The sequence below is a fragment of the Salipiger sp. PrR002 genome (assembly GCF_010500775.1).
Classification (GTDB): Bacteria; Pseudomonadota; Alphaproteobacteria; order Rhodobacterales; family Rhodobacteraceae; genus Salipiger.
The window spans coordinates 54,928-112,598 of the sequence record NZ_JAAGOU010000010.1; the positions used below are offsets into that span (position 1 = coordinate 54,928).

Below are 57,671 nucleotides of genomic sequence, written 5' to 3' on the forward strand. Positions count from 1 at the left end.
CCATGTGGCCGATCTTGTTCACGCGCAGGACCCCGAGCGCAGCGTGAGCGAGCGGGTGCAGCTGGTCATCAGCCGCAACCTCGGCCATGCGCCCGTTGATCTGGCGACGGTCTCGGCGGCGCTCGGCATGGCCCCGCGCAGCCTGCAGCGCCACCTTGCCGCCGAAGGCCGTTCGCTGCGCGATCTGGTCCGCGCTCAGCGCCAGACGATTGCCGAGCAGCAGCTTTCGCATCCGGGAACGCGGCTCAAAGCCGTGGCCGCCACGCTGGGCTATTCGGACGAAACCGTGTTCTGGCGCGCCTTCCGCGACTGGACCGGAGACGCCCCCTCGCGCCGCCGCGGCTAGGCGACTCACTTCCGCGTGAATTCGCGCTCTGCCACGCGCGCGATCAGAGCGCGCCGCAAAGCGCCCAGCAAAGATGCAGCGTGAAAACGCCTTTTCTGCCCATTGCGCCGCGCCACCGCAGGTTGCGGCAGGAAAGCGCGGGCGGTGGCGCGTTTGGCGCGTTTTATCGAGTTTTTGGCGCATATCGCAATAGATGCACGCTGCGCCTCTCTTCAGCCTTTCGGAAAACCGCGACCCCGAGAGGACGACATGAGCGACATGATCACCGACACGCCGCCCGCAGACGCCACCGCAGCGCAGCCCGTCAAACACCCGCTGGACCCGATCTCCGCGCAGGAGGTCACCACGCTGAAGGCCGTCCTCGCGGCGGCGGGCTTTGCCGGGGACAGCACGCGCTACTCCTACGTCATGCTGCGCGAACCGGCCCGCGAAACGCTGGCGAGCTTCACCCCCGGCGCTGCCATCCCGCGTGAGATCGGCGTGCTGGTCACTGATCTTGCCGCCGGGGCGCTGACCGAGATCATCGTCGACATTCCCGCCGAGAAGATCATCCACCAGCGCAGCCTCGATCCCAAGGTCGACGGCTGGGGCCCGGTGCTCGACGAGGATTATGTCGCCGCCGAAGAGATCGCCAAGGCCGACCCGCGGTTCGTCGAGGCGCTGGCCAAGCGCGGCATCCTTGATCTCGACACCGTCTTTTGCTGCCCTCTCTCGGCTGGCGTCTTCGGCTTCGAGGAAGAGGAAGGCCGCCGCATGCTGCGCGTGCTGAGCTTCCAAGCGCCGAGTCCCGATGCCATCCACGCGCTCTGGGCCCATCCGATCGAAGGCGTCGTCTGCCATGTCGACCTCACCGAGCGGAAAGTGCTGCGCTTCGTCGATACCGGCTTTCCCACCGTGCCCGCGCAGAACGACGACTATCTCGATCCGGCGATCGAGAAGCGCGAGACCATGAAACCGCTCAACATCACCCAGCCGCAGGGCGGATCCTTCACCATGGAGGACAACGTGCTGAGCTGGGAAAACTGGTCCATCCGCGTCGGCTTCAACGGGCGCGAGGGGCTGACCCTGCACGACATCCGTTTCAAGGACGGCGACCGCGACCGCTCGATCCTCAACCGCGCTTCGGTGTCGGAGATGGTGGTGCCCTATGGCGAGCCGCAGCCGACGCACGAGTGGCAGAACTACTTCGACGCGGGCGAATACCAGTTCGGGCGTCTGGCGAACTCGCTGGTGCTGGGCTGCGACTGCCTTGGCGAGATCCACTATGTTGACGCCACGGTGGTCGATGACTTCTGCAACCCCATCGAGATCAAGAACGCCGTCTGCATCCACGAAGAAGACTTCGGCACGCTCTGGAAACACACGGACATCTTTACCGGTCGCTCCGACGTGCGCCGCCAGCGCCGCCTCGTGGTGTCCTTCTTCGTGACCGTCGGAAACTACGACTACGGCTTCTACTGGTACTTCTACCTCGACGGAAAAATCGAGCTCGAGTGCAAGGCGACCGGCATCGTCTTCACCTCGGGCCGCCCCGAAGGTGACTATGAATGGGCCACCGAACTGGCGCCGCAACTGGGCGCGCCGCAGCACCAGCACATGTTCTCGGCACGGCTCGATTTTGCCATCGACGGGCTGAAGAACCGCGTCGACGAGATCGACGTCAAGCGCGTGCCGATGGGGCCGGGCAACCCGGTGGGCAACGCCTTCACCCGGCAGATCACCCGGCTCGAGACCGAAGAGGGTGCGCAGCGCGTCGCCCGCAACGAGTTGGGCCGGGTCTGGCGCATCTCCTCGGCGGAGGCGACCAACTACCTCGGCGAGCCCACCGCCTATGTGCTGGCGCCCGAAGGGCTGCCGCTGCTGCTGGCGGATGACGACGCCTCGATCACCCAGCGCGCGGGCTTTGCCACCAAATCGCTCTGGGTCACCAAGTTCGACCGCGACGAGATGTGGGCGGCGGGCTACACGCCGAACCAGCACCCGGGCGGTGCGGGGCTTCCGGCCTATGCCGCGGCGAACCGCTCGGTGGACGGCGAGGACATCGTGGTCTGGCACACCTTCGGCCTGACCCACTTCCCGCGCACCGAGGATTGGCCGGTAATGCCGGTGGACTACGCCGGTTTCAAGCTGCGCCCCGAGAACTTCTTTGACCGCAACCCGACGCTCGATGTGCCCAAGGACCCGAACGGCGCAAAGTGCTGCCGGTCGAACAAGATCGCGGCGGAGTAAGCCTTGTCCGGCTGGCACCTCTCGCTTCTGGCCCTAGCGGCGCTCGGCACGCTGGCCTGCATGGCCGGGGCAGACCGGGCGCAGCGCGGCGCGGCGCTGGCCTCGCTGCTGGCCATGGCGCTTGCCATGGCGGGCGGCACGCCGGGGCTGATGCTGGGAGCGGCGGGATTGCTGGCGCTGGTGCCGCTGGCCGCACGCGGCGCGGCGCCTGCGCTCTGCGCGCATCGCGCCGCGTCGAACCTCGTGATGGCGCTGGTGCTGGGGGCGCTCTTTGTCCTCAACGGCAGCGCGCTTTGCGCCAGCGGAGCCATTCCCCTGCTCACGGTGCAGGGCCTCACCCGTCTGCCGATGCCGGGGCCGGACCTCTACCTGCAGGGCGCCGCGCTGGCGCTGGCGCTCTATGCGGGCTTTGGCCTGCTGCTGAGCCTGCGCGCGCTGCTGCACCGTGACCTTGCTCGGCTGGGCGAGATCGCCCCGATGACCTTGGCCACCGCCGGTATGGGCGTGGGCCTCACCTGAAGAAGAAAAACCAACGATCCAACAGGAGACAGACATGACACGCATTGCCCCTCTCGCCCTCACCGGCGTCCTTGCGGCCCTCCCCGTCGCCGCCCTCGCCGAATACCCCGAAAAGCCGGTGGAGTTCGTCATTCCCTTCCCGCCCGGCGATCTCGAAGACATCCTGACCCGGATGATCGCCGACGAATTCCAGAACGAATACGGCGTCGCCGCCGCGGTGGTGAACAAGCCCGGTGGCGGTGGTGGCCCCTTCCCCGGCGCCGTGGAAGTCGCAGGCGCAGCGGCGGACGGCTACACCATCGGCTCTTTCGTGTCGGACGTGCCGCTGTCGGGCCCCGAGATCGGCATCCCGCAGCTTTCGCCGAACCCCTTCGAGCCGATCGGCATCTTTGTCACCTACCCGTTCGTCATCGCCACCTCGGGTGACGCGCCCTATTCGTCGCTGGACGAGCTGGCCGATTACGCCAAGGACAACGACGTCGCGCTTGGCCACTTCGGGTCCATGCTGACCCCGACGCAGATCACTTTCGCCGTGGCGCAGGCCAAAGGGTTCGACTTCGCCTATGAGAGCGCCTTCGACGCGCTCGACTGCAACACGCTCGCTTCGGGCGATGTGGATGTGATGAACACCACACTCCAGCAAGTCTTCCCCTGCCTTGATGACATCAAGGTGCTCGCCTCCATCGGCTCCGAGCGCATCCCGCTGACCCCCGACACGCCGACCGTGGGCGAAGTGGTGCCCGAACTAAACCTCGCGCTGTGGAACGGGCTTTTCGTGAAGTCGGACGTGCCGCAAGAGGCGCGCGACAAGATTGCCGCCGTGGCCGAAAAGGTCATGGCCTCTGAGGCCGCCAAGAAGCTCGCCGCCGACACCGGGGCGCTGATCTACTGGCAGAACGCCGAGGAATCGCAAGCGCAGCTCGAGGCCGATATGGCCGCGCGGGCGAAGATCGCCGAGTTGCTCGATGAGTGACCCGATCGCCAAACCGGTGCCGGGCGTGGACATTCCTCCACGCCCGGGCCAGCGCACCGGCACGCGTTTTCAGCGCGTGCTGCGCACCATCAGCCTGCGGCAGGTCACCGGCGCGCCGCGCCGCGCCGCCGGGCCGGGCGAGGTGATCTTTGCCGCCGGGTTCTTTGGCCTGTCGCTGATCCTTCTGCTGCTGCTGCCGTTCCAGACCGACTGGCTGCCGCGCACCAAAGCCTTCGTCCAGCCGCGCTTCTGGCCCGCGGTGGCGACCCTTACCATGCTGGTCTTTTCCGCCGGATATTTGCTGCGCGCGCTCGCCGCGCATCCCTCGGGCGGCGCATGGCAGGAGATCAAGGGCTGGCTGCGCCCGCTGGAATTCGCAGCGTGGTTTCTTGCCTATGTGCAGCTCGTGCCGTGGGCCGGATACCTGCTGGCGACCGCCCTGTTCACCTGCGCGCTGAGCTGGCGGCTCGGCTACCGCTCGCTGCGCTGGATGGGGCTGGCGGCGCTGTTCGCGCTTGGCACCGTGCTCGTCTTCCGCAGCCTGCTGGGGGTGAACATCCCGTCGGGCGCGATCTACGAGCTGCTGCCTGCGGGCGACTTCCGCTCCTTCCTGATGACCCGTTTCTGAGGCCCCGCCATGGACATGCTCCTTTCCGGCATCGGTATGCTGATGCATCTCGACGTGCTGCTGGCCCTGCTGATCGGCTCGGTCGGCGGCGTCATCATCGGCGCCATCCCCGGCGTCGGCCCCGCCGTGGCCATCGCCATCCTGCTGCCTGCGACCTTCGCCCTGCCGCCGCTCGTGGGACTGGTCATGCTGCTGGGGATCTATGGCTCGTCGATGTTCGGCGGCGCGCTGCCGGCGATCCTGATCAACACGCCCGGCACGGCGGTCAACGCGCTGACCACCTACGACGGCCACCCGATGACCAAGCACGGCGAGGCGCTGAAGGCGCTGGGGCTGGCCTATGGTGCCTCTTTCGGCAGCGGCATCCTGTCGATCCTCGCGCTGATCCTGCTCTCGCCGGTGCTGGCCAAGGTCGCGCCGATGTTCGGCTCGAAGGAAATCTTCCTCGCCGCGCTGCTCGGCCTCGTGCTGGTGGTCATCGCGCACCGTGGGCAGGCGCTGGCGGCGGGCATGCTGGCAGGCTTCGGCGTCTTTCTGGGGACCGTGGGACTGGAGCCGCTCAAATACACCCAGCGCTTCACCTTCGATCAGCCTTGGCTGGCCTCGGGTTTCGATCTGATCGTCGTGGTGCTGGGGCTTTTCGCGCTGAGCCAAGCCTTTCTGCTGCTCTCGGGCCCCGAGGACGCGCCCGACGCCAAGCCGATCAAGGGCTCCATGGCGCGCGCCATGGGCCGCACCTTCCGCCACAAGCGGCTGGTCGCGGCGGGCACGGGGTTCGGCGTGCTGATGGGGATGATCCCCGGCGTCGGCGAGTTCACCGCGCAATTCCTGAGCTACACCTACGCTCAGAAGACCTCGAAGACCCCCGACGCCTTTGGCAACGGCAGCGAAGAGGGGCTCGTCGCCTCGGAGTCGGCCAACAACGCCGTGCCCGCCGCCGCGATGATCCCGCTCTTGGCGCTTGGCATCCCCGGCGAGGCGCTCACGGCCATGATGCTTTCGGTGTTCTACGTGCACAATGTGATCCCCGGCCCGCAGCTCTTTCAGGGGCAGATCGATTTCGTCTACGCGCTTTATGCGGCGATGATCCTGCTCAACGTGATCGTGGTACTGTTCATGATGGTCTCGTCGAACCTGCTGCTGAAGATCATCCGCATTCCGACGCGCTTTCTGGGGGTGATGATCCTGACCCTGAGCTTTGTCGGCGTCTACAGCCTGCGCAACTCGATCACCGATTGCATCATCGCGGCGGTCTTTGGCTGGATCGGGCTGATCCTCAAGCGGCAGGACCTGCCGCCGGTGCCGATCATCCTCGGGCTGGTGCTGGGCGGGATCATGGAGACGAAGTTCCGTCCGGCCATGGCGCGGGTCGAGGTCTTTGCCGATTTCTTCCAGCGCCCGGTGGCGGCCTTCCTTGGCCTTGCCATCCTTGCGCTGGTGGTGGGGCATCTCGCGTCGCTGCGTCGGCAGGCACTGGAGCGCGCGGAAGCGGCAGAGGCCTGACCCGCGCGCGCCGGACTTCATGCCTTGCACCCCGCAGAGACCGCGTGGCATCACCCGCCAAAGCGCGCGGCCTCTGCCTGCGGCAAAGCAGCGCCTATTGCCTGTCCCGTCACATTGTCGACGTCTGGGATCTTGATGCTTCCGGGGGATTGGTATACTGGCGCATACAATAAGCCCGCCGCCGCTCGCCGAACCAGATCTGACCCTTCGGCGCTGCAGCTTTGCCAAACACCAGTCGCAGGAAACGTCATGAGCTTGTACACCGATTACTTGCAGGAAATCGAAACGCGCAAGGGCGAGGGGCTCCACCCCAAGCCGATCGACGACGGCGCGCTGGTCGCAGAGCTGATCGCGCAGATCGAGGACGAGACCAACGAGCACCGCAAAGACTCGCTCGAGTTCTTCATCTACAACACCCTGCCCGGCACCACGAGCGCCGCAGGCGTGAAGGCCGCCTTCCTCAAGAAGATCATCCTCGGCGAGGCCGTGGTTGCGGAAATCACCCCCGACTTCGCCTTTGAGCTGCTTTCGCACATGAAGGGCGGCCCCTCGGTGGAAGTGCTGCTCGACCTCGCGCTCGGTGACGACGCCGCGATTGCAGCGCAGGCCGCAGACGTGCTGAAGACGCAGGTCTTCCTCTATGAAGCCGATACGGATCGCCTGGCAGCGGCCTACAAAGCCGGCAACGCCGTGGCGAAGGACATCCTCGAAAGCTACGCGCAGGCGGAATTCTTCACCAAGCTCCCCGAGGTCGAAGACGAGGTGGAAGTGGTGACCTATATCGCCGCCGAAGGCGATATCTCGACCGACCTGCTGTCGCCGGGCAACCAAGCGCACTCGCGCTCGGACCGCGAGCTGCACGGCAAGTGCATGATCAGCGAGAAAGCGCAGAAGGAAATCGAGGCGCTGAAGCTGCAGCACCCGGGCAAGCGCGTGATGCTGATCGCCGAAAAGGGCACCATGGGCGTCGGCTCCTCGCGGATGTCGGGCGTCAACAACGTGGCGCTGTGGACCGGCAAGAAGGCCAGCCCCTATGTGCCCTTCGTCAACATCGCGCCGGTCGTCGCGGGCACCAACGGCATTTCGCCGATCTTCCAGACCACCGTCGGCGTGACCGGCGGCATCGGGCTTGACCTGAAGAACTGGGTGAAAAAGCTCGACGAGAACGGCAAGCCGATCCTCAACAACGAAGGCAACCCGATCCTCGACCAGAAATACTCGGTCGAGACCGGCACCGTGCTGAAGATCGACACCAAGAAGAAGAAGCTGACCAGCGAGGACGGCGAAGAGCTGGCCGATGTCTCCTCGGCCTTCACCCCGCAGAAAGTCGAGTTCATGAAGGCCGGCGGCTCCTACGCCGTGGTCTTTGGCAAGATGCTGCAGACCTTCGCTGCCGAAACGCTGGGCATCGAAGCGCCGCTGGTCTTTGCCCCGAACAAGGAAGTCAGCCACGAAGGTCAGGGCCTGACCGCGGTCGAGAAGATCTTCAACCGCAACGCCCGCGGCACCACGCCGGGCAAGACCCTGCACGCCGGTTCCGATGTGCGCGTCAACGTCAACATCGTCGGCAGCCAGGACACCACCGGTCTGATGACCTGCCAAGAGCTTGAAGCGATGGCCGCCACGGTGATCTCGCCGTCGGTCGATGGTGCCTATCAGTCCGGCTGTCACACCGCCTCGGTCTGGGACAAGAAGGCGCAGGCCAACATCCCCAAGCTGATGTCCTTCATGAACAACTTCGGCCTGATCACCGGGCGCGACCCGAAGGGCGTCTATCACGCGATGACCGACGTGATCCACAAGGTGCTGAACGACATCACCGTGGATGACTGGGACATCATCATCGGCGGCGACAGCCACACCCGTATGTCCAAAGGCGTGGCCTTTGGTGCCGACTCCGGCACCGTGGCGCTGGCGCTGGCGACCGGCGAGGCAACCATGCCGATCCCCGAGTCCGTGAAGGTGACCTTCAAGGGCAAGATGGCCGATCACATGGACTTCCGCGACGTGGTGCACGCGACGCAGGCACAGATGCTGGCGCAGCACGGCGACAACGTTTTCCAGGGCCGCGTCATCGAAGTGCACATCGGCACCCTGCTGGCGGACCAAGCCTTCACCTTCACCGACTGGACCGCAGAGATGAAGGCCAAGGCCTCGATCTGTATCTCCAACGATGAGACGCTGATCGGCTCGCTGGAACTGGCCAAGCACCGCATTCAGGTGATGATCGACAAGGGCATGGACAATGAGGCAGGCACGCTCGCAGGCCTGATCGCCAAGGCCGACAAGCGCATCGCCGAGATCCGTTCGGGCGAGAAGCCCGCGCTGACCCCGGACGCCAACGCCAAGTATTTCGCCGAAGTGGTTGTCGATCTCGACCAGATCGACGAGCCGATGATCGCCGACCCGGACGTCAACAACGCCGACCCGTCGCGCCGCTACACCCATGACACCATCCGTCCCGTGTCCTACTACGGTGGCGAAAAGAAGGTGGATCTGGGCTTCGTCGGCTCGTGCATGGTGCACAAGGGCGACATGAAGATCGTCGCGCAGATGCTCAAGAACCTTGAGAAGACCAACGGCAAAGTCGAGTTCAAGGCACCGCTCGTGGTGGCCGCGCCGACCTACAACATCATCGACGAGCTGAAGGAAGAGGGCGACTGGGAAATCCTGCAGAAGTACTCGGGCTTCGAGTTCGACGACCTGTTCCCGAAAACCCAGAACCGCACCGAGTATGAGAACATCCTCTACCTCGAGCGTCCGGGCTGTAACCTCTGCATGGGCAACCAGGAAAAGGCCGCCAAGGGCGACACGGTTCTCGCAACCTCGACCCGCCTGTTCCAAGGCCGCGTGGTGGAAGACTCCGCCGAGAAGAAGGGCGAGTCGCTGCTGGCCTCGACGCCGGTGGTGGTACTCTCGGCCATCCTTGGCCGCACGCCCAACGCGGAGGAGTACAAGTCGGCTGTCCAAGGCATCGACCTGACCAAATTCGCGCCGCCGCAAGAGGTGCCGGGCACCTCGCGCTCGGTCCATTTCTGATCGCCAAAAGCGGTCTTCTGCGGGCGTCCCTGAGGCGCCCGCAGGCAACACAGACAGACGGCACCCGCATCGGGCGCGCATCGGTTTCAGGGATGCCCCCCGCCGGGCGCACCGCGATAACGGGTGCCGTTTTGCGTAAGGTCGGCTGAAGCCGCCGCGTGACGCACCGGCGGCACCCCCTGAGCGCGCCAAAGCGGCCTAAATTTCACCCCCGCAATTCCCCCACATTTCCCCCGCAGTTATCCCCGTGGACGTAGCGTAAACCTCTGGACGACTCGGTTGAGCGAAAGCCTCTGCGACAGCATCCTTTGGGCTGTCGAAACCAACAGATGAGGCGATCAGCATGGCCCGGATCCTTCTGCTCCTGCCAGACCACGACCAGCGCCGCGCGCTGGATCGCATTCTTTCCGAGGGCGGCCACGCCGCCTTCCAGACCGCCACCGCCGATGACGCCCGCCCGCTGATCGAAAGCGGCCAGTACGATCTGGTGATGATGGACCCCGACCTGCCCGATCAGGACGGTTTTTCGTTCCTGCGCGACCTGCGCGCGCGCAACGACCGCCAGCCGATCGTCGTGCTGAACCGCTACGCCAAGGTCGCGACGACGCTGCTTGCCAAGGGCCTCGGCGCCAGCGGCATTCTGACCATGCCGTTCACGCGCGGCGAGTTTTTCTCGACCATCGACGACGCCATCGCGGCCTGAAACCCGCCGCCAAATGACGACAGGAAGGCCCGGAGCATTGCTCTGGGCCTTTTGATATCGGCAGACAAAGCGGATGTGGAGGCAAGGGAATGAACCAGATTCATGCCATTGTGATAAGCGCTTACGCGCCGACTCTCACGTCATATGTTGCCGAAATGTTCCCCTCGGAGTAGACTAAGGGAAAACAACGCACCGAGGCGGCAGCGAATGAGAAAAGAATACGAAACGATCCTTGGCGCCGTGACCTTTCTGGCGCTGGTCTGCGTAGGCTATGCCTATTACGCGCTCGAGGCCTCGGTGGCCACGACACGGGCTCTGCCGCTCATCGGCTTTGGCTATCTCACGGTGCTGGTGCTGGTGTTCAAGGCGCTTGGCCTCGCACTCAGCCCTGCCAAGCGCCGCGAGTTGACCCGCCATGTGGAGGCGCATTCCGCCGCCCTGTCGCGCAACCTGCGGCTCGCTGTCAAAAAGAACGACTACAACCGGGTGATCGCCGACGAACGGCACGAGATCGCGCTGGAATTTCTCGACAGCATCGACCTGTCTTTCGACTATCACCGGATCGAGCCGGCGGTGGTCGATTACGTGCTGGCCGAGGTCGAACGGATCGAAAGCGAGGCCAAGGACGGCGGCTTTGACGCCGAGGATTATCCAAGCGATCCCGCCGAGTTCGAACATTGGTGTGCGGCACAGCTGCGGCATTTCGGCTGGGACGCCGACGTCACCAAACGCGGCTATGATCAGGGCATCGACATCGTCGCGCGCAAAGGCGCGCTGGTCATCGGCCTGCAGGTCAAACGCTACAATTCCCCGGTCGGCAACAAGGCCATCCAAGAGGCGTTCACCGGCAAGAACTACTATGGGCTCGCCGGGGCGGCGGTGCTTGCCACGGCGGGGTTCACGCCAAGCGCGCGCCGCCTTGCCGCCACGACCGGCGTTCTGCTGCTGAGCCCGCACGACCTGCCGACCATTGACCGTGAGTTCGGCGTCGAAGGGTTCACCGAGGCTTGGGCAATGTAACCGCCCCGCCCGCCGAAACAGAGCCGCGCGGCCCTTGATCGGCCCGAGGTGCAAGGCAGGTCTTCGCCCATTGACCCAGCTTTTATTGGCCTCAGAGCGCCTCTGCTGTAGACTTGGCGGCAACCAAGAGGCGCCAAAGCGCGCCCTGCCAGACCAGAGGTTCAAAGCAGTGAGAAATGTCAAAGGCCTAGCCCTCGGGACCCTTCTGGCCGTCGCTGGCAGTCTTGCCATCGGCTACGGCCTGCTGACGAATCAAACCGCGCAGCGCGTCGCTCTGGCAGACGATTCCGCGGCCCCGGCACCGGTCGCAGCGGCGACAATATCCGCGCCGGAACAATCTTCCGAGGCAGGGTCATACGCGCCTTCCAACAAGCCCGTATTGCGCGAGCTTGTTCAGCAGAGCACCGGCACCGTCTGCGAAACGCCCAATGGCATCTGTACCGTGGCGCCGCAGCCGATCAACTCGCCCTGCAAATGCGGTCGCTACATCGGGCAAGTGGCGCGCTGATCCCGCACCGCTGACGCCCGCATCAGATGCGGCAGGCTTTGGCCGCTATTTTCCTTCTGAATCGCACACGCGCACGATGGCAGTGTCTCGGCCTTCGCTGGTCCAGACCGAGATGCCTTGGTCTCCGGCAATCGGCGCGACGGGCAAGTGGAAGGTCGCAAGGATGCCGCGCATGTCCGGCATCACCTCGATCCGCTGCGCCTTGGCCCCCCCGAGGGTCACCACTGTCGAACGCCAAAGACGCTCGCCCGGTACGATCAATTCGAGCAGGTAATAGACCTCTTCCGTATCGCCATCGGCGGTCGCGGGCGTCTCGACAATCTTTGACCAACGCACGCATTCCCTGCGACCCTTGCCTTTGGGCTGCTCGCCCTCCTTCGCCCTATTCAGTTCAGAGACATTGATCTGCGGGCCGAGGATCATGCTGCGGCCAATCACGATACTATCGAGGGCGGTGAAATCTGGCGGCACCTTCAGCGTGATGGTCCCGGCCTCATAGCCTTTCATCAAAAAGCGGATGCGCTCTTCGAAGCTCATGGCGTTGTACGTGCGCGCGCCGGGCGTGGGCACGCCCCCCTCGGCGGGAGCCGCGTAGGACGGGGCGTCTCCATCGGCGCTCTGCAGTGCGGCGCCACCCGCTTCCGTCGCGTCGTCCTCTTCCGACAGAAGCGCGAAACGGTCTGATGGCACTTTGTCGAGATCGAGAAATCCCTTCCAAAGCGTCAGTTTGATCTCATCCATATAGGCTGGCATCGAAATCAGCACGAGCTGCGAGACCATCATCGGCTCCTTCGCGCCCTCTTTGACCACCGTCCAGCCGAAATCGAAATTCCTCTCCCGCTGGGCTTCCGACTGCGACGAACGGTCTTGGCCCGAGGCAAAGTTTATCACCCTCGGCACAGCCTCGACCGTGCTGCGACGTCTGCTGCGGTCATATCCCGCGCGCCCCGAGGCGCCGCCAGCCTCTCCTTCAAATCCCAAAGACTGCTGCTCGCCCACCTCGCGGACCACGCCGGTCACATCGCCGCGCGGGAAGGCGGCATAGGTATAGCTTTCGACCTCGGCCATGCGCCGGAAGAACTCGAAGGCACCAAGCCGCAACCGCAGAGACCGGCCCGGAGCGCAATTGGTGACACTGACGTCCGCCGCACCACCACCGGCGAGCGCCATGTTTGTCTCCAGCAGCGCCTCCCGACTTGGGCCGGTGACCCAGCGCCCGCCGCCCGATCCGCCGGTCTGCAACCGGCACACCACCCTCTCAGAGATCGCCGTGGCCTCGCGCCCAATCGTCGCCAGCACTTTGGGGTTCAGGCTGCTCCTGATCTCTTCGATCAGCGCTTGGTCTGCGATGTCCGTCGTATCCAGCCAGACGTGGAAGTCCTCGCAGTTGTCCTCTCCGCAATCCAGCGGCAGCAGGCCCTCTCCGCCCAGGAAACTGGTTTCCGCCGAGGGTCCAAAGTACTGAGTGCCTTCCAGATAGGTGACAAAAAGCTTCACGCTGCTGCCGTTGAAAGTCATGTCGATATCATAGGGGCACAACCCCGGCTCAAGCGACTCGCGGAATGTGGTCGTGGCGTCTAGAAACATGCCCCAAACGCCCGGCACGCGCCCCTGCGCCGAGGGAATGAACGACTGCTGCTCGATCAGGAATTCCTCTAGGGTCACTTTGTCATCGCGGAACTCCTTGCAGATCTCCTCGGCATTGCGCAGCACCTGCGCGCGCAGCTTCTCGGCAGTTTTGCGTCCGAAATGAGGGGCGCGAGTGATGTAGCTCAGCGCACCGTCGACGCTTTCCACCTGTTCAAAGGTGGTCTCAATGTGCTGCCGCGCCGGTTCGCTGAGCAGCAGCTCGTCGCCCACCCCCCGCTCGCAGATCGCTTTGCCCAGAATAACTTCTGCCCTTTGAACGTCGGCTTCGGAGCAGCTGCTTTTTGCATTACCCCGAGAGTCTTCCAGACGCTGCTCAAGGCTCAGCAACCAGTTGGCGAAATACGCGTCGATCCGTTCGAGGATAGCGAACTCGTCGCTCTCGCGCTCCCGCATGGAGCTTTGATTTGGCGCGTCGTCCACCTTTTCAAAGCGCATGAAATGGCGGACGAAATCCTCGGGTCCGACAGCGGTGTCCGCATGCCCGTTGCGGCGCAGATCAAACAGGCGGTCGAGCGGGTTTTGCTCCATCCGCACAGCGACCGTAGGATTGAGGTAGGTCTCTGACCCCGGCAGGATCGAGGTATCGAACTTCAGCCCAAAGACGGTATTGCCGCTGAGATCGTGCCGGTCGTCGAGCGCGTTCTCGAGGATCAACTGGCGGATCTTGTCGCGCGCCTCGGACTGAAGCTGGAACCGCGCGTCGAAGGGCACCTTCAAAAGCTCCTGCAGCGCGGTGTCTGAGATGCTCGCGGCGGGCTCGGACGCCGCCTCGCCTTCCGGCTTGGCGGGCTCACCTTCGGCGACGATGCTCAGCACCGCGCGTCGCATCTCGGCCTGCGTCTCCTCGATCCAACCGGCGTTGGGATCGTCGATCTCTTCGAGCCGCTCGCGCAGCCACGCATCCTGCAGGTAGCGATCGTTCACCAGCCGCTGACGGGTATAAACCTCGGGGCTCTCAACGTAGATCAGCCCCGACACGCCGGGCCGGTCGGGATCGCCGCGCAACGCGCGCGCCACGTCCGAGCGCGCGTTCTGAAAGCGCTCGGTGAGATGCGGCACTGCGAAGGATCCAAAGTACAAGAGCAAGCACACGACGCCGAGGGTGAACGCCGCCTTCAGCAGGGTGCGCAGCAATTTCGCCCGCTGAAAGGCTTCGGCGATGTAAGCGCGAAACCGCGCCCACGACCACTTGGGGACCGGCGTCTCCTCACCTTCAGGCATCTGTCGTTCTCCAGCGCAAAGGCGCGCTCCCTTCCCTGTTCAAGCCGCCGCTTCGGCCTCCAGCTCGGCCACGAAATCCCGCTTGCCTGCCGCCGCCGCAACGGTGATGGCACTCGCCTCGGCCTCGACGGCGACCACAGTGCGCTTGTCGAGGTTCTCGCGCAGCATCTCCTGCGTCCGATCCTGCTGCTTGCGCCCCACAGCCAGCAGCGCCTGATTGAATTCCTCGATCTGATCATCCTTGTTCTTCGAGCCGCGCGAGCTGCCGAACTCGAAGGCGAACGCATCGCTGAACATCTTCAGCAGCGCGCCGGCGATGGTCGTCAGCAGCGCGATCAGCGAGGCGCGGGCCGCTTCGTTGCCGGTGTCGCTCCCGACCAAGCCAAGCGCCACCACAGCGAGGATGCAGGCCAGCAGACCGGTCACCACCATCTTCAGCATCATGTCCGCGCGCTGCTGCCCGCGCGCGTTCTGGCTTTCCCGGGCGGCGCGGCGATCCTCAAGCTCCAGCCGGTAGACGTCGCGCTCGATCTCCATCATCGCGAGGGTGAAACGCCGCTCGGCCTCGGGGTCATCCCCCAGTTTGGCGACGATCTGGTCGACGCTGGCGTCGAGCGGCAGCCCGACAACCCCGGCGGCGGTGCTCACCACACGCTCGGCAAGGTCCCCCGCCCGCGAGCCGGAGAGCTTGCCAAGCAATACTGGCAGAAAGCGACCGGCGATGATCCGGGCGGCGGAGAGGACGGTTGCGCTTGTGACCATGGCTCAGGCCTCCACAATGGCGTCATAGTCGGGCACTTCAAGTTCGAGACGATCCAGCAGCTCTTTGCTTACCTTGCCGTCGACCGGCATGCCCTCGCGCTCCTGAAAGGTGCGGATCGCGGCGCGGGTGTTGTCGCCAATCCAGCCATCGACAACGAGCCCGGTGTCGATCGCCACGTTGAGCGCCGCCTGCAGCTGCATGGTGTCGCCGCGCTCGAGATTGACCTGCCCGCCGGTGCGTTCCTCGTCGATCATCGCCCGCGCCTTGGTGAATTCTGCGGCCAGCTTGATGTGGTATTTGTTGGCTCGGTAGGCGGGGCCATTATAGGCGCGCGCGAACTCGTCCCATCTCTCGCTGCGCAACTTGTCGGCAAGATTGTTGTGCTCGATAAAGCGAACGAAGGCCGTCAGTTGCTGCGGCTCTCCCAGAGCCATGGCGTTGACAAAGGCGCCCACGGTTTCATAGCCGACCAGATCATGGTTGAAGCCCATGATCTGAAACAGCCCCCAGGACGCAGACTTTAGCGCCGGATCGCTGTCGCCGCGGTTGATGCGGATCGCCTTGAGCAGCCGGTCATATTCCCCGCGCCCGCCCTTGTAGTGGACCCGGGTCCATTTCGGATAGGAAATATCAGGATGCGCCCGGTCGTATTTTCCTTTGGTCAGCCGACTGAAATGATGACCCTCGAAGAGGATACAGGGGCGGTCGGTTCCCGTAATAAATCCGCGTTGGCGCGCCTCAACCGCCTTGACGGCCTTTATGACCGAGACGGGAACCCCAAGTTGATTGGCGGCGGCAATCTCATCCGACCGCGACAAATGCTTTATCGGAAACATGAGTACCTCCAGCGGAGGGTGAAATGGGCCTTCATTCAATCCATCAACTTTGGCCCACAACGCGCCATCGGTCAACTTTTCGCTATATTTTCCAGCCTCTCAGACCCCGAGCCAACCCTGACCGGAGGGCGTTCGGCGCCGCATGGCCCGGCGTGAAACCGCAGAACGATGCCTCAGCTTTCTCTCGTTTTCAGAGCGTTATAATCCAAAGCTCACTTTATAAATGAAGATTGCGGCTTTGGATAAATCTGAACCCTTCGAATATTGTGTCTTTTTCAAGGCAATAGGCTCGACGCAATTTAACCATTTCGTAAGTTCTTATCGGCCCATGGGGAGCAATCCCCACAGCACCCCGAGTCTCTCAATTTGCTATACGTCAGAGCGCCTCTGTCTCGAAGGTCTCGGCGAAGACGAGGCGCTCTTCGATGATGCGTTGTGCCGCAAGCCGGGACCCGCGCCGCGGCGGCGCGATGTCATCGGAGTAGAAGCGCTCGAACTCGCGCAGCACCAGACGGCGCGCCCCTCCGCCCGTGGGCAGTTTCGCCTGACCCTGCCAGAACGGCGGGTCGGTGATGAAGGGATCGAACACCTCCAGATCGCCCGGAGCCGGGAAGCGTGTGCGCCCGTCGTCGAGGATCGTGCCGAGGCGGCCCGAGCGGCGCAGAGCCATGGTGCCAAGGTTGACCGCCCCGGGCAGGCGCACCCTTCCCCCCGCCGCCGGACGGACGACGCGGCCCGTTCCCACGGGCTGGCGCGCGCCTGTGCGCGCGGGCGTCACCGTGACCCCGCCGATCGGCGTCAGCGGCTCGAACACCGAGGGGCCACTGCCCGTCTGCTCCTCTGCCCCGACCACATGGCTTTCGAGCACCTTCACATCCTCCCACGCCAGATCGCTGTCGATGCCGCCGCGCTGCTCTTGCAGGACCAGTTCCACCCGGTTGCGCCCGGTCTCGAACGGGCCGTTGATGTAAGACACGCCCTGATGCGAGGAATCCCGCGTGAAGTGGATCGGCCCGCTCTTCGGGTTCGGCCCGTGCAGCGTCACCTTGAGCGTGCTGCCGTCCATGCGCGCGGTCAGCTTGCGGCGCGGCAGGACCTGCGCGAACTCGGCCAGCACCACTTTGGAGATCTTCACCTGCGGCAGGGCATTGGGCTGGTAGCGCACCAAAGCCAGTCGCACGAAGGGCATATAGGTGGTGCCGGGGTTGAGCTCGATGTCGCAGAACCACAGACTGCGCTCGGCGTCCCAATGCACCCGGTGCCCAAGGATACGGACCGGCGCATGGCCGGGTTTTTCCTGCAGCCGCAGGCTTTCGGCGGTGACGCGCGCGGGGAAATCCGTATCCGAGATGGCCTGCTTGGGCTGGCTGGTCTCCCACATCGGGTCGGTGCCCCATTGCGTGACAAGCTGCTCCATATCCTCGGGGATTTTCGAAAAGCTGCCGCCATTCGCCAGCAGCACCACGCCCAGCAACTCGCCATCCCCTGACGAGAACCACGGGCGGTCGAGCCAGACCCGCAAGCCGTTGCCATGCCGCGTCACCTCGTGCCGTCCGGCGATCTTCGGGCGCTGCCACCGGAACGTCGGCACGACATAGAGCAGCCGCGGATCGGCGGGCGGCGCACTGGCGGGCACCGGGGTCTGCGCGGTCGCGCCCCCGGTCTGCCGCAATACCGGTGCGCCCGGATCGCCCTCATCGGGCAGCGCAAAGGCGGGCCCCTCGGCATCCGGTCCTTCGCGGGTGATCAGCGCGGGTTTGTCGTACATCGCGGGCGGCAGGTACTCGCGAAAGCGCGTGGTCGCCCGAACGCGGTACTGCACCAGACGGAACCGCGTGTCGCCGATCTCATGCACGTCGCCGCGCTTTGCCTCCGGATCGGCCAATTGCGCATCCACCGCCTGCGCGAGGATGAAACCGTTGCGGTGGTTCTCGGCCAGTCGCACCTCGGCCAGCGCGCCGTTGAAGCTGACGCGCTCCGGGCCGGGGCGGTTGATGTCGTCGACCCATTCTTTCCAGCGCGCCTCGATCTGAAACTTGCCGGTCGAGGGGCCGTGCAGCAGCACCTGCCGGACCAAAAGCCGCGCCGAGGGCTCGCCGAGCCCGCGCTGCGCGGTCAGGTTGAGCAACTGCGGCGCACAGATCGGCTGCTGCGTGGCGTGCACCATGACCAGCCTGCGGAACGGCGTCATCAGCCATGTCTCACCGATCGCAGCGGCCATCATCAGCGCCTCGCCCGCCTTCTGCGTCGCCGTCCAGCGCGGCATCCCGAAGGCGCGCAGGAACTCGGGCGCGATGAAGCTCGAATAGCGCAGCCGCAGGATCTGTCCCTTGGGCAGGAACAGGCGCAGGACCCGCTCGGCCTCGTCCCACTTCGGTCGCCCGTCATCGGGGAAGGCGACCTTGCAGGGCAATTCGCTGTCCGTCTCGGCCCGCTCTTCCAACTCGATCCGGAAGCCCTGCGCGTCGGGCCAGTCCGCGCGGTGGCGGATCAGCAGCACCAGCTGGTCGGTCGCCTGCGAGCGCACCACGCGGCAGTGATCGCCCAGCACCAACCCCTCGACCAGCCCGGGGATCTCGTGCCCCGGCTCGGCACGCAGCGCGACACCGCCCGCAGCGCCATCGGGCAGATAGGGCGTGCGCACATGCGCTTCGCGGTGGATGACATATTGCCCGCCGACCATCCGGTCGCCGACCGGGTTGTCGGGGCCCGGCATCTGCGGCGGCACCGCCTGCGTTGTGGCCGCCGGTGCGACGGCCTGCGGGGTGATCAGTTCGATCTGACTGCCCGGCTGCGGATCATAGAGCGTGCCCGCCTCGCGCGCCGCAATCTCATAGCCCTTCTTAGACGCCTCCCAATCGCCGCCGAGGAACGGATCGAACAGCCCATGCGTCTCGCATTGCTGCTGCGAGGATTTCGGCGGCACCACATGGCGTTCATTGATCGCGGTATAGGCGAAATCCGCCGAAGCTGGCGCCTGCGCCGCCTCCTTGAAGTCCTGCGTCTGAAGATAGTCCGCGGCAGAGGTCTGCACGTTCGAACGGATCACCATGCGCTCCAGCTGTTCACCTTCGCTGAGCCGCGCGCGCTGCACCAGAACCGGCGGATCGACCGGCTCGAACCGCCAGTAGCCGACCGGATCGCTGGCCTGTTCGAGCGGCTCGATCGAGGGATCGTCCAGCGCCAGAGCGTTGCCTGCAAGATCGACCATCCGCGCCCGCATCCGATACGCCCGGCCAAAGCGCAGCCGCGGCAGCGAGCCGCGCCGGGCGCGGAAGTCCACGGCCAGACCATTGCCCTTCTCGGCGGCGTCGGTCACCTCGGCGGGCACCTCCGCCTGCAACTCGCTATCTTCTGCCTTTTCCGAGCGGATCACCTTACCGGGACGCGGCGCGACCAGCGACCAGCCCGTCCAGCGGAACAGGCTTTCGTGCAGGTATTGTTCGCTGTCGTCGTCGGGATCGCCGCTGAGCGACGCGCCAGAGACATGGCCCTCGTCCGGCGCATAGTCGAGCGCGGTGCCGGACTTCAGCGCCCGATACCGGCCCTCGCGCGCACAAAGCGAGCGCCAGATGCCGGGCTCGGTCAGGCTTGGCACTTCGGCCACATCGACGCGGTAGCCGCGGTGCACATCCTCGGCGAAAAGCACCACCTGATCGCCGTTGCCGCCAGCGATCTCGGTGTTCTTGAGATCAGCCGCCGCGGCGATCTCGGCCAGTTTCTCGGCCCGCCCGTGCTGCGAGACCCCGATGCCGCAACTGCGCAGCGCGGCGGGGGGCTGGCGGTCGCCGGTGGTATAGGTCACCTCGCCCGCGGATTGGCGCAGCGACAGGCTCTTGCCCAGAAGGTTCTGCGCCGTCAGCGTGTAATTCACCGTCTTCAGCGCAGCGCCGTCGGGATCGACCTGATAGAGATCGAAAAGCCCGTCGGTCTCGTCTTTCGCGACCGACCAGCCATCGTCGCTGCCTTCCAGCCGCAAAAGCCCCTGCGCGTGATCATCGGTGCGGGCACGGGTGACGAAACGGTCCTTGCGCGCCAGCCAAGCGGTGCGCGGCGTCGCCTCCTCCCCCGGCGCGCCGCCGTCCCATTTGACCTGCAGTTGCATCAGCCCGAAGCCGGTGCCGCCGCCAAGCGCGATGCGCTCGGCAATCGCGCCGTCGTCTTCGAAGGTGAAATCCAGCACCAGCCCGAGATCGCGCATCAGCGCGCCGTAATTGGCAAAAGAGGCCGCGATGCGGTGGAAGTCATATTCCGGCACGGCGGGCGCCGCAGGGACGCCCTGAAAATCCGGGCGGCGCTTGGCGCGCTCGGCCTGCGTCGGGCGTCGGCGGCGGTAGAAGCGGTCGGCCTGATAGAAGCTGTACTCATCGGCATTGCGGAACTGCGACATGAGGCCCGAGGCAGCGCCCGCCAGCGCGGGCGGCACCCAATCGGGCGGCATCACATGGCGTGGGCGCTTGCCGCCCGCAGAAGGTCGCGCGCCCTCGCCCTCGATCCCCGGCGCGGGCACTGGCATCTCAAACACCGAGTCCTCGCCAAACACCGGGCGCTCGATCACCCGGCGGCGACGGTCGTCATGCAGCCGCCCAAAGCCTTCGTCCATGACCTCGATCACCCGGTCGCCCAGCGTGATCTTTTGTGTACGCGTGCCGATCCCTTCGAGCATCCCCTTCAGTTCCGGCGCGGCGTCGCGCCAAGGCAGCAGACGCGGGTGATCCGACGAGCCCCCGGCAAGGTTGCCGTAATGGGTTCTTGCGTAGGCCAGCACGTTGCGCAGCGGGAAGGAATGCAGGTTCACCCGGCTCATGTCCTTATAGACAAAGCCCGCAACCGGCGTCTCGGGCGCAAAGAACTCGGCCCAGAGCTCGGACTTCGGCGCGCTCGACAGCTGCAGTTTGACCGTGCCGAAGGCCAGCTTCAGCGCAAAGCCCGCGCGCTCCAGCGTCTTGGGCCAGTCGAGCCATTCGGGGAAGGCCTTCAGTTGCTGCTCATCCGCCGCTTCGGGCGTCAGCCGGGGCGAGACCACGGCAGAGACCCGCCAGCGCCCCCTGCCGTCGCCCTCGGTGACGCGGCCATTGGGCAGGACGGTCCAGATCAGGAGTTGCTGTGCCATGCTCTGATCTCCTCACGCGAAGGCTTCGGCGTATTCGCGCCAGCCATAGTCAGCCCCCGGCCCGTCGATCGCCGCCAGTTCATCCGCCAGCGGCAAATCGGGGCGGAAGCCCATCATCTCGCGCAGCGAGGGGTCGCCATTCGAGCCCGCGAACTGCCGCTCGCAGTGGATCGTCACGCTGCCCGAGAAGAACAGCACCGAAACCTCGATGGTCAGCTGCGCCCGCCCGGTGCATTTGCCCGAGGAGAACTGGTACTCAAGCTCCAGATACAATTCGATCGACGCGCTGATCAGCCCCAGGACGCTCACATGCCCGCCAAGCCGGAAGTAGCCGGTCAGCGAGGCCTCGGTCTGCTCCATGCGGAAATAGATCCCCGCCATCACCTCGACCCCGCCCGAGGCGACGCCGAAATCCACCGACAGTGAGGCCCCGAACTCGAAAGCCGCCTCGAGGATCTGCACCCCCTGCGGGTCGATGGTGACCGCGAAAAAGCCGCCGCCGCCAAACATGTAGACGGTCAGGCAGAAGGGCTGCTCGCGGGTGCAGAAGTTGAAGGTCACCGACAGCGGCTGGCCGATGAAGGGCACGGTGAACCCGGCCCCAAGGCTGAGGTTCGAGATGTTCAGCACCCCCACCGCAATCGACGGCAGCGCCACGTCAAAGCCCGCGTGAATGCCCTCGGTGGTGATGTCGAGATAGGGCGGGTCCGAGAACCCGTCGAGCGGGATCAGATCGCGCAGGGTCTCGACAAAGCTGAGCGGCCCGACAAACTTGATGTCACGCAGCAGCACGTCCACATCCATCTTGGCGTTGCTGTCGACCGAAAAGCTGATCTTGTCGAAATTCAGCTCAAGGAAGGACGCGGGCGCGATCAGCACCAGATCGAAGGAATTGAGCGAGCACATCACCCCGATCTGCGGGCTGCTCGAGCCGTTCTTCTTCACCTTGCCCTCGACCGCCACGACCAAGCCGCGCTTGTCATTGGCCCGGAACAGCGCCTCTCCCGGATCGGTCGAGCCGGTCAGCGACCAATTGTCGATCTCGGGACGCCAGTCGAAACGGATGGTCAGCTCGTCGCCGGTCAGCATCTCGATCAGATCGACGATTTGCCCGGCAATGCCCAGCACCTCGGCGAACTCGTCCAGCGCCGAGCTCAACGCCGCCCGGATGCCCTCGGGCAGCAGATCGAACCCCTCGATGGCGGCGCGGAAGGGACCAATCGCCGTCTCCAGCGCCTGAAGCCGCGCGCCGAACTCCGCCGGATCCTCGAACAGCTGCGCCAGCGCCGTCGGATCGCCGACAATCGCCGCCAGCGCATCGAAGACATCCTTGCCGGTGGCAAAGACCTGCGCCGTGTCGTCCAGCGCCTCCAGCACCGTATCGAGCCAGCCCGCCATCTGGATGATGGTCTGGCGCAGGTTGGCCGGGATCTGCTGCCCCTGCGGGCCGTTCACCACCGCCAGCAGCTCGGCCAGCTTGGCCTGCAGCGCCGGGATATCGGCCAGCGCGGCGGCGTAATCCACATCCGCCCCCACCGCATCCACCGCCGCCTCCAGCGCAGCTTCGATCTTGCTGCGCAGCGCGGTGATCAGCGCCAGCGCCTCGTTCATCCGGTCGATTGCCTGTTGTGCCGCGCCCTGCACCGCCGCCGCCTGCGCGATGAGGTCTGCGACCTGCCCCTGCGCCTGATCCAGCGCGCCCTTGATCGCGCCCAATGGCCCGCTCGGAAGGTCCGACACCAGCCCGTAGAGCCGCACCAGCGTCGCGATGAAGGTCTCGACCTGCGTGCCCGCCTCCGAGACGAACTTGGGCACTTTCTCGCCCTCGCCCGCGATATCGGCCACCGCTCCGATCAGCGCCCCCAGCGGGATGCAGCCAAAGAGCAGCGGCAAAGGCAGATCGCTCACCGAAGTGGGAAAGCCTGCGCCCGAGCCCATCTTGCCCTTCGCGAATTCCACCGGGTCGGTCATGATCGGCCCGGCCAGCCGCGACAGCGCCAGCGGTTTGAGGTTGGGCTGCACGAAGCCGCCCGACTTGTCGCCCTGCGCCGAGAAGTCCAGCTGCCCCACCTGCCCCGACTGCAGCACGTCGGCAAACACCTCGCCCGCGTTCAGATCGGCCTCGGCACCGCTGTCGCGGAACCCAACGCGCAGATATTGCGCGTTCCATTGCAGGATGTTGGTGCGCGCCGATCCGGTCAGATGCGCCACGGGCCCCAGCTTGGCCTCGACCTGAAATACCTTGGGCACAAAAAGCGGACGCTGGAGATTGGCGCTATAGCTGCGCAGCGAGGGGTTGTTGACCGCATCGCCGCTGCCATTGCGCTGCGGCGCCTCCATGTTGAACACCACCTCGCGCGCCTCCACCGCGCTGTCGCCCGGCTTGGCCGAGGGGGCCAGCGACAGCCGCTGCAAGCCGAAGTCCACCGTGTGGTTGGGGCTCGCGTTATAGGCCGTGGCGGCATCGGCGGCGAAGTTCTGCGCCAGCGTCCAGTCCGGCGTGATCCTCCCGGTCACCGGATGCACATTGCGCGGCGCCGCAATCGTGTTGTCCATAAAGATCATCGGCAGGGCAAACGTCACCCGCCGACCGTCGAGATCGGTGGCCGCGCATTGGAAATTGAACGGGCTGCCGCCCACATGCGGCCAAAAGAACTGCTGCCCACGGCCCTGCAGGTCGGAATTGGCCGGATCGTCCAGATCGGGCGTCTTGTCGGTCAGGATCTCGACCTGCGCCAAAGGAAACTGGCGGGCGTAATTGACCGTGCCATCGACGCTTTCGGTGGCGAAAAAGGCCGGATCACCGAACAGCCGAAGCGGCTCGCGCACCACGATGTAGAAGCGCTGGCGCAAATAGGCGTGCTGGTTGAGGTCCGGCAGCACCCCGTCGCGGTCCTTGTGGAACTTGCGCTCGGTCACCTTGACCAGCGAGACCCGGTGCCCGAACGGGCACAGGAAGCCGCGATAGACGACCTTCACATAGTGATCGCGCGCCATAGAGGCGCGGTGCACCCATTCCTCGACCGACAGCCCCAGCGGCTCCCACGCCCCGCGGCTGTCGAGCCAGCCGCCAAGCGCCGAGAGCATCATCAGCTTGGTGTCGATCGGTTCGGGCCGGTAGTCGGGCGACGAGAAATTCGACGACAGATGCGCGATCTGGAAACGGTCGAAATCATTGAGCCCCATGCGGAAAGGCCGGTTCTGCGGCACCGGAAGGTCATCGGCTCCGCCGGGCAGATCGCCGGACATCGACGGATTGGCCCGTTCCAGCCCCGCCCCGCTGCGCGCCCAGATCGCGCGGATCGTGCGATTGGGATCAGGATAGGGCGGCATGATCTCGCTGCCGTCGCTTGCCGGGGTGACCATGCGGGTGTGCCAAAGTTCGGTGCGCCCGGTTGCGCTCGAATGCACCGGGCCGTTGGCGTGACGCCATGCGGCGCCCGCATGCGGCGACAGGATCAGCCGCCACGGCATTTCGATAGAGGTCTGCGCCGCGCTTGGGGCCTTGGGCTTCGGTCCGGGTCGCGGCAGCACGAAACTGCCGGGCACAAAGCGCACCCCGCCCGACACCGGTCGCAGCGCCGCACTGTTGGCCGAGGCGGTGCGCGCGCGCAGGCTGGCCACATCGGCCCCGCCCCGCGCCGCCAGCCGCAGCGAGGACACCACATGCCCGGCCAGCGCCACCCGGCGCCGCGGCGACAGCGCATTCACCGCGGCAATGTCAAAAAGATCGCCGACCGAGATCACCACTGCCGCCTTCACCCGCGGCTTGGCGTTGGCCGCCACCAGCAGCTTCAGCCCTTGGATCGCCTCCAGCACGGCTTCGAGCGAATAGGCGATCTCGGTATGCGGCGGCAGCTCGAAGGCAAGACGGCTTTCCCCCGCCGCCCGCGCCCGCACCGGCGGCTCACGCAGCGCGGTCTCGGTCTCGGCGCTGTCCGGCGGCTCGTCGAGGTTTGGCGGCGGGCTCTCGTAGAACGCCTCTTCGCCCAGCGTCTGCGGCGGCAGGTGCAGGATCAGCGTGCCCTTGGACGCGCCATTGGTGCGGATCACCGGCGGCGGCCCGGCGTGAACCGAGGCACCGCGCAACTCGATACGCAGCGCCACGAGGTCTTGGACCCGCAGGGCGGGCGCGCCGGGGCGCGATGCTTCAAAGATGTTCTTGATCGTGTCAGGCGGGCGCGGGATCAGCCCCAGATCGCTCAGGTCGATGCCCGCCGCGGGCACAACCCTGCCGTTTGCCATCACCGCTTCGACCGAAACGGTCGCACCAAGAGAAAGCCCGCTCAGCGCGCGGGTGGTAGGGCGGATCGCCATGACGACCCCCGTTTAAATTGTTGGTGGAAAACACGGCACACTTTACAAGAGAGCCGAACATTTGTCCAATAAGTTTACGTTGCGTTAACTGAAACGCATGAAGAATTTCACCGCACCGCGCACGGACCGCCTGCGCAGCGACCCATTTCATTCGGCAGCGCCGACCGCCAATTTCGGGCAAGGGGCGCATTGATTTCAGCCGCTGGAGTTTGCCATGGCCAATCTCATCGTCTGCTGCGACGGCACTTGGAACACCCCAAACCAAGAGGAAAACGGCAGGCCCTCGCCCACCAATGTGGTCAAGATACACTCCGCGCTGGCCCCGCTCGACATCAATGGCACCCCGCAAAAGACCTACTACCGCCCCGGCGTCGGCAGTTCCGGCGGGCTCTGGACACGGCTCAAGGGCGGCGGGCTCGGCGTCGGCCTCGATGACGACATCAAGAGCGCCTACCACTGGCTGTCCGAGAACTACCTGCCGTCGGACAAGATCTTCCTCTTCGGCTTTTCCCGCGGTGCCTTTGCGGTGCGCAGCCTTGCGGGGGTGATCGGCAAATGCGGGCTGCTCGCCTTTCCGGGTGACAATATCACCGAGGCCGAGAAATGGCGCCGGGTCGATGCCGCCTATAAGGCCTATCGCTCTCTGGGCCCCGGCAAGAAGTGGAGCAACAGCAGTTTCGAGCGGATCGCCGACGTCAAAATCGGCTTCATGGGGGTCTGGGACACGGTGGGGGCGCTGGGGATCCCCGACGAGTTCCTCATCAACGTGCTCGACAACCGCAAGAAGTACCAGTTCCACGACACCGAACTGGGCCCTCAGGTTGCCGTGGCGCGCCATGCGATCGCCGTGGATGAACGCCGCCGCAGCTTTGCCCCGACGCTCTGGACCAGCCACGATCCGGGCGAAAGTGACGTGGTGCAGACATGGTTCACCGGGGTGCATGGCGACGTCGGCGGCAGCTATGCGGACTCGGCGCTTGGCGACATCACGCTAAGCTGGATGATCGACGAGGCGCAGCCCCATGGCGCCGCCTTCCGCGCCTCGGCCTTCGCTCAGCTTGCCGGGAACCACCTTGGGCAACTGCATGATTCCACGAAGAACTCGCTCTTCACCTACCTCCAGACCCGCCCGCGCAGCGTGCCGGACATCGACACCAACAGGGCCGAGGTGCATAACAGCGTCCGCCAACGCCAGGCGACGCCGCCTCTGGTGCAACCCGGCTATTGGGAGACACGCAGCCTGCGCCCCGGCCAGAGCGACACGCTCAACGTCTATGCGCGCGAGCAGTGGAACTATAGCGGCATCTACCTGCAGGCGGGCCTGACCTATGACTTCACGGCGCGCGGCGAATGGCTCGACGGCAGGATCAAATGCAGCCCCGACGGCGCGCCGGATGGGTTTCACCTCGGCTATGCGCTGGTCTCGCCCTTCGACTGGTATCAGCGCCGCCGCCGCGAGAGCACCAAGAACCCCAATGCCACCATCCCGCTGGCCCGGCGCGAGCAGGATCTGCCGTGGTTCTGCCTCGTCGGTGTGATCGCCAGCGGCACCGGCGTGCACGCGCAGACCAAAGAGCTTTGCCCGCATGAGGTGTTTCTCATCGGCTCTCAGGCGCGCATCACCCCCAAGACCAGCGGCTATCTTTACTGTTTCGCCAATGACGTCTGGTACGCCTATGCCAACAACAAGGGGAAGGTGCGCCTGACGGTTTCGGCGTGATGATCTCGGCCTGAAAATCCTAGGGAGACGGCGGCGCTGCCTAGGCCGCCTAGACCGCCATGCCGCGGGCGACGATGGCGAAACAGATCTTCAGATGGGCGTTGCGCTCCTGCATCCCCTCCCACATCAGCGCCCCCTTGCGATGCGATCCGGGCGCGCCAAAGGCGATATCCATCAGCATTTTGGCCGCGGTCCCTGCGTCCTCTATCGCGATCCGCCCCAAATCGTGCTGCCGCGTCAGCCAATCCACAAGCAGCTTGTGCGTATACGCAGGCCCCTCGCCCAGAAACACTTCGCCCAGCTCTGCCGAGCGTTCCGCCTCTGTGACCAGCATCTGCGCCAGTCCAAAGCGCCGCTGCTCCGCCGCCTTGTCGAGGTTCACGAAGAAGATCCGCTCAAGCGCCTCGGCAATCGGCAGATCGTCGTAGTCGCCCGGGAGATCCACCATGCTGCGGCGGTGCTCTCCGACCAGCGCGGCAAAAAGATCGGGTTTGCCGGGGAACAGCCGATAGACCGTGTTCAGCGAGACATGCGCCGCCGCAGCGATCTTCGACATGGTCACGCCCTGATAGCCATGCTCCAGAAACAGCGCAGTGGTCACCTCGATGAGATGCTTGCGCCGCTCTGCGTCATCCGCCGCTTTGGGCCGTCCCTTGCGCGGGGCCGCGCCGGTGCGCTCGTTCGTCTTCCCCTCCGAAGTCATTTCGCTCCCTCACAAAACCGCGATCTCCTCGCTTCCCACCATTTACAGTAATCATGATTACTATAAATGTCAAAGCGCACCCTGACGGGAGGTCATCGGCATCGCCGTGCCCCGCCCCGTCCCTCGACATGATGACCGACCCCGGCGCCGGAACCCGTTCCGGCGGGCGCGGAAGGCGTGACCGCACGCCGCCCCATGCCCTGCTGGCGATTGAATGGATGACCGATGATGACAGTTTCCGCAGCCCGTCCCGACCCTCTGGGAGCGCGCGCATGATCTCCCGCCGCCTCGCCTCCGCCGCCCTGCTCGCGCTTGTCTGCGCGGGGCCGGCTGCCGCGCAATCGGCGCAGGGCCAGTCCCAGCCGATGCAGGTGGGTGTGCTTGAGATGACGCTGCAGGACGTGCCCCAAACGCTCGACCTTCCCGGACGCGCGGTGGCCTTCGAGCAGGTGGACGTCCGCCCGCGGGTCGATGGGGTGATCACCAAGATCCTCTACACCCCCGGCACCCCGCTGAAGGTGGGCGATCCGCTGTTCCAGCTTGATGATGCCGCCTATGCCGCCACCGCCGCCTCTGACGCCGCCGATCTGGCCGAGGCGCAGGTCAACCTGCCGGTGAAACAGGCCGCCTACGACCGCGCGGTAAAGCTCAAGGACAAGGGTTACACCCAAGCCGAGATCGAAAGCGCGCAGTCCGAGCTTGCCTCGGCCAAAGCCGCGCTCGATGCCGCGCAGGCGGCGCTCGATTATGCCCAGACCCAGCTGTCGTGGACCACGGTGCAAAGCCCGATCGAAGGCTTTGCCGATGTGGCCGACGTCTCGGTGGGCGATCTGGTGACCTCGGGCCAGTCGGATGCGATGACCACGGTCACGCGGCTCGATCCGATCTATGTGGACATGCTGCAGCCCTCCTCGCGGCTTTTGGAGGTGCGCAGCCGGATCGAGAACGGCACGCTCACCCCCAATGCCGCGCTCGATGCCAAGCTGAGGCTGGAAGACGGGCAGGTCTACACCGGCTCGGGCAGCTTCGTATCGCCCAGCACCACCGTCTCGACCACCACGGGCACCGTCAGCGTGCGCTTCAAGTTCGAGAACCCCGACAACAAGATCCTGCCCGGCATGTTCCTGCGCGGCACGGTCGAGCTTGGCACCTCCAAGGCCTTCCTCGTGCCGCAGCGCGCCGCGCAGCGCGCCAGCAATGGCGATCTCACCGCCTTCGTGGTCGGGGGTGACGGCACCGCCAAGCAGGTCACTCTGACCACCACGGGCAGCTATCAGAACAGCTGGATCGTCACCGAGGGCGTCGAAGAAGGCCAGCAGCTGATCCTCGACGGGCAGAAGACCATGGCCGCGGGCACCGCCGTCGCGCCGGTGCCGTCGCAGCTTGACGAGAACGGGCTGGTGCAGCCGCTGCAGACCGCGGCTAAAGAGAGCGAATAGGCAGACCCCAATGGCCAGATTTTTCATTCACCGCCCGGTCTTTGCCTGGGTGCTGGCGATCATCGTCATGCTGGCGGGCTGGTTCGGCCTGAGCAGCCTGCCGATCTCGCAATACCCTCAGATCGCGCCGACCACCGTGCGCATCTCGGCCAATTACTCCGGCGCCACCTCGACCACGGTCGCCAACTCGGTCACCTCGGTGATCGAGGACGGGCTCACCGGGCTCGACGGGCTGACCTATATGACCTCGACCTCCTCGTCGGGCAGCGCCACGATTTCGCTGGTGTTCGACGAGACGGTCGATCCCGACATGGCGCAGGTGCAGGTGCAGAACAAGCTGCAGCTGGTGCAATCCTCGCTGCCCGAAGCGGTGACCAGCACCGGTGTCAGCGTCACCCGCTCCACCTCGTCGATCCTGCTGGTCGGCGCGCTGGTTTCCGAGGACGGCAGCTATGACCAGACCGAGCTTGGCGACATCCTCGACCGCACCATCAAGGACCCGGTGCAGCGCACCGACGGCGTGGGCTCGATCAATTCCTTCTCGGCGCCCTATGCCATGCGCATCTGGCTCGATCCCGACAAACTCTACAAATACGGGCTGACGGCGAATGACGTGACCGATGCGGTCTCGGACCAGAACAGCAACGTCACCGTCGGCTCGCTGGGCGATCTGCCCGCCGCGACGGGCCAACAGATCACCGTGCCGCTAAATGCGCAGTCGCAACTCGCCAGCGTGCCGGAATTCGAGCAGATCGCGCTCACCACCGCCGAGGATGGCTCTACCGTCTATCTTGGCGATGTCTCCCGCATCGAGATCAACTCCGAAGACCTCGGCTCCAGCTCGCGGTTCGACGGCCACCCCGCCGCCGGTTTCGGCGTCAACCTCGCCACCGGCGCCAACGCGGTAGAGACCGCCGCGGCGGTGCGGGCAACCATCGACAAGCTTGCCACCGCCCTGCCCGAAGGCGTCACGGTGGCCTACCCCTATGACACCTCGCCCTTTGTCGAGGAGTCGATCAATCAGGTCTACCACACGCTCGGCGAAGCCATCGTGCTGGTCTTCCTGGTGATCCTGATCTTCCTGCAAAGCTGGCGCGCGACGCTGATCCCGACCATCGCCGTGCCCATCGTTCTGCTTGGCACCTTCGGGATCCTCGCGGTCTTTGGCATGTCGATCAACACGCTGACCATGTTCGCATTGGTGCTGGCCATTGGCCTGCTGGTCGATGACGCCATCGTGGTGGTCGAGAACGTCGAGCGGATCATGGAAGAGGAAAAGCTCGGCCCGGTGGAAGCCACCGAAAAGAGCATGGATGAGATCTCGGGCGCGCTGGTGGGCATCGTGCTGGTGCTCTCGGCGGTGTTCCTGCCCATGGCCTTCATGTCCGGCTCCACCGGCATCATCTACCGGCAGTTCTCGGTCACCATCATCTCGGCCATGGTGCTGTCGCTCTTCGTGGCGCTGATCCTCACCCCGGCCATGTGCGCCAGCCTGCTCAAGCCCAGCCACGGCGAGGCGCGCTTTGCCCCTGCGCGCTGGTTCAACCGCGGCGTCGGCGGCGTCACCTCCGGCTACACCGGCGCGGTGAACCGCCTCGTCCGCCGCCCGTTCCGCATGTTCATCGTGCTGATCGCGGTCGGCTTTGGCGCGGGCTATGTCTACACCTCGCTGCCGTCTTCCTTCGTGCCAACCGAAGATCAGGGCGTGCTGATGGCCATGGTGCAACTGCCCGACAACGCCACCCGCGTGCAGACCGAACAGGCGGTCGAGCAGGTCGAGGACTACATGCTCAACGACCAGTCCGACAACGTCGACGCGGTCTTCGCGGCGGTGGGCTTCAGCTTCGGCGGCTCGGGCCAGAACAACGCTATGATGTTCATCCGCCTCAAGGATTTCGAAGAGCGCGAGGGCATGGGCGCAGGCGATATCGCCATGGCCGCCAACATGCATTTTGGCGGCAACAGCATGGGGCAGATCATCTTCATGCAGCCGCCCGCCATTCAGGGCATGGGCTCGTCCTCGGGCTTCGACATGTATCTCGTCGATGATGGCGGCAATGGCACCGAGGCGCTGCACGAGGCCGCCGACACGCTGGTCGCGAAAGCGCAGGAGACCGGCATCCTGACCGGGCTGCGCGGCAATGACGCCGCCTCCAAGACCTCGATGCAACTCGATATCGACCGCCAGAAGGCGCAGGCCTTCGGGCTGACGATCTCGCAGGTCAACGCGATGCTTTCCACAATCTTTGCGGGAAGTTACGTCAATGACTTCACGCTCAACGACAAGCTGCGCGAGGTCATCGTGCAGGGCGACACCGAGTTCCGCATGCAGCCGGACGACATCACCAAATGGTTCGCCCGCAACAGCGACGACGAGATGGTGCCCTTTGGGGCCTTCATCGACCAGAGCTGGGACCAGACCGCCGCGAGCCTTGGCCGCTACGGGGGCACCAATGCCATCGAGATCACCGGCGATGTGGTCACCGGCGTCTCGAGCGGCGACGGCATGGCCAAGATGGAAGAACTGGTCGCCGATCTGCCGGGCAATTACAGCGCCGCTTGGGTCGGGCTGTCGCTGCAAGAGCAGGTCTCGGGCAACCAAGAGCCGATGCTCTATTCGCTCTCGGCGCTGGTGGTCTTCCTCTGCCTCGCCGCGCTTTACGAAAGCTGGACCGTGCCGTTTGCGGTGATGCTCTCGGTGCCCGTCGGCATCCTCGGGGCGCTGATCGCGGCGCAGGTCTTTGGGCAGTCGAACGACGTCTACTTCAAGGTCGGCATGCTGACCACGATCGGGCTTGCCGCGCGCAACGCCATCCTGATCGTCGAGTTCGCCGAAGGGCTGCGCAAAGACGGCCAGAGCCTGCTTGAGGCCACGCTGGTGGCGGCCAAGCAGCGCCTGCGCCCGATCATGATGACCACGCTGGCCTTCATGCTGGGCATCCTGCCGCTGGCCATCGCCACCGGCGCCGGAGCCAACGCGCAGAACTCCATCGGCATCGGCATGCTGGGCGGCATCACCTTCTCGGCGCTGTTCGGGATCGTGATGGTGCCGGTGTTCTACGTCGCCGTGATGCTGCTGGTGGGTAAATTCAAACGAAAGGAGACCGCGCAATGAACGTGGTGAAGCTGCTCCCTCTGCTGCTGGCCGCGGGCTGCGCGGCCGTGGGGCCCGACTATGAGCGCCCGCAGATGGCGCTTCAGCAAGACTTCGTCGGCGGCACCAGTGGCACCAGCGGCCCGGTTGCACAGGTCGCGGCCAAGGCGTGGTGGCAGGACTACCGCGACCCGATGCTGAGCGATCTCATCGCCCGCGGCCTGAGCCAGAACCTCGATGTCGCCGCCGCGCGCGAGCGCATCCGGCAGGCCGAGGCCAATCTGCGCGCCACCGGGGTCAATGCCGCGCTCGACGGCGCGCTGGATGCGTCGCGCACCCGCAGTGGCGGCGAGGCGAGCGCGATCAGCACCGCCTCCGCCTCCGATCTCAGTGCCTCGCTGGTGCTCGACATGTTCGGCGGCATCCGGCGCGAGCAGCAGGCCGCCGCCGCCAATCTCTCTGCCGCCCGTTCCGACCTGCAGCAGGCCCGGCTGGCATGGCTGGCCGATCTCGTCGCCGCCTATTCCGACGCGCGCTACTACCAGCAGGCGCTGGCGCTCTCGCGCGATACGATCAACAGCCGGGTCGAGACGGTGCGCGTCACCCAAGACCAATATGATGCCGGGGCCGAGACCGAGTATAACCTCGCCCAAGCGCAGGCGCTGCTGGATGCCGCGCGCGCCGATCTGCCGGGCTACCACGCGCAGTTCAACGCCAATGTCTTCGCCCTCGCGACACTGCTGAACAAGCCCGCCGGCCCACTCATGGCGCAGATGGAAAAAGGCGCGCCGCAGCTGCGCACCCCTGCGGGCGGCGCAACCGGCGTGCCCGCCGATCTGCTGCGCAACCGTCCCGACGTGCGCTACTACGAGCAGCTTCTGCAGGCCGCCGTCGCCGATGTGGGCGTGGCCGAGGCCGACCGGCTGCCCTCGCTGACCCTCAGCGGCGATCTTGGCGTCACCTCCGGCACCAGCAGTTGGAGCTTTGGCCCCGCCCTGTCGCTGCCGCTGCTCAATCAGGGGTTGCTTTCGGCCAAGCGCGACGCGGCCATCTCGGAGGCGAGGCAGGCCGAGATCGACTGGCGCTCTTCGGTGCGCGGCGCGGTCGAGGACGTGCAGGTGGCGCAGTCCAACCTCAGCCTCTACCGGCAAAAGTCCAATGCGCTGCAGACCTCCGCCGCCTCCTACGAGCGGGCGCTGGGGCTGGCGCGGGACAATTATCGCGGCGGGGCGATCACCCTGCTCGATCTTCTCGATACCGACCGGTCCGCCGCCTCGGCCCGGATCAGCGCCGCCTCGGCCCGCAATGACGCGGCCAAGCAATGGGCGACTCTGCAGATCGCCATCGGCGCAGGCGCGGGCGTGAGCGCGACCGGCGGCAGCTAACAGGTGGGCGTCCGGAAGAGGTAACTTTTGGGCGCCACGGGAAAAAAACTCAATCGGAGGCGACGGAAAGCCAGGGACTGTCCGTAGAACCTCCAACCCATGAAGGAGAAAGACATATGTTGCGCAACTTCACCCTCGGCCTCATCGGCGCGGCCATGATCGCGCTGCCCGCAGGTATCGCCAGCGCACAGGGCAAGGATTGCAACGCCGGTGGTTCCAAAGCCACCTGCAGCGCCCCGGCAAACGGTCATGGCGCTCAGGCTCAGAAAGGTCAGCAGCAAGGCGCTCAGCAGGCCAAGCAGCAGCAGGCCAAAGCCCCCGCCCAGCAGGCCAGCCCGACCGCCAAACAGGCGAGCGCGAAATCCTCCGCCCCGCAATCCTCGGCTCCGCAATCTTCAGCCAAGATGGCGCGCGGCGCGCATTTCGACGGGGGCGAGAAGATCGCGGACCCCAAGGCGCATGGTCTCAGCCAAGAGCGCGGCGTCAGCTACTACAAGAAGGACGGTCAGCTTTACCGCGTCGATGACGACACGCGCGAAATCCTCGCCGTGGTTGGCGCGGTGGCAGAGCTGCTGAACTGATCAGCGCAGACACAACAAGGCGCGGCCCACGGCGGGCCGCGCCGCAAAAAAGGCCCGACGCGGCCAGTGTCCGGCCAGTGTCGAGCAGGTGTCCCCATGGGGACAGCGGCTGTCCCCGCGGGGACAAAGCGGTCCTGCCCGGCATGACCTGAGGCGCCGCGTTAAGACATCGACACGCAATTTGCGGCGCATTCAGCTCCATTTTTGGATCAAAAACGTCTCGCACTAGTTTGATATTTCTACTTCTTTTGCGAACTCCCGCAAAACGGTTGCGCAGCCGCACCAGCACAATTCTTTACAACTTGTCGCCTTTATCTGGCCCCAATGGCGCGCAAGATCGCAGGCATGACAGATTTTGCCCCACACGCCCCGCGCGGCACCGACGCGCCACACCCGCTGCTCATCGCGGCGGCCGCGCTGGCTTTCGTGGCGCTCTGCGCGCTCTATTGGCCCTTTGCGGCAGATGACGCCTTTATCGTCGGGCGCTATGCGCGCAATGCCGCCGCCGGGCATGGGCTGGTCTACAATATCGGCGAGCAGGTCTCGGCGCTGACCTCGCCGCTGCATGCGCTGATCGAGGCGGCGCTGGCGAGCCTTGGGCTGGCCCCGGTGGAAAGCTACCGCCTGCTCGCGCCGCTGCTGGTGCTTGCAGGCTGGGTCGCGGCGCTGCGCGAGACCGGGATCCACGGCAGCGCCTTCGTGATCTTCACCGCCGCCTCGTTGCTGTCGCCCTTTGTGGCGCTCTGGACGGTGGGCGGGCTGGAAACCCCGCTGCTGTGCTGCCTTGCCACGCTGTTCGCCGCGCGGCTGGTGGTGATCAGCGGGACCGACGGCGCGCGCCCGCGCGATCTTATTTGGCTGGGACTGCTGGCCGGGCTGATGTTCCTGACACGCTATGACAGCGTTCTGGTGAGCGCGCCGATCCTGCTGGCGGTGCTGACCGTGGAATACCGCCGCCCGGCGCTGTGGCTCGGTGCGGCGCTCTGCCTTGCGCTGGCGGGCGGCTGGCTGGTCTTTGCGGCTGGCTATTATGGCGACATCTTCCCGACGTCTTACTACCTCAAGTTCGCCTATGCGCAGCGCGCGGGCATCGACAGCGTGTCGGCCCTGCTCAACTTCGTGCTGCTGTCCGGCCTGTGGCTGATCGCCCTGCGGCTGCGCCCCGCGCCGATCTCTGAAAAGCCGCTGCTGGCGCGGGCGATCCTGCGCGGGGCCGCCTTCAGCCTTGCGCTGTTTGCGGTCTACGCCAGCCGCAGTTCGGGGCAGCACATGATGTTCGGCTACCGGCTGTTCGTGCCCTACCTGATGGCCGCCAGCCTCGTGCTGGCGCTTGCGCTGCCCGAGGCGCGGCGGGGGCTGGCCGCGGCGGTGATGGCGGCGCAGGCGGGGATGATCGCGGTGGTTGGCTTTGTCGGGATCAACCCGGCGCCGCTGACGCGGATACCGGGGCTGCACCGCGCCTATGCCGAATATGAGTTCATCACCCCCGCCACCTATGGGGACTTCCTGCAGATGCTGCGCGACGACGCGCGTGAGATCACCGCGCATTGGCAGGCGCAGGGCCGCGAGGACCAGCCGCGCATCTACCTGCGCACCGGCGGCACCGGCTATTGGCTGCCCGAGTTCTATGTCTACGAGACGCTTGTCTCCTATCGCCACGACTGCGCCGTTCCGATGGCGGCAATGGTCGATGCGGCGCATTACATGCAGCAGCTTGGGTTCAGCCAAGTGGGCACGGTGGTCGAGGACCGGGGCCGCGCCCGCGACGATGTCGCCGATGATGCCGCGCTGCTCTTCGCCACCGAGATGGACTGGATGGGCCGCTACACCACCGGCTATCTCTACGGTCCCGATCCGACCCCGCTGGACCTTGGCCCGACGCTGGCCTCGCCCTGCCGCTAGGCGCCCCTACGCTTCGCTGGCCCGCCCTTCACTGGCCTGCCCTTCGCCAGTCTGCGCCACGAGGTGCCCGCCGCCCACGTCGATGAGCGGCAGGCGCGCCGGGGCGTCGCCCAGAGGACGGATCGGGGACGGCATCTCTCCGGCGGGGCGCACATGCGCGCGGTCCTTGCGCGCCGGATCGGGGATCGGCACCGCGTCGAGCAGGCGCTGCGTGTAGGGATGGCGCGGATCGCCAAAGACCTGATCGCGCGTGCCCATCTCGACGATCTGCCCCAGATACATCACCGCCAGCCGGTCCACGACGTTCTCGACCACCGCCATGTCGTGGCTGATGAAGAGGTATGACACGCCCATCTCTTCCTGCAGTTCTTCGAGCAGCGCCAGCACCCGCGCCTGTACCGACACATCCAGCGCCGAGACGCTCTCGTCGCAGATGATCAGCCGGGGCTTCAGCGCCAAGGCGCGGGCGACGCAGATGCGCTGGCGCTGACCGCCGGAAAACTCGTGCGGATAGCGGGTCATCTGCTCGGGCGTCAGCCCGACGCGCTGGAACAGGTCGGCGGCGCGGGCGCGGCGCTCTTCGGCGCTGCCGACGCCGTGGATCAGCAGCGGCTCGGCCACCGCCTCGCCCACGGTCATGCGCGGATCGAGCGCGGCCATCGGGTCTTGGAACACCATCTGCACGTCGCGGCAGATCTCCTTGCGGCCCTGCGCGGTCAGTTCCGAAAGCTTCTTGCCCGCGACCTCGATCAGCCCCTGATGCGGCACGAGGCCTGCCAGCGCCTTGGCGATGGTGGATTTGCCGCAGCCGGACTCGCCGACGAGGCCGAAGGTCTCGCCGGGGCGGATGTCGAAGCTCACCCCCTCGACCGCATGCACGCAGTGGGTCGGGCGTCCGAAGAAATTGGCGCCGATGTCGAAATGCACCTGCGCGTCGATCAGCCGGGCGACGGGCACAGGCGCTTCGGGCGGCAGCGGGGCGGCACGCGCGGCCCCTGCCCCGAGGCGCGGCACGGCGGCGAGCAGATCGCGGGTGTAGGGCTGCGCGGGCGCGTCGAAGATCTGCGCCACCGGGCCGGATTCGACCATGCGCCCGGCCTTCATGACCACCACGCGGTCGGCGGTTTCGGCCACCACGCCCATGTCATGGGTGATGAGGATGATCGCGGTGCCGGTCTCTGCCTGCAGATCGCGCAGCAGATCCAGCACCTCGCGCTGCACGGTGACGTCGAGCGCGGTTGTGGGCTCGTCAGCGATCAGCAGCGCCGGGCGCATGGCGAGCGCCATGGCGATCATCACGCGCTGCCGCATCCCGCCCGACAGTTCGTGCGGATATTGGCCCATGCGGCGCTCTGGCTCGGAGATGCGCACCCGGCGCAGTGCTTCGACAGCGGCGGCGCGGGCCTCACGCTGGGGCAGCGGATCATGCGCGCGGATCGCCTCGATCAGCTGCGTGCCGATGCGGTGCACCGGGTTGAGCGAGGTCATCGGCTCCTGAAAGATCATCGCCACCTTGGACCCGCGCAGGCCGCGCATCTCGGCCTCGGGCAGCGCGGGAAGATCGGTGCCCTCGAGCAGCGCCTGCCCGGAGGTGACCGAGACGTTGTTGGGCAAAAGCCCCATCAGCGCCAGCGAGGTGATCGATTTGCCCGAGCCCGACTCCCCGGCGATGGCCAGTGTCTCGCCCGCCGCCAGATCAAAGCTCAGCCCCTCGACGATGGGCCGCAGCGTGCCCCTGTCGCGGACCGAGACGGTCAGATCCTGCACCGACAGCAGCGGGGTGGCAGCCGCCCCCTGAACGGGGGCAGCCATGGTTTGCGCCAGATGCGTCATTCGAAGACCGCGCGCGGGAAGTAGAAAGAGACCACCCAATTCGGCGCGTCGACGATCTCGGAGATCCGCAGATCGCCGCAGGTCGAGACCAGCATATAGGCGTCGACCGCCGACATGCCGTGCTGCGCGCAGAGCAGATCGACCATGCCCGCCACCGCGTCGCGCGCACCGCTCATCAGGTCGGGCCCGACGCCGGTGGTGACCTCATAGCCCTTGGCGTCGAGATGGTTGGTCACCGGCCCCGCCGTGGTGAAGCGCGGCATCTTGAGGTTCGCGCCCTTCACCAGATCGAGCGTCAGCGTCACATCCATCGGACTTTCGATGGCGGTGCCGCAGACCTCGCCGTCGCCCTGCGCCGCGTGGGTGTCGCCCACCGAGAAGAGCGCTCCCGCCACCTCGACCGGCAGGTAGAGCACCGTGCCCGCCGAGATGTCGCGGATGTCGAGGTTGCCGCCCGTGCGGCGCGGCGGCACGATCGAATGCAGGCCGGGCTCGGCCAGCGCGACGCCGATGGTGCCGGTGAACGGCTTCAGCGGCACCTTGCCGGTGCTGCCCCAGAGCGCCGGGGCCAGCGTTTCGGCGTCATATTTCCACAGGGTCAGCGCCGGGTCGGTGAACTGATCGGCCAAGAGGCCAAAGCCCGGAATATTCGCCGTCCAGCCCCATGCCGAGCCTTCCTGCACCCGCGGGGCAAAGCCTTCGAGGGTGATTTTCAGCGCGTCACCGGGTTCGGCTCCGTCGATGTAGATCGGGCCGGAGACCGGGTTGATCTTGCCGAAATCGAGTGCGGCCACGTCTTCGACGGTGCTCGACGGGCCAAGCTGGCCCGCCGAAGAATCCATGCAGTTGAACAGGATGGTGCTGCCCGGCGCGACCGTCTCGACCGGGGCAATGGAATTGTCCCAGCCGAAATGATGCTGCGCGCCGTGGATGGTGTAATCGCAGTGTTTGCACATGGGATCACTCGGTCACATAGACGTAGTCATAGTTCACCGGGATCGAGACCGGATCGACGTAGAGCGCGTCATCGCCGCCCATGCGCTCGGATTTCATGGTGTAGCGCTGCTCGTTGAACACCGGCACCCAAGGCGCTTCTTCCATCACCTTCATGTAGACGTCCGACCACATCTCGAGCCGCTCGGGCGCCGAAGGATCGGTGAAGCTGTCGGCCTCGGTGGCCATGGCGTCGATGCTTTCGTCGCAGAACTTCGACCAGTTCCAGCCGCCCTCGCCCGCGCCAGCGCAGCCGAGGATCGGGCCGTAGAAGTTCGAGGGATCGGGGAAGTCGGCGATCCACGCCATGCCGCCCGACCAGATCATCGGCGCCTCACCGGCACCGCCGGCCTCGATCACATTGGCCTGCGCCAGCGAGCGGATTTCCACGTCCACGCCGATCGCCTTGAGGTCCTGCTGGATCGCCTGCGCGATGCGCGGGTTCGGATCGGTGTTCATCACGTAAAGCTCGGTCGAGAAGCCGTCTTCCAGACCTGCCTCGGCGAGCTTGGCCTTGGCGGCCTCGGCGTCGAAGGCATAGCCTTCGTAACCTTCGGTGTAGCCGGGCATCGACGGCGGCAGCGGCTGCGTCGCGGGCACGGCGCGGCCGTTGATGATCTGGGTGATGCGCTCTTTGTTGATCGCCATGTTGATGGCTTCGCGCACCTCGAGCTTGTCGAGCGGCTCCATGCCGACGTTGAGGGTGATATAGCCGGTGTGCAGCTGGCCGCCTTCAACCACGCGCTCGGCCTGCGCCGGATCGCCCATGACCTCTTGGAATTTCGCCGGGGGAATGCCGTCGCCCGGCACATCCACCTCGCCCTGTTGCAGGCGCAGCAGTGCGACGATCGGCTCTTGGCCGACTTCGAAGGTCACGCCGTCGAGATAGGGCACGCCGTCGCGCCAGTAGTCGGCGTTCTTTTCGAACACGAGGCGCTGACCGATGGTCCATTCGCCAAGGCTGAACGCGCCAGTGCCGACCGGGTGCTTGCCGAAATCGGTGCCGTATTCGTCCACCGCTTCTTTGGGCACGACCGAGGCGAAGTTCAGCGCCATCACGTGCAGGAAGGTGGCATCGGGGCGCGAGAGGGTGATCTTCACCGTCAGCGGGTCCACGACTTCGACGCCCGAGAGCGTGTCGCCCTCGCCGCTGGAGATCTCGTCAAAGCCCGCGATGGAGGCGAAGAAGCCCGCGCCGGGCGACTGGGTCTCGGGGGTGGTGACGCGGTCGAGCGAGTATTTCACGTCTTCGGCGGTCATCTCGCGACCGTTGTGGAATTTCACCCCTTCGCGCAGTTTGAAGGTGAAGACGGTGCCGTCCTCGCTGACCTCATAGCTTTCGGCAAGGCCGGGGCGCAGTTCGGTGGTGCCGGGCACATAGTCCATCAGACCGTCGAACAGCGATTTGATCATCGACCAGTTCTGCCAGTCGTAGCCGATCGCCGGATCGAGCGTGGCGACGTCGTCCTTATAGGTGACGGTGATCATCCCGCCGGGGGTGGCGTTGGGATCGGGCGTGTAGTCCTGCGCGAGCGCCGGGATCGCCGAGGCGAGCAGGATCGCGGTGGAGGTGAGCAGTGCTTTCATCTTGTGGTTTTCCCTGTTGCTTGTGGTGACCGTTGTCCGTGAGTGGTGGTGTCCGGTCTTTTCGTGAGTGGCCTTGTCGTGCGTGGTCTTTGGGTCTTTTGGGTCGTGAGTGGTGGTGGGTGTGGTCCCTGAAAATAGGTGGGACCGAGGGTAATGAGGCTCAGCGCAGCTTGATGCGCGGGTCGATGAACGGGGTGATCAGGTCGGCCAGCAGGTTGCCCAGCACGATGGCGGTGGCCGAGACCATGGTGACGCCCATGATGATCGGGATGTCGACGCGCTGGATCGCCTGCCACGCCAGCTGTCCGATGCCGGGCCAGCCGAAGACGCTCTCGACGACGACGATGCCGCCCATGAAGATGCCGATGTCGATGCCGATCATCGCGATGATGGGAAGGATGGCGTTGGGCAGCGCGTGGCGCAGCAGCACCCGGCCCCGTGTCAGCCCCTTGGCGCGGGCGGTGCGGATATAGTCCTGCCGCAACACGTCGACCATCGACGAGCGCATCATCCGGCTGTACCAGCCCGAGCCCATGATCCCCAGCGTCACCGCGGGCAGCACGAGGTGGGCAAAGGTGCCGTAGCCGCCGATGGGGAACCAGCCCAGTTGCACCGCAAAGAGATAAAGCAGCAGCAGGCCGACCACGAATTGCGGCGCCGAGACCGCGACGAAGCTGGTCACCATCAGGCCCTGATCGAGCGGGCGGCCCCGGAACACGGCGGCGACGATGCCCAGCGTCAGCCCGATCAGCAATTCGCAGACGATCCCGCCTGCCATGAGCAGCAGCGAGGCCGGGAGCCGCGCGGCGATCAGCGTCGAGACCTCGGTCTTCTGCAGGTAGCTGCGGCCCATGTCGCCCTGCACCAGCCCGGTGAGATAGCGCCAGTATTGCACCATCAGCGGCTGATCGAGGCCCAGCTGATGGCGGATGTTCTCGACCGTCTGCGCCGTGGCCGAGCGCCCGGCGATCTGGCGCACCGGGTCGGCGGGCAGCACGTAGAGCAGCAGGAAGGTAATGAAGCTCACGCCCAGCAGGATCAGCGCGGATTGGATCAGGCGGCGGGTCAAATAGCCGAGCATCAGTCGTTGCCCCTCTGCGTCGGGTCGAGCACGTCGCGCAGCGCGTCGCCCACGAGGTTGAAGGCCAGCGCCAGCAGCAGGATCGCCGCGCCGGGGATGAACACTAGCCAGGGCGCCGCCTGGAAATAGGTCTGGTTCTCGAAGATAATGTTGCCCCAGCTGGGGGTCGGCGGCTGCACGCCCACGCCCAGAAAGCTCAGCGTTGCCTCTAGCAGCACGGTGACCGAGATGCCCAGCGTGCCCCAGACGATCAGCGTCGGAATGAGGTGCGGCAGGATGTGGCGGAAGAGGATGCGCGCCTGCGAGGCGCCGAGGGTCTTCTCGGCGGCGATAAACTCACGCTCGGCAAGGCTGGTGGTCTCGGTGTAGACGACGCGGGCGGTCTGTACCCAGTTGACCAGCGCGATGACCATGGCGACGATCCACAGCGAGGGCTGGAAGATCGCCGCGAGGCAGATCGCCAGCAAGAGCGCCGGGAAGGCCATCATCAGATCGGTGAAGCGCATCAGCAGCGCGCCGAACCAGCCGCGCACGAAGCCCGCCAGCACGCCCACCAGCGTGCCGATGATCAGCGCCACGCCGTTCGCCACAACGCCGATGATCAGCGAGGTGCGCGCGCCGTAAAGGATGCGGGTGAAGAGATCGCGCCCGAGAAGGTCTGTCCCCATCAGGAAATCCCCGCCCGGCGGCAGCGGCTCGCCATAGAGCGACAGCCCCTCGAAAAGCTGCTCATCCGGCGCAAACGGGGCGATCCACGGCGCGAAGACCGCGCCGCCGACCACCAGCGCGATGATCGCCAGCCCGAAAAGCGCCAGCTTGCGGCGCAGCAGGCGGCGCAGGGCGCCCGCCGGAGCGGTGCCGGCAAGGGATGCGGTGGTGTCAGCCATGATCGCTGCCTTCCTCTGGCTCGGGATTGTGTGCCGCGACGATCCGGTCCGCCGCTTCTTCGAAGCTCACCCGCCATGCCATCGCCATGGCGCGCAGTTGCTCGTAGGCCTGATCCTCGGTCTTGCCGCGCGCCGCGAGCAGCGCCACGGCGCGCACCACGGTCTGGCGCTGGCCGAGACGGCGGCGCAGCGCGTCGATCTCGCCCGACTTCTCGACGCGCGCATCAAAGGTGGCGCGGGCGATCAGCAGCGCCGAATAGACGCCGCCATCGCCGACCGGCTTCAGGATCTGCGCGTCGGCGCCGAAGTTCATCAGCCATTCGATGCGCCCCGGCGCCTCGGACCCGATGAGCGCGATGGTCGGCAGCGGCGCCTCGCCCGGCTCCCACGGGAACTGGTCGTCATAGGCGGTGTCGACGTCGATAAAGAGGTAATCCGCGCCGCGCGCCGAGGCGGGAAGATCGGGCCAGTGGCAGTCGACCTCAAGCCCGATGGCCTGCAACTGGCGCACCAACGCGGTGACCGTGGCGTGCGGACGGTGGAGGATCGCGGCCTTTGCGCCGCCCAGATCGGGAATGCGCAGCCGCCGTCTCATTTCACCACCCGCAGCTTGGTCGGCGCGGGCTCACGCTCGCGGGTGAGATAGGGATCGCCCTCGACCGGCGCTTCGGTGCGCAGCGGCACGAAGGCCCCGTTCCGCACCTGCGCGATGGCCACCGGCAGGCGGGTGTGATGGGTCCGGGCACAAAGACCCATGGCCGCCGCGCGCGGCTGCGCCAGCAGATCCGACAGCGGCAGGTTTTCCGCGCCCGGCGTGTCCGCCAGAAGCCGCGCCAGCATCATCACCGAGGCGTGCCCTGCCGCTTCCAGCGACGAGCCAAAGTCTTCGCGCCCGAAGTTGCCCGGCAGCGCCGGGTGCTGGCCGCGGAACCAAGGCCCTGCCGAGATCAGCCCCTCGGCCGCCGCGCCCATGGCGGGCAGCTCGCACTCGGTGACATTGCACGACAGCACCGGGCAGCGCCCCGAGGCGAAAAAGGGATCGCGCTGCCGCAGTTCGGCCATGGCCGACAGGAAGGCGTATTGCGATGGGCCGATCAACTGGTTGAGCACGAAGTCGGGCTTGAGATCAGCGATCTCCTCGACGATCCGGGCGATCTCGGTGGAGCCGAGCGGCAGGTAACGCTCGCCCAGAACCTCGCCGCCCGCGCGCATGCCGATCTCGCGCGCCAGCCGGTTCATCTCCCAGCCCCAGATGTAGTTGGAGCCGGTCAGATAGCTGCGCGTGCCGAACTCGGCAAAGACGTAATCGAGCAGCGGCAGCAGGTGCTGGTTGGGGCTGGCGTGAGTGTAGACGATGCGGTCCGAGGCCTCGAACCCCTCGTAAGGGGCGGGATACCACAGCGCGCCGTCCATCCGCTCCAGCGCCGGGATCACCTCCTTGCGGCTCCACGAAGTGGTGCAGCCGATGACGTGGCGCGCACCGCTGCCCTGCAGGATTTCCTCGCAGAGCGGCGCATAGGCATCCACATTGCCCTGCGGATCGCGCTCGATCGGGCGGAAGCTGACATCGAGGGAGGCATCCGCGTTGACCTCTGCGATCGCCTTCAGCGCCCCGGTGCGGCTTGCCTCGCTGATGAGGCTGTAGGTTCCAGAGCGGGAAAACAGGATCCCGAGGTCTATCTCGCGCGTCACGGCGCCCTCCTAAAACGAAAAAAGCCCCGCTGATCCCAACCGCCCAAGAGGACGGAATGCGGGATCGCGAGGCGCTTTTGCCGACTATGTTGCGTTGAGCATCAACGCGGAGAGGACGCGCTGTCAACGCTCTTGCCGGGCGGTGCCAAGGGTGCCGCTAAGGAAATCGCGGCGTTTGCTGATAATTTGTGCCGCCAAGACACCCTTGGGCGACCATCCCGACGCAGTTTTCTACCCTAAGGCGGCGCTCGCCCCCGGTTTGGCGCGGCTACCCCGCGAGCCACGCCTTGGCCTGCGCCATCTCATCGGCGCGGAAATGCCGCGCGTCGAGGCCGAAGGCGCGCTTGCCGATCTGAACCGCCATCTCCTGCCAGCCCGCATCGCCGACCACCGCCGCACGGTGCACGCGCTTAGCGTGGCCGCGCACCAGAAAGAAGTGGTCGCGCAGCGCGTCCAGCCCCTGCCAGCCGTCGAAATCTCGCAGGTCGATGAGCAGCCGGATCGTCTCATGCTCGGCGAAATAGCTGTCGAGATCGCCGATCGCCTCTTCATAGGCCGCGCCATCGACCTTGCCGCGCAGCCGCACCTGCAGCAGCCCGTCGCCAAGGTCTTCCTGCTGGATCGTGCCGAGGCTTTCGCGCAGCCAGCGCCGCGCCGCGTCGGCATCCTTCATCTCGAAGGTGGCGACCGGACAGGGCATGAAGACGGAAAAGCCGCCGACCGTCCGGCGCAGCATCTTGTCGTCCGAGACGAGGGCAATGCGGTCGAAGCCGCGCCAGTGCTTGAGCCCGGTCCGCGCGTCCTGAAACAGCGCGCCGAGGGTGAAATCCGACGGGCGCGCCTCGACGGTCGCCAGCAGCCGCAGCCGATTGCCCGCCGTAAGCGCCTTGTCGAGCGCGGGCATCAGCGTATCGCGATAGTCGGCATCGGTGATCGGCGCTGTCATGCGCATCTCAAGGATGCCGTGTTCTCCGGTGTCGTGAACTTCGATCATGGCCGTATCCTCCCGCCGCAATTATGCGCCAATGGCCCGCATCGGCAAAGTCCCGGCAGAGACCGTCACGCAGTCCTGAATGGCGCGGATCGCGGCGTGCGCGTGCCTCAGCTTTTGTCTGAGCTTTTGTCTGTGCTTGCCCGTTGGCTGGGCACGAACACCCGGAGGGGCCAGACAAGCGGCTGTCAGCGCAGGGAATTTGATGCGGCGCAAAGTACGCCCCCGCGAATCTGCTTACCCTGCGGCAGGATTGTCCGAGCGAGGACCCGCATGACAGCAGAAATGATCGGCCCGGCAGGAGAGGTTGTCGCCATTCGCGGCGCGGTGGTGGACGTGCGCTTTCAGGGCGGCCCCCTGCCAAAGATCAACGACGCGCTGCTGGTGCAGCGGCCGGGCGGAGAGGATGTGACCATCGAGGTGCAGGCGCATCTCGACGCCGCCACCCTGCGCGGCATCGCGCTGCAGGCAACCGGCGGCTTGCGGCGCGGCGCGCGGGTGCGGCCCATTGGCGGCCCGCTCGAAGTGCCGGTCGGCGAGGCGGTGCTGGGACGGCTGCTGGATGTCACCGGCGGCATCGGCGACGCCAAAGCGCCGCTTCCCGCCGATGTGCCGCGCCGCCCCATCCACCGCGCGCCGCCGCCCTTTCGCACTGGCGCGGGCCATCCCGAGCTGTTTCACACCGGCATCAAGGTCTTTGATCTGCTCACCCCGCTGGCGCAGGGCAGCAAGGCGGCGATGTTCGGCGGCGCGGGCGTCGGCAAGACGGTTCTGGTGATGGAACTGATCCACGCCATGGTCGCCAGCTACGAGGGCATCTCGATCTTTTCCGGCGTGGGCGAGCGCTCGCGCGAGGGGCATGAGTTGCTGGTCGAGATGACCCATGCGGGCGTGCTGGACCGCACCGTGCTGGTCTATGGCCAGATGAACGAGCCGCCGGGCGCCCGCTGGCGGGTGCCGCTGACCGCGCTGACCATCGCCGAGCACTTCCGCGACGAGGCGCAGCGCAACGTTCTGCTGCTGATGGACAACGTCTTTCGCTTCGTACAGGCGGGGGCCGAGGTCTCGGGGCTGTTGGGCCGCCTGCCCTCGCGCGTGGGTTATCAGCCGACGCTGGGCACGGAAGTGGCCGAACTGCAGGAGCGCATCGCCTCTTCAGGCAGCGCGTCGGTCACGGCGGTCGAGGCGGTTTATGTGCCCGCCGACGATTTCACCGATCCGGCGGTGACCACGATCGCCTCGCATGTGGACAGCATGGTGGTGCTTTCGCGCGCCATGGCCGCCGACGGCATGTATCCTGCCATTGATCCAGTGGCGTCTTCGTCGATCCTGCTCGATCCGCTAATCCTTGGCGAAGAGCATGTGCGAGTGGCCAACGAAGTGCGCCGCGCCATCGAGCATTACCGCGGGCTGCAGGATGTGATCTCTCTGCTGGGGATGGAGGAGCTCGGCCGCGAGGACCGGCAGATCGTCGAGCGCGCCCGGCGGCTCCAGCGGTTCCTCACCCAGCCCTTCACCGTGACCGAGGCGTTCACCGGCATTCCCGGTCGCTCGGTGCCGGTGGAAGAGACCATCGCGGGCTGCAGGGCGATCCTCGCAGGCGACTGCGACGCATGGGACGAGCGCGCGCTTTACATTGTCGGCACGCTCGAGGAGGCGCGCGAGAAGCAGGGCGCCGGAAAGGACGCGGCATGAGCGGGCTGCATCTGACCGTCACCACACCGATGAGCGTTCTGGTTGACGAGACCGGCGTGACATCACTGCGCGCCGAGGACCGCAGCGGTGCCTTTGGCATTCTGCCCGGCCATACCGCGTTCCTGACGGTGCTGCCCGCCTCGGTGCTGCGCTGGCGCTCCGCTGACGGGGCGCTGCACTTCTGCGCGCTGCGCAGCGGGCTGCTGACGGTGGAGCGTGGCGAAGCGGTGGCCGTGGCCTGCCGGGAGGGGGTGCTGGGCGATGATCTTCATGCGCTGGAGGCCGAGGTCGAGAGCCTGCGCGCCGCCGATGCCGATGCCGACCGCCGCGAGCGGGTCGAGCAGATGCGGCTGCATGCCAGCGCGGTCCGGCAGCTGATGCAATATCTGCGTCCGGGGCGCCCGGCGGGTCCAACGGCCCCGCCCTTCGCTTCCGGTGGAGAGTGCTGATGACCGACGAGCAGAAGAACCATATCGCCGAGGCCGCCCGACGTTCCGCAGACCGCGACCGGCTTGGCAAAGAGACGCCCGAACCCTCGCTTGGGGCGCGCCTTGGGCAGATCGGCATCCTTGGCTGGGCCGTGGTGGTGCCAACCCTGCTGGGCGTGGTGCTGGGCCGCGTCGCCGACCGCGCCTTTGGCACCGGCGTCTTCTTCACCGCCCCGGCGATCATGATCGGCGCCGCGATCGGCTTTCACGCCGCATGGAAATGGATGCACAAGCAATGACCCTGCCCGACACGCCCTACGCTCTCGCCGCCCTCGCGCTCTGCCTTGGCTTCGCGCTGGGGTGGGCGCATTTCGCCAGCCTGCGGCGGGTGACCGACCTTTATCTCGAGTCCGGCCCGGCGTGGCGGGCGCTGGCCTTGCAACTTGGCCGCCTCGCCGTTCTGGCCGGGGTCTTGGTCGGGCTGGCCCTGCTGGGCGCGCTGCCGCTGCTGGCGGGCACGCTGGGGTTGCTTCTGGCGCGGCAGATGGTGCTGCGCCGGTCCCGGAAGGGCGCGTGATGGACAGCCCGCTTTCCCTCGATCCGCTGTTCTATCTGGGGCCGGTGCCGATCACCGAGCCGGTGCTGGTGACATGGGCGATCCTCGCGTTGCTGACACTCGGCTGCTGGCTTGCCACTCGCCACCTTTCGCTGACACCGGGACGGCTGCAGACCGTGCTGGAGCTGTTCGTCGGCACTGTCGACGCCCAGATCAGCGACACGATGCAGCGCGACCCGCGCCGCTACCGCGCGCTCATCGGCACGATCTTCCTCTTCGTGCTGGTGGCCAATTGGTCGTCGCTGCTGCCCGGCATCGAGCCCCCGACCGCGCGGCTCGAGACCGATGCCGCGCTGGCGCTGATCGTGTTCGCCGCCACCATCTGGTACGGCGTCGCCGCGCAGGGGCTGCGGGGCTATCTCGCCACTTTCGCCGAGCCGTCCTGGGTGATGATCCCGCTCAACGTCGTCGAGCAAATCACCCGCACCTTCTCGCTGATTGTGCGCCTCTTCGGCAACGTGATGAGCGGCGTCTTCGTCATCGGCATCATCCTCACGCTCGCCGGGCTGCTGGTGCCGATCCCGCTGATGGCGCTCGATCTGCTGACCGGCGCCGTACAGGCCTATATCTTCGCCGTGCTCGCCACCGTCTTCATCGGCGCCGCCGTGGGCGAGCAGGCGCCCTCCCCCACACCGCCATCCGCTTCCGCAAAGGAGACCCGCCCATGACCGCAAACCTTGTCGAGATCGTCAGCATTCTTGCCGCCGCGCTTGCCGTGTCCTTCGGCGCCATCGGTCCGGCGCTGGCCGAGGGGCGCGCCGTGGCCGCCGCTATGGACGCCATCGCCCGCCAGCCCGAGGCCGCAGGCACGCTGAGCCGCACGCTCTTTGTCGGCCTCGCGATGATCGAGACCATGGCGATCTATACCCTGGTGATCGCGCTGCTGCTGCTCTTCGCCAACCCCTTCGTCTGAGGCAGGCTTTGCCATGAGTTTCGACTGGTGGACATTGGCGCTGCAGACGATCAACCTTTTGGTGCTGCTGTGGATCCTGTCCCATTTCCTGTTCAAGCCGGTGTCGGAGATCCTCGAAAAGCGGCGGGCGGCGGCAACCGATGCGCTGGACCATGCGCGCAGTGCAAAGGCTGAGGCAGAGGCCGCTCTGACCGAGCTTCGATCCGGCGATGCCGCCGTGGCAGAGCGCCGCGCAAAGCTTCTGGCGACGGCGCAGGCCGAGGCCGAGCGCGCCCGGCGCGAACTGCTGGACGCGGCGCGCGAGGATGCCGCCAAACTGCGCACCGAGGCGCAGGCGGAGATCCGGCGCAGCCGAAGCGATGCCGAGCGCGCGATGCAGGACGAGGCGGCGGATCTGGCGGTGGACATCTCGCGGCGGCTGCTCGACCGGTTGCCCGCGCAGGTGCGCAGCGCGGGGTTCATCGACGGGCTGGCAGAGGCGGTGGCGCGGCTGCCGGAGCAGACGCGGGAAGGTCTCGGCGCTTCGGGTCCGGTGGTGGTCCGCGCGGCCAGCGCCCTCAGCGACGCGGAGATGAGCCTGCTGCAGGGCCGGCTCGCCGAGGTGCTGGGCCATGAGATCGCGCTGTCCGTGACCGCCGATCACACACTGATCGCCGGGCTGGAACTGGACGCGCCGCATGCGGTCGTGCGCAACCACTTCCGCGCCGATCTTGACCACATCCGGCAGGAGTTGCTGCGGCATGACTGAAGAGACCCCCTCTGCCGACTGGCTGCGCCGTGGCCGCGCGACGCTCGCCCGCACCGAGCTTGCCCCCGAGGCGGAGCCCATCGGCCGGGTGATCGCGGTGGCGGACGGGATCGCGCGGGTCTCGGGCCTGCCGGATGCGCCGCTTGGCGCGCTGTTGCGCTTCGAAGGCGGAGAGGCGGGATTTGCCCAGACGCTGGATGCGCGCGAGATCGACGCGGTGCTTTTCGACGATGTGACCGGGATCGAGGCCGGGAGCAAAGTCACCGACACCGGCGATGCGGTCCGCGTGCCGGTGGGGGACGCGCTGCTGGGGCGGATCGTCGATCCGCTGGGCCGTCCTATCGATGGCGGCGCTGCGCTCGAAACACAAGAGGCTCTGCCCATCGAGCGCCCTGCCCCCGGCATCATCGAGCGCGCCTTGGTTTCGGAGCCGCTGATGACCGGCGTGCTGGTGGTCGACAGTCTTTTCGCCATCGGGCTCGGCCAGCGCGAGTTGATCGTCGGCGACCGGGCGACGGGAAAGACCGCGCTGGCGGTCGAGGCGATCATCAACCAAAAGCACAGCGACGTCATCTGCATCTACGTCGCCGTCGGCCAGCGGGCCACTGCGGTGGAGCGGGTGATCTCGGCGGTGCGCGAGCATGGCGCACCAGAGCGCTGCGTCTTTGTCGTCGGCAACGCCGGAAGCGCGCCGGGAATGCAGTGGATCGCGCCTTTCGCGGGCATGACAATGGCCGAATATTTCCGCGACGCAGGTCATGACGTTCTGATCGTGATCGACGATCTGACCCGCCACGCCGCCACCCACCGCGAGCTTGCGCTTCTCACCCGTGAACCGCCGGGGCGCGAGGCCTATCCGGGCGATATCTTCTACCTGCACGCGCGGCTTTTGGAGCGCGCCGCCAAACTGCCGCGCGAGAGCGGCGGCTCGATCACCGCGCTGCCCATCGCCGAGACCGACGCGGGCAATCTGTCGGCCTATATCCCGACCAACCTGATCTCGATCACCGACGGGCAGATCGTGCTCGACTCCCACCTCTTTGCCGCGAACCAGCGGCCTGCGGTGGATGTGGGGCTGTCGGTCAGCCGGGTCGGCGGCAAGGCGCAGGCCCCGGCGCTGCGCGCTGTCTCGGGGCGGCTCCGGCTCGATTACGCGCAGTTTCAGGAGCTTGAGATGTTCACCCGTTTCGGCGGCATTTCGAGCACGCGGGTGAAGACGCAGATCGCGCGGGGCGAATGCATCCGGGCGCTGCTGGGCCAGCCGCGCTATGCCGGGCTGCGGCTCGTGGATCAGGTCGCGCTGCTGACGGCGCTGGCCGAGGGGGCGCTTGATGGCATCCCGGCAGAACGCCTGAGCAGGTTGCGGCAGGAGTTGCCTGGGCGGCTCGACACGCAGGGGCACGAGCTTGTCGCGGCGCTGCAGGAAAGCGGCACGCTCAGCGATGCGCAGCGCACGGCGCTCGTGGCGCTGGTGGTCGAACTGGTGGGTGAGCAGGCTGGGGGGGATGGGCCGGGATGAGCGGTACGCTTTCCGACGTCGAGGAACGCATCGGCACGGTCCACAAACTGTCGGCGGTGATCGCCGCGATGCGCGGCATCGCCGCTTCGCGCCTGCAGGACGCCAATGCCCATGTCGGTGCGATCCGCCTCTACGCCGACACCATCGGCGAGGCCATCGGTCAGGCGCTTGGCCTTTCCGAGGCCGAGCGCGCGGCCCCAACTAGCGCAGCCGGGGACGGCGCGCTGCACATCGTGCTTTGCGCCGAACAGGGCTTCGCCGGGAATTTCTCTGCGCGGGTGCTCGAAGCCGCCCAGCATGCGCTTGTCGAGGCGGACCGCACGCATGAGGTCTTGCTCATCGGCGACCGCGGGCTGCTCATCGCGCATGATTACGGCATCACGCCTAGTTGGAGCGCCCCGATGATCGCCCATCCGGCGCGCACGGCGCATCTGGCCGGACGCATTGCCGAGGCGGTGTTTCAGCGCATCGCGGGCGGGCGCGCCAGTTCGGTGACCATCCTGCATGCCACGCCGGGCGGGACCGAGGGGTATGACGTTGTGCACAAGCGGCTCGTGCCTTTCGACTACGGGCGCTTCCCCGCCCCCGAGACGATGCTGGAGCCGCGGATCACCCTGCCCCCCGAGGACCTGCTTGCCCGGCTGGTCGAAGAATATGTCTTTGCCGAGATCAGCGAAGCGCTGATGCTGTCCTTCGCCGCCGAGAACGAGGCGCGCATGCGCGCGATGATCGCCGCCCATGACAATGTCACCGCATCGCTTGAGGCGCTGGTCGGACAGGCGCGGCGGCTGCGGCAGGATGCGATCACCGAAGAGATCATGGAGCTTGCCACCGGCAGTCTGCCGGCGCGCTAGCCGCAGGAGGACGGACCATGGCTGACATTGACCCGCAAAAGCCCCACCCCGCGCCAGACCCGGAGCGCCGGGTCGAGTTGCCGGGATGAGCCCCGAAACCCGCCGCCGACGATCGGCGCGCCCCTGATCTGGTCAGCACGATCATGGACAGCCCCAGCTATCGCGAAGGCGACCGCGACGTGGAGTTTCTCGACCGTGAGGATATGCGGGGGGTGCGGCTGTTGCTCGACTACCAAAAGCCCGAAACGCTGCTACAGGCGCATGGCATCGCCCATGCCATCGTCGTCTTTGGCGCCACCCGCATCCCCGAACCGGCGCGCGCGCAGGCGCAGGTGGCGGACCGGCAGGCGGCGCTCGACGCGGCGCCCGGCGATCCGGCACTGGCCCGCGCGCTTGGCATCGCACAGCGCGTGGCCGACAAGAGCCGCTATTACGATGTGGCGCGCGCCTTCGGGCGGATCGTCGGCGAGCAGGAGGGGCACCATGGCAACCGGCTGGTGGTGGTCACCGGCGGCGGGCCCGGCATCATGGAAGCGGCCAATCGCGGCAGCCATGACGCGCAGGCGCGCACCGTGGGGCTGAACATCACGCTGCCGCACGAGCAGTACCCCAACCCCTATCTGACGCCGGATCTGTGCTTTCGCTTTCACTATTTCGCGTTGCGCAAACTGCACTTCCTCAAGCGCGCGCGGGCGCTGGTGGTCTTTCCCGGCGGCTATGGCACGCTGGACGAGCTTTTCGAGACGCTGACCCTGATCCAGACGCGGAAGATCCCGCCGGTGCCGGTGGTGCTGGTCGGCGAGGCCTATTGGCGGCGGGCCTTCGATGCGGATTTCCTCGTCGACGAGGGCGTGATCGATCCCGAGGACCGAGACCTTTTCTGGTACGCGGAGGAGCCCGAAGAGATTTGGGAGGACATTCAGCGCTGGTACCGCCGCGCGGGGCGCGAGATCACCTCTGCCGTGCCCGAACAGCCCTGCGACCGGTGAACGCTGGGCCACGCCTTGCGCGCCGCAGCTGTGCTCAATCCAGCCGCTTTCGGAACCGCAGCGAGGCGACGATCAGCCCCAGCACGGCAAAGCCCAGCAGCCAGCCCGCATCGGGCAGCAGATCGCCCAGCCCCGCATCGCGCAGCACCACGCCGCGGATGATCCGCATGAAATGGGTGGCAGGCAGCAGGTCGGCGAGCATCTGCGCGCCCTTCGGCATGCCCTCATAGGGGAACATGAAGCCCGACAGCAGGATCGACGGCAGCAGCACGAAGACGGTCATCTGCATCGCCTGCAACTGGTTGCGCGCCAGCGTCGAGAGCACCAGCCCGAGCGAGAGGCTGGCGAGGATGAACAGCAGCGTCACCAGCAGCAGCACCCAAAGCGCGCCTGCCACCGTCACCGAAAACAGCAGCGCGCCAAGCCCGAGGATGATCCCGACCTGTATGAGGCCGATGCCGACATAGGGGATGATCTTGCCGATCATGATCTCGACCGGGCGGATCGGCGTGGTGATCAGCATCTCCATATTGCCGCGTTCGCTTTCGCGCACGATCGCCGCAGAGGTGAACATGATCATCGTCATCGTCAGGATGATGCCGACCAGCCCCGGCACGATGTTCACCACGGTGCGCTGCTCGGGGTTGTAGAATAGCGCCACCTCGAAGGTCGGCACCGCGGCATTGGCGGGCTCGCGGAACATCTCGCCCAGAGGCATCGAGCGCAGCGCCCGGATCGCTCCGGCGACCAGCGTGTCCGAGCCGTCGGCGATCCATTGCGCGATGGGCCGGGCGGTCGGGTCGTCGACCCCCGAGGCGAACCGGCTGCCGATGGCGGGGCTGCGCACCAGCCGCTGCGCCACATCGCGCGGGATGATGAAGGCAGCGCGGGCCTCGGCCCGGACGATGGCGCGCTCGGCCTCGGCGACACTGGCGAGATGTTTTTCGAAGCGCACCACCTGCGTCGCCTCGACCATCTGGATCAGGCTGCGGCTGAGGTTGGTGTCGCTCTGATCCACCACCACCGCCGGGATGTGCCGGATCTCGGTGTTGATCGCATAGCCGAAGAGCACCAGTTGGATGAGCGGGATCATCACGATCATCCCGAAGGTCAGCCGGTCGCGCCGCAGCTGCAACAGCTCCTTGCGCAGGATCGCCATAATGCGCCGCCCCGAGATCATCGCCCGGCCCCGGCGGTTTCGGCGGGTTCGGCGGCCTTTACTGGCCGCTGCGTTGCCAGCACGAAGACATCCTCGAGGTTCGGCGCAATGGCCCGCACCTGCGTGCCCGGATGCGCGCTCAGCGCCTGCTGCACCAGCCCGACCGGATCGCCTGTACCTTGCGCCACCAGCACCCGCAGCCGTGCGCCGATCTGCGCCACCGAGATGATCCCCTGCTGTCCGCTCAATGCCCGGCCAATGTGGCGGGGATCGTCTGCGGCCACCTCCACCGCGCGCCCCTCGATCCGCGCCATAAGCTCATGCGGCGTGCCGTCGGCGCATTTGCGGCCCCGGTCGAGGATGGCGATGCGGTGGCACCGCTCGGCTTCATCCATCAGATGCGTCGAGACGATCATCGTGGTGCCTTTGTCCACCAGATCGAACAGCCGCTCCCAGAAGGCACGGCGGGTCTCGGGATCCACCGCCGCCGTGGGCTCATCGAGGAACAGCAGTTCGGGCTCATGCATGACCGTCGCCGCCAGCGCGAGGCGCTGCCGCTGCCCGCCGCTGAGCGATCCGGCCAGAACATGGGCCTGTTCGGTCAGCGTGTAAGTCTCCAGCAGTTCGGCGATGCGGCGGCGTTTGGCTTTGGCTGGCAGATCGTGGATGTCGGCGATGAACCGCAGGTTCTCGAGCACGGTGAGGTCGCGGTAGTGGGTGAAACCCTGCGTCATATAGCCGATGCGCCGCTTCACCGCTTCGGCTTCGCCCGGCAGCCGCGCGCCCAGCACCTCGGCGTGTCCCTCTGTGGGCGTCAGCAGTCCGGTGAGCATCCGCATGGCGGTGGTCTTGCCAGAGCCATTGGGACCGAGCAGGCCATAGACCACCCCCTTCGGGATCGCGAGGTCGAGCCGGTCGACGGCGGTCTTCTCGCCAAAGCGTCGGCTCAGGCCGAAGGTCTGGGCGACATTTGCGGTCATGGCAGCGCCGCCGAAACCGGCAGCCCCGCCGGCAGATCCGCCGCCGCCTCGGGCAGCGCGACCTCAGCCGGATAGACCAGACGGCTGCGCTGCTCTTGGTTGAGCGCGTAATAGGGCGTGAAGGCGGGCTCGTTGCTGATCCACCGCAGGGTGCCCTCATAGGCCTGCTCGGCGCCGTCGAGCCGGACACTGACGGGATCGCCGATCGAAAGCCCTGCCCGCCGCGTCTCGGGCACATAGACGCGGGCATAGGGCCGGTCGTCGGTGAGCAGCACCGCCACCGGGCTGCCCAGCGGCACGCGCTCGCCCCGGTTCCACGGCAGGCTGTCGAGCAGACCGTCGCGCGAGGCGCGGATGGTCAGGTCCGACAGCCGTGTGCGTTCCGCCGCCACCTGCGCCTCGGCCGCGGTCACCTTGGCCTCGGCAATGCGGATATCTTCGGGCCGCGCGCCGGTCCTGAGTTCCTGCAATGTCTGCTCGGCGCTGGTCAGCTCGGCAAGCGCAGAGTTGCGCCGCGCCACGTCCTGATCGAGCCGTGCGGCGGTGACGGTGCCGGTCTCCAGCAGGCGGGCGTTGCGATCGTAGCTGGCCTGCGCCTCCTGATAGACTGCCCGCGCGCCTTCGACCCGCGCCTCGGCGATGGCAATCTCTTCGGACCGCGCGCCGGTCTGCATGCGTTCAAGGTCGGCCTGTGCCTCGGCAAGCTGCGCCTGCGCCACCGCCAGTTCGGCCTGCTGCAGCGTATCGTCGAGCTGGACCAGAACGTCCCCGGCGGCGACCGCGCTGCCCTCGGCGACGGGCAGTCCTATGATGATCTCGTTGGCGGTGGCCGTCAGCACGACCCGCTCGCGCATCAGAAGGCCAAGCGCCACATCCGGCCCGCGGCTCTCGCAGGACGGCAGGGCGAGCGGCAGCAGCAGCGCCGGTGCCGCCAGTAGCCTCAGCAATGCGATCATGACCGTCCCCTCCTCACGCGCCCGCAGGCCAAGCCTCGCGCGCCCGGTCCTGCACGTCCATGACTTTGATCAAAGCCTTGCCTCGGGAGCCTTGCACGGATCGGCACAGCAAAAGGGCCGCTGCAAAGCGGCCCTTTGAGAGGTTTCGACAGATGCGCTGCGGCTCAGTTCGCCGTGCCGCGCCATGCGTCGCGGTCGATGTCGAGGTCGGCGTAATCGTCCGGGTTCAGCACCGGACGGTCGACGCCCGCCTTGAGCTGTGCCCGGAAGTCGCGCAGCAGGCGCAGCGCCACCGGGAAGAGCATCATGATCGCCAGAAGGTTCACCACCGCCAGCACGCCCATCATCGGATCGGAGAAGAAGAACACCGCCGTCGCGCCGGGCGCCACCGCGCCGACAAAGACGATGGCCATGATCGCCAGACGGAAGAGCACCAGCGACACCGGGTGCTTGGACAGCACGCTCAGGGCGTTCTCGCCGAGGTAGTAGTTGTAGATGATCGACGAGAAGGCGAAGAGCAGGATCGCCCCGGTCAGGAAATACTGCGCCCATGCCCCGAGGTGCGACACCAGCGATTGCTGCGTCAGCGCCACGCCGTCGATGCCTTCGGCTCCGGGCACGTAGACGTCGCCCAGCAGGATGATGAAGGCGGTGCACGAGCAGATCAGGATGGTGTCGATGAACACCGAGAAGGACTGCGTGATGCCTTGGCTGATGGGGTGGCGCACTTCGGCGGTGGCCGCCACGTTGGGCGCCGAGCCGAGGCCCGCTTCATTCGAGAAGAGCCCGCGCCGCAGACCCTGCGCCAGAGCCGCGCCCATGCCGCCGCCAACCGCCTGCTCGAAGCCGAAAGCGTTGCTGACGATCGACGAGATCACGCCGGGGATCTCGGTGATGTTGAGCACGATGACGATCAGCGCCAACGCCAGATAGCCTACCGCCATGATCGGCACGATCACGTCCGAGGCCTTGGCGATGCGGTGGATGCCGCCGAAAATGATCGCGCCCGCGATCAGCGACAGCGCGATGCCGGTCCACAGACGATCGATGCCGAGGCTGTCCTGAACGGCGCCCGCCACGGTGTTGCCCTGAAAGGCGTTGAAGCCGAAGCCGAAGGCCGCGATCAGGCAGATCGCGTAGACCACCGCCAGCCAGCGGAACTCTTTGCCCAGACCGTGGATGATCGACAGCGCCGGGCCGCCGCGGAAGGTGGTCTCGTCGACGCGGCGCTTGAACAGCTGCGCGAGCGAGCATTCGACGAGGCTGGTGGCCATGCCGACCAGCGCCACCGCCCACATCCAGAAGACGGCGCCGGGCCCGCCAAGGGTGATCGCCACGGCGACGCCCGCGATGTTGCCGCCGCCGACGCGACCGCCGACCGAAACCAGCAGCGCCTCACGCGCCGAGATGCGGCTCGGGTCATCCGAGTTGTTGGCGCTGCTCAGCACGCGGAACATGCGTCCGAAGAAGCGGAACTGGACGAAGCCGGTCGCCAGTGTGATGAAGCAGCCAAAGATCACGAGGATCGGGATCAGCGACCAGCCCCAGGTGAGATCCC

44 protein-coding genes (2 of these 44 only partly in view) are annotated in these 57,671 nt (G+C 66.4%); 26 read left to right on the plus strand and 18 right to left on the minus strand.

The features are described 5' to 3' along the window. The 10 genes from G0A00_RS12415 to G0A00_RS26765 form a co-directional block, all read left to right on the plus strand. Positions 1 to 346: the end of an AraC family transcriptional regulator gene (locus tag G0A00_RS12415; RefSeq protein ID WP_164181415.1), read on the plus strand. The gene continues 695 nt to the left of window position 1, outside the view; only the last 346 of its 1,041 coding nucleotides appear in the window; the start codon falls outside the window, past its left edge; the stop codon is at positions 344 to 346. Between the two features lie 249 nt (positions 347 to 595). Further along, positions 596 to 2,575, plus strand: coding sequence for a primary-amine oxidase (locus G0A00_RS12420; protein ID WP_164181414.1), 1,980 nt, complete (start codon positions 596 to 598; stop codon positions 2,573 to 2,575). A 3-nt stretch (positions 2,576 to 2,578) separates the two neighbouring features. Next, positions 2,579 to 3,094, plus strand: a complete 516-nt coding sequence (locus tag G0A00_RS12425; RefSeq protein WP_164181413.1) for a hypothetical protein — start codon at positions 2,579 to 2,581, stop codon at positions 3,092 to 3,094. A 34-nt stretch (positions 3,095 to 3,128) separates the two neighbouring features. Beyond that, complete coding sequence (locus G0A00_RS12430) at positions 3,129 to 4,067, plus strand: tripartite tricarboxylate transporter substrate-binding protein (protein WP_164181412.1); 939 nt, start codon at positions 3,129 to 3,131, stop codon at positions 4,065 to 4,067. Then, complete coding sequence (locus G0A00_RS12435) at positions 4,060 to 4,695, plus strand: tripartite tricarboxylate transporter TctB family protein (protein ID WP_164181411.1); 636 nt, start codon at positions 4,060 to 4,062, stop codon at positions 4,693 to 4,695. Before G0A00_RS12430 ends, G0A00_RS12435 begins: the two co-directional genes overlap by 8 nt. A gap of 9 nt (positions 4,696 to 4,704) precedes the next feature. After that, positions 4,705 to 6,198 (plus strand): tripartite tricarboxylate transporter permease, encoded by a 1,494-nt coding sequence (locus G0A00_RS12440; RefSeq protein WP_164181410.1) that lies wholly within the window; start codon positions 4,705 to 4,707, stop codon positions 6,196 to 6,198. 249 nt (positions 6,199 to 6,447) lie between these two features. Continuing rightward, positions 6,448 to 9,237 carry a bifunctional aconitate hydratase 2/2-methylisocitrate dehydratase gene (locus G0A00_RS12445; protein WP_164181409.1) on the plus strand — a complete coding sequence of 930 codons (2,790 nt, stop codon included), beginning with the start codon at positions 6,448 to 6,450 and terminating at the stop codon, positions 9,235 to 9,237. Positions 9,238 to 9,580: 343 nt separating this feature from the next. Beyond that, the gene (locus G0A00_RS12450) at positions 9,581 to 9,940 is read left to right on the plus strand and encodes a response regulator (protein WP_164181407.1); all 360 of its coding nucleotides are present in this window, start codon (positions 9,581 to 9,583) and stop codon (positions 9,938 to 9,940) included. Between the two features lie 207 nt (positions 9,941 to 10,147). Continuing rightward, the gene (locus tag G0A00_RS12455) at positions 10,148 to 10,960 is read left to right on the plus strand and encodes a restriction endonuclease (protein WP_066110284.1); all 813 of its coding nucleotides are present in this window, start codon (positions 10,148 to 10,150) and stop codon (positions 10,958 to 10,960) included. A 379-nt stretch (positions 10,961 to 11,339) separates the two neighbouring features. Continuing rightward, positions 11,340 to 11,468, plus strand: coding sequence for a hypothetical protein (locus G0A00_RS26765; RefSeq protein ID WP_255455347.1), 129 nt, complete (start codon positions 11,340 to 11,342; stop codon positions 11,466 to 11,468). Between the two features lie 45 nt (positions 11,469 to 11,513). On the opposite strand, the gene G0A00_RS12460 is transcribed toward G0A00_RS26765, so the two are convergent. From G0A00_RS12460 to G0A00_RS12480, 5 genes are all read right to left on the minus strand, one after another. Beyond that, entirely contained in the window at positions 11,514 to 14,339 is a 2,826-nt protein-coding gene (locus tag G0A00_RS12460) for a hypothetical protein (protein ID WP_164181406.1), read from the minus strand. Positions 14,340 to 14,378: 39 nt separating this feature from the next. After that, positions 14,379 to 15,101 (minus strand): hypothetical protein, encoded by a 723-nt coding sequence (locus tag G0A00_RS12465; protein WP_164181404.1) that lies wholly within the window; start codon positions 15,099 to 15,101, stop codon positions 14,379 to 14,381. Between the two features lie 3 nt (positions 15,102 to 15,104). Continuing rightward, positions 15,105 to 16,013 carry an N-acetylmuramidase domain-containing protein gene (locus G0A00_RS12470; protein WP_164181402.1) on the minus strand — a complete coding sequence of 303 codons (909 nt, stop codon included), beginning with the start codon at positions 16,011 to 16,013 and terminating at the stop codon, positions 15,105 to 15,107. 301 nt (positions 16,014 to 16,314) lie between these two features. Then, positions 16,315 to 21,051 carry a hypothetical protein gene (locus G0A00_RS12475; protein WP_164181400.1) on the minus strand — a complete coding sequence of 1,579 codons (4,737 nt, stop codon included), beginning with the start codon at positions 21,049 to 21,051 and terminating at the stop codon, positions 16,315 to 16,317. 12 nt (positions 21,052 to 21,063) lie between these two features. Then, the gene (locus tag G0A00_RS12480) at positions 21,064 to 25,368 is read right to left on the minus strand and encodes a hypothetical protein (RefSeq protein WP_203595363.1); all 4,305 of its coding nucleotides are present in this window, start codon (positions 25,366 to 25,368) and stop codon (positions 21,064 to 21,066) included. Between the two features lie 214 nt (positions 25,369 to 25,582). Here G0A00_RS12480 and G0A00_RS12485 point away from each other — a divergent pair, with 214 nt between their 5' ends. Continuing rightward, positions 25,583 to 27,088 (plus strand): DUF2235 domain-containing protein, encoded by a 1,506-nt coding sequence (locus G0A00_RS12485; protein ID WP_164181398.1) that lies wholly within the window; start codon positions 25,583 to 25,585, stop codon positions 27,086 to 27,088. Between the two features lie 49 nt (positions 27,089 to 27,137). On the opposite strand, the gene G0A00_RS12490 is transcribed toward G0A00_RS12485, so the two are convergent. Continuing rightward, the gene (locus tag G0A00_RS12490) at positions 27,138 to 27,791 is read right to left on the minus strand and encodes a TetR/AcrR family transcriptional regulator (RefSeq protein WP_164181396.1); all 654 of its coding nucleotides are present in this window, start codon (positions 27,789 to 27,791) and stop codon (positions 27,138 to 27,140) included. Positions 27,792 to 28,063: 272 nt separating this feature from the next. Between G0A00_RS12490 and G0A00_RS12495 the strand changes: the two genes are divergently transcribed. The 5 genes from G0A00_RS12495 to G0A00_RS12515 all read left to right on the plus strand — a co-directional run bounded on the left by G0A00_RS12495 (position 28,064) and on the right by G0A00_RS12515 (position 36,192). After that, positions 28,064 to 29,230, plus strand: a complete 1,167-nt coding sequence (locus tag G0A00_RS12495; protein ID WP_164181394.1) for an efflux RND transporter periplasmic adaptor subunit — start codon at positions 28,064 to 28,066, stop codon at positions 29,228 to 29,230. 10 nt (positions 29,231 to 29,240) lie between these two features. After that, entirely contained in the window at positions 29,241 to 32,345 is a 3,105-nt protein-coding gene (locus tag G0A00_RS12500; RefSeq protein WP_164181392.1) for an efflux RND transporter permease subunit, read from the plus strand. After that, positions 32,342 to 33,709 carry an efflux transporter outer membrane subunit gene (locus tag G0A00_RS12505; RefSeq protein WP_164181390.1) on the plus strand — a complete coding sequence of 456 codons (1,368 nt, stop codon included), beginning with the start codon at positions 32,342 to 32,344 and terminating at the stop codon, positions 33,707 to 33,709. The genes G0A00_RS12500 and G0A00_RS12505 overlap by 4 nt, the downstream gene beginning before the upstream one ends. A gap of 116 nt (positions 33,710 to 33,825) precedes the next feature. Then, positions 33,826 to 34,290: a hypothetical protein gene (locus G0A00_RS12510; RefSeq protein WP_164181388.1), complete on the plus strand. Its 465-nt coding sequence runs from the start codon at positions 33,826 to 33,828 to the stop codon at positions 34,288 to 34,290. Between the two features lie 345 nt (positions 34,291 to 34,635). Beyond that, positions 34,636 to 36,192 carry a glycosyltransferase family 39 protein gene (locus G0A00_RS12515; RefSeq protein WP_164181386.1) on the plus strand — a complete coding sequence of 519 codons (1,557 nt, stop codon included), beginning with the start codon at positions 34,636 to 34,638 and terminating at the stop codon, positions 36,190 to 36,192. 6 nt (positions 36,193 to 36,198) lie between these two features. On the opposite strand, the gene G0A00_RS12520 is transcribed toward G0A00_RS12515, so the two are convergent. The 8 genes from G0A00_RS12520 to G0A00_RS12555 form a co-directional block, all read right to left on the minus strand. Continuing rightward, positions 36,199 to 38,004: an ABC transporter ATP-binding protein gene (locus tag G0A00_RS12520; RefSeq protein ID WP_235953031.1), complete on the minus strand. Its 1,806-nt coding sequence runs from the start codon at positions 38,002 to 38,004 to the stop codon at positions 36,199 to 36,201. Positions 38,005 to 38,021: 17 nt separating this feature from the next. Beyond that, entirely contained in the window at positions 38,022 to 38,981 is a 960-nt protein-coding gene (locus G0A00_RS12525) for an acetamidase/formamidase family protein (protein ID WP_164181382.1), read from the minus strand. 4 nt (positions 38,982 to 38,985) lie between these two features. After that, positions 38,986 to 40,605, minus strand: coding sequence for an ABC transporter substrate-binding protein (locus tag G0A00_RS12530; RefSeq protein WP_164181380.1), 1,620 nt, complete (start codon positions 40,603 to 40,605; stop codon positions 38,986 to 38,988). Positions 40,606 to 40,765: 160 nt separating this feature from the next. Further along, complete coding sequence (locus tag G0A00_RS12535; RefSeq protein WP_066107167.1) at positions 40,766 to 41,686, minus strand: ABC transporter permease; 921 nt, start codon at positions 41,684 to 41,686, stop codon at positions 40,766 to 40,768. Further along, complete coding sequence (locus G0A00_RS12540) at positions 41,686 to 42,573, minus strand: ABC transporter permease (protein WP_164181378.1); 888 nt, start codon at positions 42,571 to 42,573, stop codon at positions 41,686 to 41,688. The genes G0A00_RS12535 and G0A00_RS12540 overlap by 1 nt, the downstream gene beginning before the upstream one ends. Further along, positions 42,566 to 43,168: an ANTAR domain-containing response regulator gene (locus G0A00_RS12545; protein WP_066107174.1), complete on the minus strand. Its 603-nt coding sequence runs from the start codon at positions 43,166 to 43,168 to the stop codon at positions 42,566 to 42,568. Before G0A00_RS12545 ends, G0A00_RS12540 begins: the two co-directional genes overlap by 8 nt. After that, positions 43,165 to 44,265 (minus strand): transporter substrate-binding protein, encoded by a 1,101-nt coding sequence (locus G0A00_RS12550; RefSeq protein ID WP_164181377.1) that lies wholly within the window; start codon positions 44,263 to 44,265, stop codon positions 43,165 to 43,167. The genes G0A00_RS12545 and G0A00_RS12550 overlap by 4 nt, the downstream gene beginning before the upstream one ends. Positions 44,266 to 44,533: 268 nt before the next feature. Then, positions 44,534 to 45,259 (minus strand): STAS/SEC14 domain-containing protein, encoded by a 726-nt coding sequence (locus G0A00_RS12555; protein WP_066107181.1) that lies wholly within the window; start codon positions 45,257 to 45,259, stop codon positions 44,534 to 44,536. A 270-nt stretch (positions 45,260 to 45,529) separates the two neighbouring features. On the opposite strand from G0A00_RS12555, the gene atpD reads away from it, so the two are divergent. The 10 genes from atpD to G0A00_RS12605 all read left to right on the plus strand — a co-directional run bounded on the left by atpD (position 45,530) and on the right by G0A00_RS12605 (position 53,018). Further along, complete coding sequence (atpD, locus tag G0A00_RS12560; RefSeq protein ID WP_164181376.1) at positions 45,530 to 46,951, plus strand: F0F1 ATP synthase subunit beta; 1,422 nt, start codon at positions 45,530 to 45,532, stop codon at positions 46,949 to 46,951. After that, positions 46,948 to 47,400, plus strand: coding sequence for a F0F1 ATP synthase subunit epsilon (locus tag G0A00_RS12565; protein WP_164181375.1), 453 nt, complete (start codon positions 46,948 to 46,950; stop codon positions 47,398 to 47,400). Before atpD ends, G0A00_RS12565 begins: the two co-directional genes overlap by 4 nt. Continuing rightward, positions 47,400 to 47,678, plus strand: coding sequence for an AtpZ/AtpI family protein (locus tag G0A00_RS12570; protein ID WP_164181374.1), 279 nt, complete (start codon positions 47,400 to 47,402; stop codon positions 47,676 to 47,678). The genes G0A00_RS12565 and G0A00_RS12570 overlap by 1 nt, the downstream gene beginning before the upstream one ends. Continuing rightward, positions 47,675 to 47,956, plus strand: coding sequence for an ATP synthase subunit I (locus G0A00_RS12575; protein ID WP_164181373.1), 282 nt, complete (start codon positions 47,675 to 47,677; stop codon positions 47,954 to 47,956). Before G0A00_RS12570 ends, G0A00_RS12575 begins: the two co-directional genes overlap by 4 nt. Beyond that, positions 47,953 to 48,663, plus strand: coding sequence for a F0F1 ATP synthase subunit A (locus G0A00_RS12580; protein WP_164181372.1), 711 nt, complete (start codon positions 47,953 to 47,955; stop codon positions 48,661 to 48,663). The genes G0A00_RS12575 and G0A00_RS12580 overlap by 4 nt, the downstream gene beginning before the upstream one ends. Then, entirely contained in the window at positions 48,660 to 48,908 is a 249-nt protein-coding gene (locus tag G0A00_RS12585) for a F0F1 ATP synthase subunit C (RefSeq protein ID WP_066107200.1), read from the plus strand. The genes G0A00_RS12580 and G0A00_RS12585 overlap by 4 nt, the downstream gene beginning before the upstream one ends. Before the next feature lie 13 nt (positions 48,909 to 48,921). After that, positions 48,922 to 49,656, plus strand: coding sequence for an ATP synthase F0 subunit B (locus tag G0A00_RS12590; RefSeq protein WP_164181371.1), 735 nt, complete (start codon positions 48,922 to 48,924; stop codon positions 49,654 to 49,656). Continuing rightward, entirely contained in the window at positions 49,649 to 51,175 is a 1,527-nt protein-coding gene (locus G0A00_RS12595) for a F0F1 ATP synthase subunit alpha (protein ID WP_164181370.1), read from the plus strand. Before G0A00_RS12590 ends, G0A00_RS12595 begins: the two co-directional genes overlap by 8 nt. Further along, positions 51,172 to 52,029, plus strand: a complete 858-nt coding sequence (locus tag G0A00_RS12600) for a F0F1 ATP synthase subunit gamma (RefSeq protein WP_164181369.1) — start codon at positions 51,172 to 51,174, stop codon at positions 52,027 to 52,029. The genes G0A00_RS12595 and G0A00_RS12600 overlap by 4 nt, the downstream gene beginning before the upstream one ends. Before the next feature lie 143 nt (positions 52,030 to 52,172). Further along, complete coding sequence (locus tag G0A00_RS12605; RefSeq protein ID WP_203595365.1) at positions 52,173 to 53,018, plus strand: TIGR00730 family Rossman fold protein; 846 nt, start codon at positions 52,173 to 52,175, stop codon at positions 53,016 to 53,018. Positions 53,019 to 53,052: 34 nt separating this feature from the next. Here the strand turns inward: G0A00_RS12605 and G0A00_RS12610 are convergent, their stop codons facing one another. From G0A00_RS12610 to G0A00_RS12625, 4 genes are all read right to left on the minus strand, one after another. Further along, on the minus strand, positions 53,053 to 54,177 hold the full coding sequence (locus G0A00_RS12610) for an ABC transporter permease (RefSeq protein ID WP_235953030.1): 1,125 nt from the start codon (positions 54,175 to 54,177) through the stop codon (positions 53,053 to 53,055). Between the two features lie 17 nt (positions 54,178 to 54,194). Next, entirely contained in the window at positions 54,195 to 55,157 is a 963-nt protein-coding gene (locus G0A00_RS12615; protein ID WP_164181367.1) for an ABC transporter ATP-binding protein, read from the minus strand. Then, positions 55,154 to 56,113: an HlyD family secretion protein gene (locus G0A00_RS12620; RefSeq protein ID WP_164181365.1), complete on the minus strand. Its 960-nt coding sequence runs from the start codon at positions 56,111 to 56,113 to the stop codon at positions 55,154 to 55,156. Before G0A00_RS12620 ends, G0A00_RS12615 begins: the two co-directional genes overlap by 4 nt. Before the next feature lie 164 nt (positions 56,114 to 56,277). Further along, positions 56,278 to 57,671 carry the 3' portion of a sodium:alanine symporter family protein gene (locus G0A00_RS12625; protein WP_164181364.1) on the minus strand. Its footprint extends 34 nt past the window's final position, so 1,394 of the gene's 1,428 nt are visible here — the last part of the coding sequence; the start codon falls outside the window, past its right edge; it ends in the stop codon at positions 56,278 to 56,280.

Bases quoted from the DNA above. Each gene is read 5' to 3' on its own strand.
- G0A00_RS12420 (WP_164181414.1), top strand. From the start codon at position 596: ATGAGCGACATGATCACCGACACGCCGCCCGCAGACGCCACCGCAGCG.
- G0A00_RS12430 (WP_164181412.1), top strand. From the start codon at position 3,129: ATGACACGCATTGCCCCTCTCGCCCTCACCGGCGTCCTTGCGGCCCTC.
- G0A00_RS12435 (WP_164181411.1), top strand. From the start codon at position 4,060: ATGAGTGACCCGATCGCCAAACCGGTGCCGGGCGTGGACATTCCTCCA.
- G0A00_RS12440 (WP_164181410.1), top strand. From the start codon at position 4,705: ATGGACATGCTCCTTTCCGGCATCGGTATGCTGATGCATCTCGACGTG.
- G0A00_RS12445 (WP_164181409.1), top strand. From the start codon at position 6,448: ATGAGCTTGTACACCGATTACTTGCAGGAAATCGAAACGCGCAAGGGC.
- G0A00_RS12450 (WP_164181407.1), top strand. From the start codon at position 9,581: ATGGCCCGGATCCTTCTGCTCCTGCCAGACCACGACCAGCGCCGCGCG.
- G0A00_RS12455 (WP_066110284.1), top strand. From the start codon at position 10,148: ATGAGAAAAGAATACGAAACGATCCTTGGCGCCGTGACCTTTCTGGCG.
- G0A00_RS12460 (WP_164181406.1), bottom strand. From the start codon at position 14,339: ATGCCTGAAGGTGAGGAGACGCCGGTCCCCAAGTGGTCGTGGGCGCGG.
- G0A00_RS12465 (WP_164181404.1), bottom strand. From the start codon at position 15,101: ATGGTCACAAGCGCAACCGTCCTCTCCGCCGCCCGGATCATCGCCGGT.
- G0A00_RS12475 (WP_164181400.1), bottom strand. From the start codon at position 21,051: ATGGCACAGCAACTCCTGATCTGGACCGTCCTGCCCAATGGCCGCGTC.
- G0A00_RS12480 (WP_203595363.1), bottom strand. From the start codon at position 25,368: ATGGCGATCCGCCCTACCACCCGCGCGCTGAGCGGGCTTTCTCTTGGT.
- G0A00_RS12485 (WP_164181398.1), top strand. From the start codon at position 25,583: ATGGCCAATCTCATCGTCTGCTGCGACGGCACTTGGAACACCCCAAAC.
- G0A00_RS12490 (WP_164181396.1), bottom strand. From the start codon at position 27,791: ATGACTTCGGAGGGGAAGACGAACGAGCGCACCGGCGCGGCCCCGCGC.
- G0A00_RS12495 (WP_164181394.1), top strand. From the start codon at position 28,064: ATGATCTCCCGCCGCCTCGCCTCCGCCGCCCTGCTCGCGCTTGTCTGC.
- G0A00_RS12500 (WP_164181392.1), top strand. From the start codon at position 29,241: ATGGCCAGATTTTTCATTCACCGCCCGGTCTTTGCCTGGGTGCTGGCG.
- G0A00_RS12505 (WP_164181390.1), top strand. From the start codon at position 32,342: ATGAACGTGGTGAAGCTGCTCCCTCTGCTGCTGGCCGCGGGCTGCGCG.
- G0A00_RS12510 (WP_164181388.1), top strand. From the start codon at position 33,826: ATGTTGCGCAACTTCACCCTCGGCCTCATCGGCGCGGCCATGATCGCG.
- G0A00_RS12515 (WP_164181386.1), top strand. From the start codon at position 34,636: ATGACAGATTTTGCCCCACACGCCCCGCGCGGCACCGACGCGCCACAC.
- G0A00_RS12520 (WP_235953031.1), bottom strand. From the start codon at position 38,004: ATGGCTGCCCCCGTTCAGGGGGCGGCTGCCACCCCGCTGCTGTCGGTG.
- G0A00_RS12525 (WP_164181382.1), bottom strand. From the start codon at position 38,981: ATGTGCAAACACTGCGATTACACCATCCACGGCGCGCAGCATCATTTC.
- G0A00_RS12530 (WP_164181380.1), bottom strand. From the start codon at position 40,605: ATGAAAGCACTGCTCACCTCCACCGCGATCCTGCTCGCCTCGGCGATC.
- G0A00_RS12535 (WP_066107167.1), bottom strand. From the start codon at position 41,686: ATGCTCGGCTATTTGACCCGCCGCCTGATCCAATCCGCGCTGATCCTG.
- G0A00_RS12540 (WP_164181378.1), bottom strand. From the start codon at position 42,573: ATGGCTGACACCACCGCATCCCTTGCCGGCACCGCTCCGGCGGGCGCC.
- G0A00_RS12545 (WP_066107174.1), bottom strand. From the start codon at position 43,168: ATGAGACGGCGGCTGCGCATTCCCGATCTGGGCGGCGCAAAGGCCGCG.
- G0A00_RS12555 (WP_066107181.1), bottom strand. From the start codon at position 45,259: ATGATCGAAGTTCACGACACCGGAGAACACGGCATCCTTGAGATGCGC.
- atpD (WP_164181376.1), top strand. From the start codon at position 45,530: ATGACAGCAGAAATGATCGGCCCGGCAGGAGAGGTTGTCGCCATTCGC.
- G0A00_RS12565 (WP_164181375.1), top strand. From the start codon at position 46,948: ATGAGCGGGCTGCATCTGACCGTCACCACACCGATGAGCGTTCTGGTT.
- G0A00_RS12570 (WP_164181374.1), top strand. From the start codon at position 47,400: ATGACCGACGAGCAGAAGAACCATATCGCCGAGGCCGCCCGACGTTCC.
- G0A00_RS12575 (WP_164181373.1), top strand. From the start codon at position 47,675: ATGACCCTGCCCGACACGCCCTACGCTCTCGCCGCCCTCGCGCTCTGC.
- G0A00_RS12585 (WP_066107200.1), top strand. From the start codon at position 48,660: ATGACCGCAAACCTTGTCGAGATCGTCAGCATTCTTGCCGCCGCGCTT.
- G0A00_RS12590 (WP_164181371.1), top strand. From the start codon at position 48,922: ATGAGTTTCGACTGGTGGACATTGGCGCTGCAGACGATCAACCTTTTG.
- G0A00_RS12595 (WP_164181370.1), top strand. From the start codon at position 49,649: ATGACTGAAGAGACCCCCTCTGCCGACTGGCTGCGCCGTGGCCGCGCG.
- G0A00_RS12600 (WP_164181369.1), top strand. From the start codon at position 51,172: ATGAGCGGTACGCTTTCCGACGTCGAGGAACGCATCGGCACGGTCCAC.
- G0A00_RS12605 (WP_203595365.1), top strand. From the start codon at position 52,173: ATGGACAGCCCCAGCTATCGCGAAGGCGACCGCGACGTGGAGTTTCTC.
- G0A00_RS12610 (WP_235953030.1), bottom strand. From the start codon at position 54,177: ATGGCGATCCTGCGCAAGGAGCTGTTGCAGCTGCGGCGCGACCGGCTG.
- G0A00_RS12615 (WP_164181367.1), bottom strand. From the start codon at position 55,157: ATGACCGCAAATGTCGCCCAGACCTTCGGCCTGAGCCGACGCTTTGGC.
- G0A00_RS12620 (WP_164181365.1), bottom strand. From the start codon at position 56,113: ATGATCGCATTGCTGAGGCTACTGGCGGCACCGGCGCTGCTGCTGCCG.